The organism is Microbacterium gubbeenense DSM 15944, assembly GCF_000422745.1.
GTDB classification, from domain to species: domain Bacteria; phylum Actinomycetota; class Actinomycetes; order Actinomycetales; family Microbacteriaceae; genus Microbacterium; species Microbacterium gubbeenense.
The window spans coordinates 114177-168741 of the sequence record NZ_AUGQ01000007.1 but is presented as its reverse complement, the minus strand read 5'-3'; the positions used below and the strand labels follow the sequence as shown (position 1 = coordinate 168741).

Sequence of the window (54565 nt, the reverse complement as noted above, 5' to 3'; positions counted from 1 at the left end):
TACCGCGTCCTGCTGTTCGAGACTCAACACCATGCCCGGGCCTCCTCGCCGATCTATCCGCATGCTTCCACCACTGGGTGGTGCGTTGACCGGTTGAGACCGCCTCCTTTTGCGACACGGGAGCCGCGCGCGCCACTGCTCCCGTGACGCGACCACGGACCGATCGCGGCGCCCGGGGCGCGCCGGGGTCCTGCAGTCGCTAATCTCGAGCTATGACGCTTCGATGGGGGATCCTCGCTACCGGCGGGATCGCACGCAAGTTCACATCCGACCTCATCACTGCGGGCCTCGCGGTCGCCGCGGTCGGGTCGCGCACGCAGGAATCGGCCGACCGATTCGCGGGCGAGTTCGGGATCCCGGCCGCGCACGGATCGTACGCGGCTCTCGCGGAGGATCCGGGGGTCGACGCGATCTATATCGCGACGCCGCACCCGCAGCACGTCGAGGCCGCGCGCCTCGCGCTCGCGGGCGGCAAGCACGTCCTGATCGAGAAGCCGATCACTCTCACAGGTTTCGAGGCCGCAGAGATCCGCGACCTCGCCGAGGCACGCGGCCTCGTCGCGATGGAGGCGATGTGGACGAGGTACGTGCCGATGATGGCGCGCATCCGCGAGATCCTCGCGGCCGGGACGATCGGCGAGGTGCGCGCGGTGTCCGCCGATCACACGCAGTCGATCTCGGCGGATCCGGCGCATCGCCTCAACGCGCTCGAGCTGGGCGGCGGGGCGCTGCTCGATCTCGGCGTCTATCCCATCTCGTTCGTGTGGGACGTGCTCGGCGCACCCACGACGATCCAGGCATCGGGACGGATCGGCGAGACCGGTGCCGACACCGAGGTCGCGACCGTCATGACGCACGCCTCGGGCGCCGTGTCGACGACCATGTCGTCGTCCCGGGGTGCGGGGCCGAACACCGCGCACATCGTGGGTTCGCGCGCCCGGATCGACATCGACCGCACCTGGTACAACCAGACCACTTTCACGGTGACGTCGTCCGACGGATCCGTCATCGAGCGCTACGAGGAAGCGATCGACGGCCGCGGCATGCAGTTCCAGGCGCTCGCCCTCGAGAACGCGGTCGCAACCGGCGTCGCGCCGCTGCTCTCGATCGACGAGAGCACCGAGATCATGCGCACCCTCGACGAGATCCGCCGCCAGATCGGCGTCCGCTATCCCGGCGAGTGAACCGTGTCTCAGCTCATGCGGCTCTGATCGCTGAATACCCGCATCCGGTGGGACACGGCAAAGCGGCGGGACACGCGTAGGCTCGGGGGCGTGACTGACACATCCGATGGCCGCGTGGCCGTGTACATGGACTTCGACAACATCGTGATGAGCTGGTACGACCGCGTTCACGGGCGCAACTCGTACGGCCGCGACCGCGCGAAGATCGCGGCGGATCCGACCGAGCCCGAGATCGCCGCGCGCCTCAAGGCCGCGACCGTTGATGTGGGCGCCATCCTCGACTTCGCGGCGAGCTACGGCACCCTCGTACTCACCCGCGCGTACGCCGACTGGTCCTCCCCCGTCAACGCGATCTACCGCCGCCAGCTCGTCGGCCGCGCCGTCGACCTCGTGCAGCTCTTCCCCGCCGCCGCCTATGCGAAGAACGGCGCCGACATCCGGCTCGCGGTCGACACCGTCGAGGACATGTTCCGGCTGCCCGACCTGACGCACGTCGCGATCGTGGCGGGCGACAGCGACTTCGTCCCCCTGACCCAGCGGGTCAAGCGGCTCGGGCGGTACGTCATCGGCATCGGCGTGGCCGGATCCACCGCGAAGTCGCTCGCGGCCGCGTGCGACGCCTTCGAGCCGTACGACACGCTCCCGGGCGTTCCGGAGATCTCCTCCAGCCGGCGCGAAGAACCGGCCGAGCCGAAGCAGACCCGTTCGCGCCGCTCCCGCAAGCCGGAGCAGGCCGAGCAGGCGGAGCAGCCCGAGCAGGCAGACCTGCCCGCCGCCCCCGAGCAGGCCGCCGAGGCTCCGCACGGCGCCGACGATCAGGACGACGACTTCCTCGCCTTCGCGGACACTCCGCCCGAAGACCTGCATGCCGTCGCCTCGAACCTGCTCGAGCGTGCGCTGCGCGTCGGGCAGGATAAGGGCGACGACCAGGGATTCCTCTACGCCTCGGCCGTGAAGCAGCACATCCGCCGCATGGATCCGTCGTTCAGCGAGAAGGCCCTCGGCTACCGCTCGTTCAACGACTTCCTCGCCTCGCGCGACAACATCGCCGAGCTCCACGAGTCGGGCCACGAGCGTCTCGTGCGGCTCAAGGAATAGACAGGTCCCGCAGCCGCGCCGCGATCCTCTCGATCGACGCGCGCGGCCCGGGCCCTTCATCGGGCCGGTTGAGGTGCCCGTGCGTCGTGCCGGGCTCGGTCACGACATTCACCTCGCGGCCGGCCGCTCGGAGCCGTTCGGCGAACGCCTCGCCCGAGGTTCGCAGCTGATCGGCGTCGGAGTTGACCATGAACGTCGGCGGGAACTGCGCGAGCAGCTCGTCGCCGGCGAGGCCCGGCACGGCTGCGACGGGCGCGTCGACCACCGATCCCCCGAGATAGACCTCGTACATGCTGCGCACTCGATCGGGCTGGAACCTGTCGGCAGCCGGGTCCGCGTCGAGCTTCGCGCGCAGCTCCGGCGACGGCTCGGGCTGCTCCGCGAGCAGCGTCGGATAGGCGAGCACAGCGAGGGCTGGCGCGGCGGATCCGCTCTCGATCAGACGCAGCGTCGCCCCCGCGGCGAGGTTTCCGCCGGCGCTCGTGCCGCCGATGGCGGTGAGCTCCGGCAGGATCCCCAGATCGCCTGCGTGCGCGCGCGTCCAGCCCCACGCCGCGAGCATGTCGTCGGATGCGGCCGGGTAGCGGTTCTCGGTCTCGGTCGTCAGCCGGTAGTCGACCGACACGACCGTCGTGCCACGCACCGCGAGCTCGAGCGCGACCCAGTCGGATTCGTTCATGTCGAGCGTGCCGTGCACGAACGCGCCGCCGTGCGCCCAGACGAGGCCGGCGCCGGTCGGATCCGTCGCGGGGTACACGCGCAGGAGGCCACCCGCGGCCATGTAGGGGGCGGTCATCGGGCCTGGTCCAGCATGATCCAGTCGTACTGATCGAGATCGACCGACGACACGCGCTCGCCCGAGGAGACCTCGGTGCCGGTGACGGCGAACCGCGCAGGCTCGGAACCGTAGTTGATGATCGTGAGCACGTCGCCGCGGCACGAGACCTCCACCATGTCGTTCGGAACCTCGAGCACCGGCGCGATGCCCGCCTCTGCCGCGGCCCAGCCGGTCACGCGGCGCATGCCGTCGTCGTCGGGAATCGTCGCGAGGTACCAGGCGCGGCCCTCTCCCGCGCGATTGGCCGTCAGGGCCGGCTCCCCCGCCAGGCGTCCGGACGAGAAGCGGCCGAGGATCTCGACCGAGGGATCGAGCACCTGCAACCGCTCGGCGAAGAATTCCCCGCGCGCCGCACCGAACGGACCGTCGACGTCGGCGTGAGCCTCGCCCGGGCCGCGCGAGGCGCTCGCGGATCCGGTGGTGTCGCCGGCGGACGTGCCGCCGATGGCCGCCTCGGGAGGCACGAGCGCGCCGAACTCCTCGACCGCCACGCCGAGCACGTCGCGCAGCGCGACCTGGAAGCCGCCCTCGCGGAACGAATCGGTGTCGTCGACCACGTCGCTGAAGGCCGCGACGAGCAAGTTGCCGCCCGCGCGCACGAAGCCGCTGAGGTTCTCGGCCGACTCGTCAGACAGCAGGTACAGGTGCGGGGCGATCACGAGGTCGTAGTCCGAGAGGTCCTCTGCCGGGTGCACGAGGTCGACGAGCAGCTGCTGCCGGTGCAGCGCCGCGTGCCAGCGCGGGATGAGCACGCCGTAGTCGATCTCGCCCGGGTGGTCGGGGGCATCGAGCGCCCAACGCGCCTCCCAGTCGAACGCGATCGCGATCCTCGCCCCCGAGGCAGACGTGCCAAGGCCGGGAAGGTTCTTCAGGGTCTCACCGAGTGCGGTGATCTCGCGCCACGTGCGGGTATTCGTGCCCGCGTGCGGCAGCATGCCCGAGTGGAACCGCTCGCTTCCGCGGCGAGACTGCCGCCACTGGAAGAAGTTGATCTCGTCGGCGCCGCGCGCGACTGCCTGCATCGACAGGGCGGCCATCTGGCCGGGGGCCTTCGGGGCGTTGGTGGGCCGCCAGTTCACGTCGTTCGGCGCTTGTTCGAGCAGCACCCACGGCACGTCTTTCTTCAGCGAGCGCATGAGGTCTCGCGTGAACGCCGCGCCGCGGAAGGATTCGGGATCGTTCGGATCCGCGTAGTTGTCGTCGCAGATGACGTCGAGCTCGGGGGCCCACTTCCAGTAGTCCGCGGGCGGGAAGAATCCCATGAAGTTGGTCGTGACGGGCTGGGACGCCCCCGCCGACTTGATGATGTCGCGCTCCATGACGAACAGCTCGAGCAGGGTGTCGGACGTGAACCGCTTGAAATCGAGCAGGCCGCCGGGGTTCAGGCTGTAGGGGGCGCGGCGCATCGGCACGATCTGGTCGAACGACGTGTAGCGCTGCGACCAGAACATCGTGCCCCATGCCTCGTTCAGCGCGTCGAGGGTGCCGTACTTCTTCTTCAGCCACTCGCGGAACGCGACCGCGGCGTTGTCGGAGTAGTCGTAGTTGAGGTGGCAGCCGTACTCGTTGTTGGCGACCCACATGCCGACCGCCGGGTGCTGCGCGTACCGCTCGACGAGCGCGGTGACGAGTTCGCTCGCGAGGCGGCGGTAGACGGGCGAGCTCGGCGCGTACGCCTGCCGGGATCCGTGCCAGAGCGTGGATCCGAGATCGTCTTGCGGGAGCATCTCGGGGTAGTTCGTCGTCGCCCACGGCGGAGGCGTCGCGGTCGCGGTCGCGAGCGATGCCTGGATGCCGTTCTCGTGCAGGAGATCGAGCACGCGGTCGAGCCACGCCCAGTCGAAGACGCCCTCCTCAGGCTGGATCCGCGCCCACGCGAACACGCCCACCCGCACCCTCGTGACGCCGGCCTCGCGCATGCGACGCATGTCCTCGGGCCAGACCGATTCGTCCCACTGCTCTGGGTTGTAGTCGCCGCCGTAATGCATGGGTGTAGCTCACTCCTTCGTGGGGGGGGGATGGTTCACATTGAATCAGAGGCCGAGACCGCCGAGGTCCGGTCAGCCGGTGGTCGACGCCCTGACGACCAGCTCGGGCGCGAACACGACGGTCTCGCGTGCGAGGTGGGGATCTCGGATGCGCGCGATCAGCATCTGGGCGGCGCTGTGGCCCATCTCGAAAGCGGGCTGCCGCACCGTCGTGAGCGGCACGGCGGCCACCTGCGCGAGCGGCGTGTCGTCGTATCCGACCACCGCGATGTCCTCGGGAACGCGCACGCCCGCGCTCGTGAGCGCGCGCACGACGCCCGCGGCGAGGTGGTCGTTGGAGCACAGGACGGCGTCGGGTCGGTCATCGGGCTCCATCGCGATGAGCCTCGCGCCGAACGCGAGCCCGGAGATCGGATCCGTCGTTGGCAACCGCTCGGCGACGAGCGTCAGACCGGCCGCCTCGACGGCGTCGCGCGCACCCGCCTCGCGGGCACGCACCTGCGACACCTCGCGCCTGGATCCGGCGAACAGCACCCGGCGCCGGCCCAGCTCGATCACGTGCCGGGCCGCCATGGCCGCGGCCGCACGGTTGTCGAACGACACCGACGAGAGCTGGCCGTCCTCGTCCTCGGCGTCCACGAGCACGACGGGGATACCGTGCCCGCGCAGGCCCCGCACCGCGGCGCGCGTGTCGGCGAACGGCGAGATGAGCGCGCCCTCGACCTGCAGTTGGTCGAAGAGCCCGAGGTGGTCGCGCTCCTGCTGGGCGTCGTCGTCGATGTTGCCCGCGAACACGCGCATACCCGCCGTCGCGGCGGCGCTCTCGGCGCCGGCGATGAGGGATCCGTAGAACGGGTTCGCGACGTTGATCACGGTGAGGCCGATCAGACCGCTGTTACCGGCGCGGAGCGCGCGGGCCGCCGGCATCGGCACGTATCCGAGCTCGTCGGCCGACTCCGAGACGCGCTCGCGGAGCTCATCGCTCACCCGATCGGGCCTGTTGAGCACGTTCGAGACGGTCGCGATCGACACACCCGCGTGCTGCGCGACATCGCGGATTCCCACGCGCCTGTTCATCTGTCTCCCACGGTCATCTCTGCACTGCACACTCGGGTGCCGACAATCATCACATTATCGACACGGGGTTGTAAAACGTTTCAAACACACTTTAGTATGACAGCAAGCGCTTTCCCTGGCGCAGCCCGACATCCCGGCGGGCGTGGACGCAGAAGTTCTGAGAGGACCTAGCAACGATGCTTCGTAAGACCCGATACTTGAAGGCCGCCGCGGTGATCGCCGTCGGCGGGCTCGCGCTCGCCGGCTGCTCCGGCGGAGACGGCGGCAGCTCTGACGGCTACGACCCCGAAGAAGAGATCACCCTCAATTTCTCGCTGTGGGGCAACGACGTGCGCGCCGACCTCTACCAGCAGGTGTTCGACGCGTTCGAGGAAGAGCACCCGAACATCACCGTGAACAAGTCGTTCCTCGACTTCCCCGCGTACTGGGAGAAGCGCCAGACCGAGGCGGCCGGCGGCGGCCTGCCCGACGTCATGCAGTTCGATTACTCGTACCTGCGCCAGTACTCCGAGAACGGTCTGCTGCTCGACCTCGCCCCGCATATCGGCGAGGAGATCAGCGATGAGTCGCTCTCCCCCGAGATCCTCAAGATCGGCGAGGTCGCGGGCGGCACGTTCGGCATTCCCACCTCCACGAACGCGTGGGGCCTGTTCGGCAACACCAAGCTGCTCGCCGACTCCGGCGTCGAGGACTTCTCCGGAGGCACGTACGACGAGTACACCGCCTGGATGGAAGAGGCGACAGCCACTGCCGAGGCCAACGGCGTCGAGTCGTGGGGCTCGGCCGACTGGACCGGCCGCATCCAGGTGTTCGAGCAGTACATGCGCGCACAGGGCACCGACCTGTTCACGGAGGAGGGCGAGGCGAAATTCACCGAGGACGACCTGCGCGCGTTCTGGGAGCTGGGCACAGATGCCCGCGAGGACTTCGGATTCCCGGCACAGAAGGCCGAAGAGGTCTACCCGCTCAGCGGCTTCGACGCCGCGCTCGTGATGAGCGAGGGCACCTGGGACAACTTCGGCGCCGGCTACCTCGCGAACCTCGGTGAGGAATACACCGAGCTGAGCCTGCAGGCTCCTCCCGAGTTCGAGGAGGGTGCGAAGGATCTCTACCTCAAGCCGTCGATGCTGCACTCGGTCGCGGCGAACACCGAGCACCCCGAGGCATCGGCGATGCTCGTCGACTTCCTCATCAACTCGGAGGAGTCGGGCAAGATCTTCGGCACGAACCGCGGCCTGCCCGCCTCGACCGTGGCGCTCGAGGCCGCCGAACTCGACGAGCTCAGCGAGCAGATCAAGCAGTACGAGGCCGACATCGCCGACCGCCTGGGCGATGCCCCGCCCGTGCCGATCGTCGGCTACGGCACGCTCGAGCAGAAGTTCCTCGAGCTCGGCAAGGAGCTCGGCTTCGGCACCGCGACGGTCGACGAGGCCGTCAGCCAGTTCTTCACTGAGATGGACGCCATCCTGAGCTGAGTGCCCTTCGGCGGGCGGGCCCTACGAGGGCCCGCCCGCCCTGATTGATCGGGAGACTATGTCCACCACTGAAACCAGGCGCGTCACCACCGCCGGCCGCGGCGGCACCCGCCGCCCTCCGCACCGGAGCGCCGCACGCACCCGCACGATCCGCGAGACGCTCGCGGGCTACACGTTCCTCCTGCCCTGGATGATCGGCTTTCTCGGCCTCACGATGGGGCCGATGCTGTACTCGCTGTACCTGTCGTTCACCTCGTACAACCTCTTCTCGCCGCCGAAGTGGGTCGGGTTCGACAACTACATCCGCCTGTTCACCGATGACCCGGTGTTCATCCAGTCGGCGCAGATCACGCTGTTCTACGTCTTGGTCGGCACCCCGATCAAGCTCGCGGCGGCGCTCGCCATCGCGATGCTGCTGAACTTCCGCGACCGAGGCGCCGGTTTCTTCCGCTCGGCCTTCTACGCGCCGAGCCTCATCGGTGCGTCCGTCTCGGTCGCCATCGTGTGGCGCGCCATGTTCAACACCGACGGCCCCGTCGACCGCGGCCTGCAGATCTTCGGCATCAACCTCGGCGGGTGGATCGGAAACGTCAGCCTCGTCGTTCCCATGATGATCCTGCTCGCCGTGTGGCAGTTCGGCGCCACCATGGTGATCTTCCTCGCGGGCCTCAAGCAGGTGCCGAAGGAGCTCTACGAGGCCGCCGAGGTCGATGGCGCCGGGGCGTTCCGGCGCTTCCGAGCGGTCACGATGCCGATGCTGTCGCCCGTCGTGTTCTTCAACCTGCTGCTCGAGCTCGTCGGCGCATTCCAGGTGTTCGCCTCGGCGTACATCATCTCGAACGGCACCGGCGGCCCCGCGGGCATGACGAACTTCATCACCCTGTACCTGTACAAGCGCGGCTTCACCGACACACAGATGGGCTACGCCTCGGCGATCGGCTGGATCGTCATGATCGTCGTCGCCGTCATCGCCGTGATCCTGTTCCGCACCCAGAAATCGTGGGTCCACTACTCGGGAGACGACCGATGACCGCCACACAGATCGTGACGACGGGACATCGCGCCCCGCGCAAGAAGATGACGCGCAAGAAGTGGCAGACCGTGATCTGGTTCGTCGCGCTGCTCGCGATCACCGCGATCGTGATCTATCCCCTGCTCTGGCTGTTCGCCTCGACGTTCAAGCCGAACAGCGAGTTCGGGCAGAACCAGGGCCTGATCCCTCTCAACCCGACGTTCGAGAACTACGGCACGATCGTGGAGGGCATCGGCGGCGTGCCGATGTGGCGGTTCTTCGCGAACTCGACGATCCTCGCCGTCTCGGCCGTGATCGGCACGCTGTTCTCGTCATCGCTCGCCGCGTACGCGTTCGCGCGGATCAAGTTCAAGGGCCTCGGCATCTTCTTCGCCTCGATGATCGGCACGCTGCTGCTGCCGGTGCACGTGGTGATCATTCCGCAGTACATCTGGTTCAACAAGCTCGGGCTCATCGACACGTTCGTGCCGCTGATCCTGCCGAAGTTCCTCGCCACCGAGGCGTTCTTCGTGTTCCTGATGGTGCAGTTCATCCGCAACCTCCCGAAGGACATGGATGAGGCCGCGCGGATCGACGGCGCGGGCCACGGCCGGATCTTCTGGTACATCACCCTGCTGCTGATCAAGCCGTCGCTCATCACGGGAGCGATCTTCGCGTTCATCTGGACGTGGAACGACTTCCTCGCTCCCCTCCTGTACCTGAACAGCCCGGAGAACTATCCGCTCCCGATCGCGCTGCGTCTGTACAACGACCAGACGTCGACGAGCGACTACGGGGCCACCGTGACGGCGTCGTTCGTCGCGCTGATCCCGATCCTGCTGTTCTTCATCGTGTTCCAGCGGTTCCTCGTGAACGGCGTGGCGACGCAGGGCCTGAAGGGCTGAGCGGATGAGCGCCCACGATCGTGCCGCGCGGCGTGCCTCACGCCGCGCGGCACTCGACGGCACCGGCCCGACCCGGGATCAGCCGCCCGCCAACCCTGGCGCGATCGGCGCGTTCGCGCTGCTCGGCGAGGTGCTGCTCGCGGGCATCATCGTGACGGTGCTGTCGATTCCGATCGTGACGATCCCCGCGGCGCTCGCGGCGGGGATCCGCCACGTGCGGCGCTTCGTGCGCGCCGAGGGATCCCCCATGAGCGCACTGTGGCGCGACGCCCTGCGCGCGCTGCCCGGCGGCGTGGTCACCGGCATTGTCGTCGCTGCCCTCGCGGCTGTGCTGGCCGTCGACATCCTGCTCGCGGGATCCGGCGGTCTGCCGGGAGGCGAAGCGATCGCCGCCGCCGGTTGGGCGATCGCCGCCCTCGCGGGCGGAGCGCTGCTGCTCGCGAGCGCCGCGTGGAGCCCCGAGTCGGGCTGGCTGAACGCCGTGCGGTCGATCCCGGGCGCCGTGCAGGCCGACCCGGTCGGCGCGCTCTATACCGTTACCGCGGCCGCGTTCGTCGGCGTCGCGGCCTGGATGCTCGTTCCGCTCGCGGTTCCGGCCCTCGGCTGCGCGGTGCTCGCCGCCGTCGCGATTCCGAGCAGGCGGCGGGGCGCGGTCGTCGCCGACGGCTGAGTCGTCGCGCCCCGCTGGGCGAACTCAGAATGCGGCGACGTCGAACGCCCGAAGACGGCCGCACATGCCGAAGCCGGGCGACGGCGCGAGCACCGGCGACACAGCCGCCTCGGCGAGGTGAGAGGCATCCCCCGACGCTATGCGTGAGAGCACGTCGAGGGTGTTCTGAGCCCGAGCGAGCGGACCCCTCTCGACGATCGGCGTCCACGAGCCGACGCGATCCGCCACGATGCGCGCCGCGGCCTCGCGGAACTCCCCGAGCGGGCGATCGTCCCCCGCGATGAGCGCGTCGCGGATCGGAAGGTACCCCTCGACCGCGAGGTCGCGCCGGCGAGACGCGGCCGCCGCGAGCTGCTCATCGGATCCGCCTGACGGCAGCGCGGCCGCCTCGCGGTAGCGGCCTGAGTCAGTCAGGTACGCGGCCGGGAACGTCATGACGGCGTCGCCCGCTTCGGGAAGACCGGCGTTGGACATCAGCACGATGAACCGCGCGCGATCGACGTTGACCGCGCGGTGGATCGTTCCGGGGGTGAACCAGGCGATCCGCCCCTCGTCGAGCTCGGTCTCGCGGTAGCCGTCGCTCGTCAGCGTGTGGATCTGGCCGCGCCCGCCGATTGCCACATAGCACTCGGTCGACGCCGTGTGCAGGTGCGGGCTTCCCCCGCAGATGCCGTCGGGCGCGGGGTCGGAGTACACGTCGAGGAAGGAGAGCGACGTGCCGCCGGGGAAGGTCGTCATGCCCCGTCCCTCGCGAGCACGCCGCGCACGAGGTCGGCGAGCGCCGGCGCGTCGCTCGCCGTACCATCGGCGATCCCCACGCCGTAGCGGAACGTCGCCGATTCGCCGACGGGGATCACGACCTCCTCGCTGAAGAACGGGGCGGGGTTGAGAGCGGCGAACTCCTCCGAGCGCGCGAACCACTGCGGCGGGTGGTGCGGGTTCTGCGTGTCGTCGAGCATCAGAACGAGGGAGGTCGCGTCGATGTGATCCTGTTTGCCCTCGAACGCCATCCACTCGTGCCGTTGTCCGCGCACGTCGTTCCCGGTGCCGACGCCGTCGCTCGTGACGAGGCTGCCGTCGGTGAACGAGCGCAGCCCGCGCCAGAACAGGCCGCCGTAGCCGGCGTTCTCGCGGCCCCTCGTCGTCGGGGATCCGATCGCGATCTGCGCCCCCGACACGTTCTCGAGTGTCGTCTCGAACGTGAGCGTCCACGACGCGTCCCCCGTGACCGCGGCGGTGAGCCGGCGGGTCTCGGAGATGTACTCTTCGCCGGACTGCGTCGTCCAGTCGAGCTCGTGCTCGATGACGGCGCGGTCCTCCGACCGGCTCAGCTGTGTGAAGCGGCGGTGGCCCTGCGTGCCGTTGTTGTCGAGCTGCACGTATCCGGTGTCGCGCACATAGGTCGGCCCGCCCCAGAAGTTCTCATCGTTCACAACAGGCAGCGACCACGACAGCCCCTTGTGCCACACGTGGTCGTGCGGCCGGTAGAGGCCGACATCGAGGCCTCTACGGGTGCGGATCGGGAAGACGTACGGCCGCGGCGACTCGAGCTGCGGATTATCCGGCGCATACACGTAGCGGAACAGCTCGACATCGCCGTCGCGCACGACGATCTCGCGGTCGAGCTCGTGGGTGATGGTCAGTGCGGTCATGCGATGAATGCCTCTTCCTCGTCGTCGGTCGATGCCCACGGCACCGCGCTATGTCAATGCTATTTGGCCGCATCGGTTGCGGGATAATGAATCGTCCGTGCGCGCCGCAGCGCGCGGATGCCGTCCGTGCTGCAGAGGAGCCACATGCCCGAACGCCTCGTCTTCGTCGGAGACTCGATCACCGATTCCCACCGCGACCGGTCGGACGCCTCCTCGCTCGGCGACGGCTACGTGCGGATCATCGCGAACGACCTCGGTGATGCCGCGACCGTCGTCAATGTCGGCATCTCGGGCAACCGCGCGGTCGACCTCGCCGCGCGCTGGGATCGCGATGTGGCCCGCACCTCCCCCGACGTGCTCACGATCTACATCGGGGTCAACGACATGTGGCGCCGGTTCGACCGCGACGACGAGACGACGGCGGCCGCATTCGAATCGACCGTGCGGGGCCTGGTCGACACCGACGTCGTGCGCTCGTCGCGCGTGATCTTCGTCGAGCCCTATCTGCTGCCCGTGCGCGAGGAGCAGAACGGCTGGCTCGACGATCTGGACGGCAAGCGCGACGTCATCGCGCGGATCGCGCGCGAGATCGGCGCGGATCTCGTGCCGCTGCACGGGATCCTCACGCGCGCGGCGAACGGGGATCCGGCCGCTCTCGCCCCCGACGGCGTGCACCCATCGGATCGTGGCGCGCGCCTCATCGCCGACGCCTGGCTCGAGGTGTATCGGGCGGGGTGATCTCGCTCAGCCACGTTCCGCGTGGTTCGCGAGCTTCGCGAACATGTCCTCCATCAGCCAGCGCACATCGACGCGGTCGACGACCAGCGGGCTCGCCCCAGTCTCCGCGGGCACGCAGTGGCCCGTGGCGGTGAAGCGCACGGGGCGCTGCCGGCGGAACTCCGCGCACCACGGATCGAGCATCAGCGCGATCGCCGGTGAATCTCCGAGCGAGCGCGACTCGGTCGGGAAGCGGTGGTGCTCCGTATTGAAATCGACGACGGTCTGCGCGAGGTACGCACCGATCTCGCCGCACGGCTCGACTCGGCGTTCGAGCTCGGCGTAGCCGATGTTCACCATGCGATAGACGTTCGCGGGCACCTGCTGGATCGCGATTCCCGACGCGAACACGACATTCGCGGAGGGGATGTCGTTGCGGAGGTTGAACTCGGGCCAGGTGCCCACCCACTCGCGGTCGCCGTAGGGCGGGCCACCGATCCAGATCACCGTCGTATCGGTGTCGGCGATATCGGGGGCCAGCAGCAGCGCGGAGGCCATGTCGGTCAGCGGCCCGAGGAACGCGATGAACAGCGGCCCGGCATCGGTGCGCCGCGCCTCCTCGATGATCATGCGCGCCCCGGGGCTGTCGACGGGTTCTTCCTCGCTCGGCAGCGCGCCCGCTCGCATCCATCAGCCGTGCATCTTCGCCGATGGCGAGACCAACGTGTCGGTCACTGGTCTCGGCACGATCGACGGCGGTGGCTCCTTCTGGTGGGACAAGGTGCGCCGCGGCGAGTCTCTTGAGGCTGCGCGCCCGACCCTCATCAGTTTTCGGCATTCGACCCGCGTCACGATCCGCGACGTGGTGCTCGAGAACTCGCCGGCTTGGACCGTCCATCCCTTCCGGTGCAACGATGTCCGCGTCTCGGGAGTGCGCATAAAGAACCCTGCAGACTCGCCGAACACCGACGGCATCGACCCCGAGTCGTGCCGAAACGTGCGCATCACCGACTGCCATATCGACGTCGGCGACGATTGCATCGCCATCAAAGCCGGGACCGAGGCGTCGTCGGCGGATCCCGCTCCGTGCGAGAACGTGATCATCGCGAACTGCACAATGCTGCACGGCCACGGCGGCGTCGTGATTGGCAGCGAGATGTCGGGCGACGTGCGTGGCATCGTCATCAGCGATTGCGTCTTCGACGGAACCGACCGCGGCGTGCGGCTCAAGACCCGCCGCGGCCGCGGCGGTGTCGTCGAGGATCTCCGCATCACGAACATTGTGATGCGCCGCGTAGCCTGCCCGTTCGTGTTCAATCCGTTCTACTTCTGCGGACCTGAGGGCAAGCTCCCCCGGGTATCCGACCGTTCTGTCCTCGAGGTCGACGAGACAACGCCCACCATCCGTCGCGTGTTCATCTCGAACGTCTCCGCGTCCGAGGTGTCCTCATGCGCCGGGTTCATCTCTGGCCGCCCCGAACGGCCGCTCGATGACATCACGATCGTCGACGTGTCCATCAGCTTCGCCGCGGATCCCGTGCCATCAGTTCCCGCGATGGCCGACGGCGTCCCGGAGATGGCCGCCGCCGGATTCCACATCGACTTCGTGCGGAACTCGCGTCTTTCGGGAGTGAGCCTCACCGGACTTTCGGGCGACGCGATCACCGCCGGCGCAAATGTCACGAACCTCACCGCGGAGGTGACCACTCATGATCACTGACACGCTCGATCGCCCGGGCAGGCAGAAGCGCGCTGTGTCGCGCACCCCGGAGCGATGGATCGCCGGCGTGGGACTGGGCTTCGCCGCACTCCTGCAGGGCGGCTTCACTCTGACGATCAACAGCGCGACGCGTGCCGACTTCGACGAGAAGATCGCCCCGGCCCTCGCCGTCGCGGGCATCGCACCGGACGGTGATGCGTACGAGGGGGCGCGCACCCTCGCCGCCTGGTTCGGCTTCGCGCTCGTCGTCATGATCGGGCTGACCGCGATCGGACTGTTCATCGCGTCTCGTCGCCCCGCGCGCCGCTCCACCGGTTGGTGGTTCGCAGGCGCGGGACTCATCTGCCTCGTCGGCACGCAGCTCTTGCTGTATCCCGTGGCATTCTTCTTCTTCCTCGCGGCCGCGCTCTTCGCGGTCCGCTCGACACGGCAAGGACCTCTCGAATGACGAACGTCACCACGGCCACGGTGCCGATCAAGTTCCGCAACAAGGGGCGCGCGATAACGCCCGGGCGCCGAATCTTCTCCGTCATCAACGGGATCGTGCTCACGGTGTTCGCGCTCATCTGCGTGCTGCCGTTCGTGAACGTGCTCGCCAGTTCGCTCGCGACGCCGGGCGAGATCGCGACGACGCCCTTCATCCTGTTCCCGAAGACGTTCACGCTCGATGCGTACCGGTACATCCTCTCCACACCCACGATCTTCCGTGCGATGGGTGTATCGATGTTCGTGACAGTCGTCGGAACTTTCCTCAGCCTCGTGCTCACGTCGTTCATGGCATACGCGCTGTCGAAGAAGCATCTCCGGGGCCGCCGCGTCATCAACTTTCTCGTCGTGTTCACCATGCTCTTCTCCGGCGGCATGATCCCGACGTTCATGGTCGTCAACGCCTTCGGGCTCATCGACTCGCTGTGGTCGCTGATCCTGCCGGTCGCGATCAATGCGTTCAACTTCGTGATCATGCGCAGCTTCTTCCAGGCCGTGCCCGAAAGCCTCGAGGAATCAGCGCGCATCGACGGCTGCTCCGAATTCGGCGTGTTCCTGCGCATCGTGCTGCCGTTGTCGCTCGCCTCCATCGCGACGATCGGCTTGTTCTACGCGGTGTTCTACTGGAACACCTATCAGAGCGCGATCCTCTACATCAATGACTCGACCAAGTGGCCGATGCAGGTGCTGCTGCGGCAGATCGTCATCGTGGCGAGCGGCATGAATGCCGACGAGGGTGCGGTCGACATCGTGCCGCCCGCGCAGTCCGTGAAGATGGCGGTCATCTTCGTCGCCACGCTGCCGATGCTCATCGTCTACCCGTTCATCCAGCGCTTCTTCGTCAAGGGCGCGCTGATCGGATCCGTCAAGGGCTGACGCATGCGAAGAAGCCGCCGCGGTCATCGGCCGCGGCGGCTTCTTCGTGCAGCGACGGATCAGAGACCGAACGTGCCCTGCCAGGTCGCGTGTTCCGGGGATCCGGGGCCGAACGCGAGCGACTGGACGGTCACGCGCTCGTCGTCGGAGATGACGACGCGCACGCGACGTCGCGCGATCTCGTCTCCCGACGCGTCGATGCGGACATCGAAGACGCCCGGCGCGATCCAGCCGCCCGTGACGACCCCGCGCGCGATCCACTCGCCCGCGAACGGCCCGGTGCCCCGCACCTCGACGAACGTCTCCGTGCCGGGGCGCGCCACGAACGACAGGTCGCCGGCGCGCAGGTCGACGCTGCCTTCCGAGGCCGAAATCTCGATCCGGTCGGGCGGGTTCTCGCCCGCGATCAGCGTGGCGGTGCCGCGGATCGACCGCGCGTGCGCCGGGTCGTGCGATGGTGCGGGCCAGGCGATGGCGTCGGGCGCGTCGCCGAAGGGACCATCATCGAGGGCGTCCAGCAGCAGCGTGGCCAGGCGCTGGTCTCCGGCGTTGCACGCCTGCGCGTTCGCCGTCACGACGACCGCGAGCCGGCTGTTCGGATCCCCGTAGACGACCTGCCCCCCGAGCCCGAACATCATCCAGCCGCCGCCCGGCGGCAGCCAGAGCTGCGACGCGTACCCCGCGCGCAGCGATGATCCCCAGTTCAGCATCGCCGTGTCCGCGCGCCGCGTCGTGAGCGCGTCGACGACCTCCGGCGGAAGCACGCGCACACCGCGCCGCTCCCCCGCGCCGTTCAGCATCTCGGCGATGACGAGGAGGTCGCGCGGGCGGGCGATGAGTCCGGATCCGCCGTGCCCGACGCCCTCGGGACCGCGCAGCATGCGCATGCCGTCCCCGAGGTCGAGCGGCGCGAACACGCGCTCGCGCACGAGTTCCTCCCACGACCGGCCCGAGATCCGCTCCACGAGGGCGGAGAGAGTGTACGACGAGCTCGTGTCGTAGTGGAAGAGCGTCCCGGGGCGGTGCGACGGCGGGGCGCGGAAGAAGCTCTCGAGCCAGCCGCCCTCCGCCTCGACGTACGTCGTGCGGGCGTACGGGGTGCGCATCGACAGCAGGTGCGCGATCGTCGCCTCGTCGAGCAGCGGATCCACCGGCCGCATCTCGGGGAAGTGATCCATCAGCAGGTCGCTCGTGCGGAGGCGCCCCTCGTGCGCGAGCGACAGCACGGCGAGCGCTGTGAACGACTTCGACACCGAGTACATGCGGTGCGGCACGTGCGGTCCCGCGCCCGCCGCTCCCGCGCTGTAGACCAGCTCGCCGTCGATCGAGGCCTCGATCGAGTGGATCGAGATGTCGTGCGCGTGCGCGGCCGCGATGAAGCGCGCGAACGACCCGGTCATGTCGAGGCGATGAACGCACTGCCGAGCTCGGAGAAGGTGCGTTCGTGTCGGAGGGCCAGGTCGAGCTGCTCCTCGATGCCTGTGATGACGAGGCGACGGCCCTGGTCGTCGTCGACGGCCTCGACGGAGGAGGCCGCGACCGGGCGCGGCGCGGGCGCCTCGACGACCCGGTCGACGAGGCGCATGAACGCGCCGGTGTCGGCAATCGGCGCGAAGAGCTCCTCCTCGCCGGCGCGCGCGGCGAGGAGGTTCTCGAGCAGATCGGCGCGCTCGGTCCGGATCGTCTCCAGCACGCGACCGGTCGCATCGCGGCGCTCGACGACGTCGGTCGTGTACCAGAGGCGCAACGAGCCGTCGTATCCGACGACCTCGACGTACGGATCCGTGCGCGCGGCCGCCGCGAGCGTCACGGCGGTCGTCAGTCGCACGCCGCCGAGATCGAAGATCGCGACCGACGTGTCGTCGGCCTCGATGTCGGCGGCCCGCCACAGGTCGACCTCCAGCGAGAGCACGTCCGCCGCGCGGGTCTTTCCTGCCAGAGCGAGCGCCGTCGCGGTCGCGTGCGCGAGCGGATTCGTCAGCACGCCGTCGGCGACGACGCGCCCGTCCAGCGTGCGCGTGCCGGCCCATGCCGAGCGCGCCCAGTATGCGTCGTTCCGCACCCACGCGCCGGTCGCGGAGTAACGCAGAACCTCACCGATCTCGCCCGCGGCAACGCGCGAGCGGATCAGGCCGATCGCGGCGGATCCGAGGCTCTGGAACCCGATCTGCACGAGGCGACCCGTGCGATCGGCGAGCGAGGCGAGCCGTTCGAACTCGTCGAGCGTCGCCGTCGTGGGCTTCTCGAGCAGCACATCCATGCCGGCCTCGAGCGCCGCCGCGGCGAGCTCGAAGTGCGTGTGGATCGGCGTGCAGATGACGGCGACATCGGCGCCCGCCTGCGCGATCAGCTCGGCGCCGCCCGTGAACCGCTCCACGCCGTCCGGCAGCTCGTCCGCCGTGGGCGGGTGCGGGTCGGCGACGGCGACCAGGCGAACGGCGCCCTGCTCGTGCAGGCGGATGCCCTGCGCAAGGTGCCCGCGTCCGTGGCCGCCGGTTCCGATCAGGGCGAGACGGGGAGCGGTCATACGGCGGCCTCTTTCTGGGTCGATGCGAGCGAGACGGACACGGCTCGGTCGATGTCCGCCTCGGTCGCGGATCTGTCGAGCAGCGCCACGACGAGGTCGAGCTCGAGGGGGGCGCCCCGCTCGATCCGGCGACGCTCCGCCACCGCGATCGCCGGCCCGAAACCGGTGTAGCCCCCCGCCCGCACGAACCAGGGCAGGCCCGACGAGGTCGCCGCGACGAGCGTCGCCTGCGCGCCCCGGATCACGATCCAGGGCGACGTCGAGCCGTGCGCGATGTCGACGCCGTGCCCGTCGGCCGATCTCACCTCGGCGGTGCCGAACGGGGTGCGCCAGAAGATCCCGCCGTAGAACGCGCCGGGCCGGCCGTTCGTGTGCGAGCTGCCGACGCTGACGCCGTCGCGCTCGGCGGCGATCGTCGAGGACCACGCGAGCAGGGTGTGCCCGTCGACCTCGCGCACCCCGACCGTGCGCGTCTCTGCGAGCACGCGCTCGCCGGCGTGATCATGCCAGGCGATCGCCTGTGTCACCTGGTCGAGAGAGCGCTCCTCGCGCTCGACCGACTGACGACCGTGATTGTCGAGCATCGATGGGCCCACGTCCGCCACGAAGGTGCTGCCGCCCCAAAAGTTCGTGCCGTCCACATCGGGTGTCGTCACGCTCACGCCGAGGTGATGCGGGTGATCGCTCGGCCCCGTCTCGGTGACGGCCACGCCCTCCGGGGTCTCGACCGAGACGTACGGACGCGGCGCCCGGCCGGGCGCGACGCCCTCGCCGGAGTGCAACGTTGCGATGACCCGGCCGGATCCGCCGCGCAGCACGGCCGTCATCGTTTCGGTCCCGTGCTGGAGCGCGCCGCGAGCGCGGGGGCGAAGATCGTCGGCTCGAGGTCGGCCTCGCCGCGCATCTGGTCCAACAGCGTCGTCCAGATGCGCTCGCCGACGTCGCCCAGCCGCGCCGTCATCGTGGTGAGGCTCGGCGAGGAGTACCTCGAGAACGGGATGTCGTCGAAGCCCGCGACCGAGAGGTCCTCCGGCACGCGCACGCCCTCCTCGGAGAGCCGGCCGAGGAATCCGAGGGCCACGACGTCGTTGAAGGCGATGACGCCGGTCGCGGCGGTCTCGCGCACGGCCGGCCAGGATTCGTAGCCGTCCTCGAACGAGGATCCGCAGGCGACGTTCACGATCTCGACCTCGGGGTGCTCGGCCGCGAGGATGTCGAGCCCGTCCTGTCGCGCCATGTTCGAGCGCGCCTGCGGCGGGCCCTCCAGATACGCGATCTTCGTGTGGCCGAGCGCGATGAGGTGCCGCGCGACCTGGCCGATGCCGTCGGCGTAGTCGATCAGCACGCTGCCCGCGCGCTTGCCGGTGGTGCGGTTGAAGACGACGACCGGGGCGATGTTCGGCAGCAGCTCGAGCAGCTTCTCGCGCGACATGCGCGGTGCGAACAGCGCGATGGCGTCGGTGCGGTTGCGGATGTCGAGCACGGTCGCGGCCTCGATGTCGTTGTGCTCGCGGGTGTCGGCGACGAGCACGCGGTACCCATCGCGCTCGGCGGCGCGGTGCAGGCCGTGCAGCACCTGGTGGAACATCGGGTTGGCGAGGTCGGGAACGACCACGCCCACCGTGCGGCTCTCGCCCAGCGACAGCGAGCGGGCCGTGGCGCTCGGCGAGTACCCGAGCTCGGCGACGGCCGCACGAACGCGCTGCGCGATCTCCTCGTTCACGGTCGCGACCCCGTTCATCACGCGCGAGACGGTCGCCTTCGACACTCCGGCCGCGGCGGCGATGTCGGAGATGGTGGCGTCACGGGAGGTGCGTTTGGTAGCCATGGGTCAATCCTCTGCCAGGTCGAGACGGAAATCGTGAAAACGCGCCACGGCCTCCGCGCCGCCGAAGCCATGCCCGGCGAACAGCGCGATCTCCGCGCCGATCCACCGCCCCTTCGAGGCGGTCGCGTGCGGATCCACGCGGATCTCCCGACCGTCGATCGTGACGCTCGCCGACAGAGTCGCGTCCGCGGCGCAGCCGAGCGAGATCTCGACGTCGCCTCGGGCCGGCGCCCGCAGCACGACGCGCTCCGCGAGGTCGTCGTCCGAGCGCACCGCGACGATCGCCTCGTCGCCGTTCTCGCCCCGCGCGATGCCCGCCCACACGTAGTCGCGGCCGAGGATCGCCAGCCCGGCGCGCGATCCGGGCGGGCCGTCGAGCCCGATCCGCACGCGCGACCGCGACGCCATCCCGGGCAGCGGCTGCCCGATGACGCTCGGCAGCGCGCGCACGTCTCCCGCGTCGGCGGCGGATCGGATCCGCAGCGCGCCCGCGCCCGGAACGATCGCGTCGGCGCGCGGGTTCGCCTGCCAGGTCCACGTCGCGCCCGGAACCCCGTCCGCGAAGTCGTCCGAACGGGCGATCGTGCGACTTGTCTGCCGCGTGCCGTGCGGCGTCGGATAAGTGAGCACCGGCTCGGACGGGCCGCCGTCGACGGCCTGGCCCATGACCGGCCAGCCGTCGTCGCCCCACGCCATCGGCTGCAGGTGCGTCACGCGGCCGAACGGGCCGCGATCCTGGAAGTGGAGGAACCAGTCGCGCCCATCGGGCGAGGTCACCCAGGCACCCTGGTGCGGCCCGTTGACCGGCGTGGATCCCTGCGCGAGCACGTTCCGCGACGCGTATGGGCCGTACACATCGCGCGAGCGGAACACCGCCTGCCAGCCCGTGGCGACCCCGCCGGCGGGCGCGAAGATGTAGTACCAGCCGTCGCGCTTGTAGAGCTTCGGCCCCTCGATCGTGTCCCAGCCGTCGATGTCGGCGCCGTCGATCACGTCGCGGGCGGGCCCCGTGGTGCCGCGCAGCGCGGCATCGACGGGAGCGAGCGTCAGCACGTTCTTCCGCCCCGCGCGCGATCTCGCCCAGCCGAACACGAGGTAGGCACTGCCGTCGTCATCCCACAGCGGGCAGGGGTCGATGAGCCCGAGCCCGGCGAGCAGGAGGTGCGGCGCGGTCCAGGGCCCGGCCGGATCGGTCGCGGTGACGACGAAGATGCCCTGGTCGGGGTCGGGATAGACGATGTAGAACGTGCCGTCGTGGTGCCGGATCGACGGCGCCCACACGCCGCCGCCGTGGCGGGGCAGGCCGAACCAGTCGCCCGGTTCGTTCGCCGCGAGCGCGTTGCCCGCGCGCTCCCAGTTGATCAGGTCGGTCGAGACGTACACCGGCAGTCCCGGCGCCCTGTTGAAGCTCGACGCGATCATGACATAGCGGTCATCGACGCGCACGGCGTCGGGATCCGGAAAATCGGCGTCGATGATCGGATTGCGGTACCGGGGCTCGGCATCGAGGTGAGGCATGGCATTAAGATTACATGAGAAACCGGTTTCTGCTACTGTGGATTCCACCCGCCCTCCACTGTTCACGAGGCCCAGATGTCCCTTTTCGTCGGCGCGACCACCGATCGCGAGCAGAAGCTCGCCCGCGTTCGGCAGGTGCTCGTCAACAACGACGCGCGCGCCGTTCACCTCACCTCGAATGCCGCGCTGTCCTGGCTGCTCGACGGCGCGCGCACCGCGGTGCCCCTGGGCGGCGCGCCGGTGCTCTCCGCGACCGTCACGCGCGACGGCGAGGTCACCGTGACCGCCCTCGCGAACGAGGTCGAGCGGCTCGCCGCCGAGGAGATCGCGGACGTCGCGTGGCGCACGATCCCGTGGCATGCCTCGCTCGCCGAGCACGCCGACGATGTCGCGTCCGAATCGGCCGTCGACGCCGAGCTGCGCGCCGCGCGCGCGGAGCTGCTGCCGGTCGAGGTCGACCGCTACCGCGCACTCGGATCCGACACGGCGCGCGCGGTGTCTGAGGTGCTGCGGGCGGCGGATCCGTCGTGGACCGAGCGCGCGCTCGCGGCCCGGCTCGCCCGTGCCGCGTACGAGATCGGCGCGGAGCCGGCGGTCGTGCTCGCCGCGGGCGAGTCGCGCGGGTTCGTGCAGCACCCGATCCCGACCGATGCGCCGCTCGGGAACCGCGCGATGGCCGTGCTGACCACCGTGCGCCACGGACTCCACGCGAGCATGTCGCGCTGGGTCGAGTTCGGGCCCGGCAGCGGTTTCGCCAGCACCGAGGAGCGGTTGCGCGAGGTCGAGGCCGACGTGTTCGACGCCACGCGGCCGGGTGCCGAGCTCGCCGACGTCTTCGCCGAGATCCCGCGGGCCTACGCCCGGCACGGGTTCGGCGATGAGGCCTGGACGATGCACCACCAGGGCGGCCCGACCGGCTACGCGGGCCGCGACCCCAAGGCGTCCCCCGGAATCCCCGGCCGCGTCGCCGAATCGCAGGCGTTCGCCTGGAACCCGTGGGTGCCCGGTGCGAAGCTCGAAGACACTGTGCTCGCCTGCTCGGGCGGCATCGAGGTGCTCACGCACGACCCGGCATGGCCGTCGACCACCGTTCGGGGGCTTCCTCGCCCCCTCCCCCTCGCACGCTACTGACCCCGTCATAGGAGAGAACATGACCCGCCGCTACGCCCTCATCGGCACCGGATCCCGCGCCCAGATGTACCTCGGGGCGCTCGCCACCACGCACGCCGACGTCGGCACGCTCGTCGCGTGGTCGGATCCGAACTCCGGACGCCTCGATTGGTCGGCCGAGCAGAACCCGAGCCTCGGCGACCCGCGACGGTTCGACCCGGCCGACCTCGGCGACATCGTGCGGGAGGAGAAGATCGACTCGGTCATCGTCACGACCCCCGACTTCCTGCACGCCGAGTACGTCGCTGCCGCGCTCGACGCCGGCGCCGACGCGATCGTGGAGAAGCCGCTCACGACGAGCGAGGAGGGCATCCGGCAGATCGCGGAGGCCGCCGAGCGCACGGGCCGGAAGGTGACGATCACCTTCAACTATCGCTACTCGCCCCGCAACGCCGAGCTCAAGCGCGTGATCGCATCGGGCGAGATCGGCGACGTCACGAGCGTGCACTTCGAGTGGGTGCTCGACACGGCCCACGGCGCCGACTACTTCCGCCGCTGGCACCGCGAGAAGAAGAACTCCGGCGGGCTGCTGATCCACAAGTCGAGCCACCACTTCGACCTCGTGAACTGGTGGATCGATCAGGTCCCCGCGCGCGTGTTCGCCTCGGGCGGGCTGCGCTTCTACGGCGCTGAGAACGCCGCTCGCCGCGGCCTCGGCGAACGCCCCGCACGCGGATCCGTCGATGCCGCCGCGGGCGATCCGTTCGCGCTCGACATGCGAACCGATGAGAAGCTGCGCGGGCTCTACCTCGACCAGGAGCGCCACGACGGCTACCTGCGCGACAAGGACGTCTTCGACGAGGGCATCACGATCGAGGACAACCTCGCGCTCATCGTCGACTACGACCGGGGCGCAACCATGAGCTACTCGCTCAACGCGCACTCGCCGTGGGAGGGCTACACGGTCGCGGTCAACGGCACGAAGGGCCGCGCCGAGCTGACGGTCGTCGAGCGCGGCATCGTCGCGACCGACGAGTCCGGCGGCACCGTCGTCGATCCGAGCGCCCGGCCCGACCTCGTGATCGCCGACCGGGCCCGTCCCGAGAGCGAGAGCCTTGTCGTCCAGACTCACTTCTCGGCCGCGCGCGAGGTGCCGATCCCCGTCGCCGAGGGCGGACACGGCGGCGGCGACGCGATGCTGCTGAACGACCTCTTCCGCGGCGCGGGCGAGGATCCGCTCGGCTTCACCGCCGACTGGACCGACGGCGTGCGCAGCGTCGTCGTGGGCGTGGCCGGCAACGCCTCGCTCGTGTCGGGGCAGCCGGTCACGGTCGCAGACCTCGACCTCGGGCCGGCCTCGAGCGCCATCCGGGACGCGCGATGAGCCGCGTCGTCGTCACGGGCGGGGCGGGCAGGCTCGGCCGCAGCGTGGTCGCGGTGCTCGCGGCGGCCGGCCACGAGGTGACGTCGTTCGATCAGGGGCACGTGGACGGCCTCCCGGCGACCCAGGTGTCGGTGGACCTGATCGACCCACAGGCGACCGCCGACGCGTTCGCCGCGGTGCGCCCGGATTCCGTCGTGCACCTCGCGGCCATCGCCGTGCCGGGCGCACTGCCCGACCCCGAGATGTTCCGCGTGAACACGCAGCTCGTCTGGTCGGTCCTCGAGGCCGCCCTCGCGGCGGGCGCCGAGAAGCTGCTGCTCGCCTCGAGTCCCACCGTGATGGGATACGGGTCTCCCGGCGGGTGGGAGCCCAAGTACCTGCCGCTCGATGAGGAGCACCCGACCGCGCCCTGGAACGGGTACGGCACGTCGAAGGTCGCGATGGAGCAGATCGTGCAGATGGCGGTGCGCCAGCACGGATCGCGCATGCGGTTCGGCACGTTCCGCCCGTGCTTCGTGATCTCGCCCGAGGAATGGCTGGGCGGTCCGACCCAGCAGGGGCACACGCTCGAAGAGCGCCTCGCGGATCCGTCACTCGCGGCCGTGTCGCTGTTCAATTACATCGACGCGCGGGACGCGGGCGAGTTCGTCGACGCGTGGCTCGCCCGCGCGAACGACGTGCCCAACGGATCCACGTTCTTCGTCAGCGCGCCCGATGCGCTGTATGACGGCGAGACGGCCGATGGGATCCGCGAGCACGTGCCTGCCGCGGCTCGCGCCGCCGAACGCCTCACGGGAACGCAGGCCGCGTTCTCCTCCGCGCGGGCAGAGGCGCTCCTCGGGTGGCGGGCGAGCCGCCTCTGGCGCGACTGCCTCGTGCGCGCGGGCGAGTCATCGTGACGACGATCGCCGCGGTCGAGACCCGCCTGATCGAGATTCCGCTCACCCGGCCGTGGGGGCCGGATGTCACCGAGATCAGCGTGATCGAGGTCGTCGTCACGGCGTCGGACGGCGAGGCGGGGTACGGGTTCTCGTGGACGCCGACGATCGGCGCTCACGCGGTCCGGGCGCTCATCGCTCACGACATCTCCGATTTCGCGATCGGCCGCGAGGCGGATCCGTCGATCTGGCGCGCGGCGTGGGAGCACCTCCACGAGGCGGGCGGCGGGGGCATCACGACCATCGCGCTCGCGGGGCTCGACCTGGCGCTGTGGGACCTCGCGGCGCGGCGCGCCTCCTCGAGCGTGACGGACCTCATCGGGCGCCGGCACGAGAGCCTTCCTGCGTACGGCAGCGGCGTGAACCTGCACTACTCGCTCGAGGAGCTCGTCGCCCAGGCCGAGCGCTGGGTCGCCGCAGGCTTCCCCGCCGCGAAGATGAAGGTCGGCAGCCCCGACATCGCCCGAGACGTCGACCGGGTCGCGGCCGTGCGCGAGGTGCTCGGCCCCGACCGCGCGCTCATGATCGACGCGAACCAGCGCTGGTCGCTCGAGAAGGCGACCGCCGCGATGGCGCGCCTGGCCGAGTTCTCGCCCGCGTGGATCGAGGAGCCGCTGCGCGCCGACGACATCGCGGGCCACGCCGAGCTGCGCCGGATCATCGACGTGCCGATCGCGCTGGGCGAGAACCGCCACACGATCCACCAGTTCCGCGACGCGATCGATCTGGGCGCCGTCGACGTCATCCAGCCGAACATCATCCGCGTGGGCGGGATCACCCCGTTCCGGGAGATCGCGGATCTCGCCGCCGAACGCGGCGTCGACCTCGCCCCGCACCTGCTGCCCGAGCTGTCGGCGCAGCTGTCGTACACGCTCCCGGGGAGGACCTGGGTCGAGGACGTCGAGGACGCGGGCTTCGGATCCCTCGGCGCGCTGGTCGAGCCGACCGGCCTGACGATCACCGGCGGCGAGGCGACGGGCGGACCGTCGCTCGGCCTCGGAATCCGGTTCCGCTGACCCCGTATTCTGAGGAACGATGATGACTTACTCCGCCGCGTTCGACTGGGCCGAACGCCACGTCGCCGACGGCCGCCTGCCCCACGCGGTGCTCGGCGTCGCGACTGCCGACGGGATCCAGGCGCTCGAGGCGTTCGGGCCCGTCGAGGCGGACGCGACCTACCCCCTGTTCTCGATCACGAAGACCCTCACCGGCATCACGGCGACGCGCGCGATCGAGCGCGGCCTGCTGACGCCGAACACGCCGCTGACCGACGCCGTGCCCGGCTTCGGCCGCGATCGCGACGACGTCGTGCGATTGTGGCACCTCGGCAGCCACTCGTCGGGCATCTCCGAGCCCCCGCTCGACACCTCGGTGCCGCAGCGCACCGAGCTGACGGCGCGCGGGCGCGACTTCTCCGCCGGATCCGCGTCGAGGTACTCGACGATCGCCTACGAGGGCATCGCGGCGCTCATCGAGCACGCGACGGGCGAGACGTGGGACGCGGGCATCGAAACGTGGGCGTCCACGATCGGCGCGACCGGCCTCACGCTCGATCCGGCCGCGTACGTTCCCGTCGACGGCGTCGAGCGATCCGACCTCGACTGGGATCGCTTCGTCGCGGCGCGGCCCGCGGGCGCCGGAATGTTCGCGCGCGCCGAGGACCTCCTCCGGCTCGGATCCGACCTGCTCATGACCCACCGCGACGATGCCCCGGGCGTCCTCACGCCCGCGGGGCTGGCATTCATGCGGCGACCGGTCACGGCGGGGATGCCCCGGATGAATCCGTACCCGCTCGAACGCGGGCAGGACTGGGGCTTCACGTTCAATCTGCGCAGCCGGGCACCGGGGCTCATCGCGACCGACGGCTTCGGGCACGGCGGCTGGGCCGGCACGGAGTTCTGGGTGCACCCGGATCACGACGTCGCCTGGGTGCTCCTCACGGCACGCGCCGGGATCACCGGCGTCGACGCCGACCAGCTCGACAACGCGGTGGTTGCAGGGCTCTGAGAGCGAATGAGACGGCGTGTTACGCCGGGTTCCGGTCCGTGACGGCCGGGGCGCGCGGATGCCGTCGCCGGTGCTTGACTCGGTCTCACTCGCACTCGACTGAGAGGGATCCCTGATGAGCACGATCGTCGCAACCCCCAACCGACTCGCCGACCTGCGCGAGCGATTCCGCCCGTACTTCGAGAAGATCGCGGCCGGCGCCGTCGAACGGGACCGGACGGGGGCGCTGCCGTACGACGAGGTCGCCGACCTCGCGAAGGCGGGATTCGGCGCTATCCGCGTCCCCGAGTCGCACGGCGGATCGGGAGCGACGCTGCCCGAGCTGTTCGAGCTGATCGTCGACCTCGCGGCCGCCGACTCGAACATCGCGCAGGCTCTGCGCGCGCACTTCGCGTTCGTCGAGGACCGGCTCGTCGCCGAGCCCGGCCCGGGACGCGACGCCTGGCTCGAGCGGTTCGCCCGCGGCGAGCTCGTCGGCAATTCGTGGACCGAGATCGGCGCCGTCACCGTGGGCGAGGTGATCACGAAGGTCACCCCCGACGGCGAGGGCGGCTTCCGCATCAACGGCACCAAGTACTACTCGACCGGATCGATCTTCGCCGACTGGCTCGACACCTACGCCGAGCGCACCGACACAGGCAAGCGCGTGATCGCGGCGGTGCGCCGCCACCAGGACGGCGTCGCGCTCGCCGACGACTGGGACGGCTTCGGGCAGCGCACGACGGGCACCGGAACCTCCACGTTCACCGACGCGGTCGTCGAGGAGGAGAACCTCATCGACTTCGACACGCGCTTCAAGTACCAGACGGCGTTCTACCAGCAGGTGCTGCTTGCGGTGCTCGCCGGATCGGTGCGCGGCGCTGAGCTCGACTTCGGGCGCGAGGTCAAGAACCGCACCCGCACCTTCAGCCACGCGGCGGCGAACGTCGCGTCGGAGGATCCGCAGCTGCTGCAGGTGATCGGCGAGGTCTCCTCGGCCGCGTTCGTGGCGGCCGGCGCCGTGGGCCGCGTATCGGATGCCCTGCAGGCGGCGCACGAATCGGCGCTCGCGCTCCGGGACGGCACCATCACGGAGGAGGAGGACGAGGCCGCGAACGACCGCGCGGAGCTCGCCTCAGCCCAAGCGCAGGTCGCGCTGACGCCCCTCGCGGTCGACGCCATCAGCCACGCGTTCGACGCCCTCGCCGCATCGGGCACGAGCGTGAAGAAGAGCCTCGACCGGCACTGGCGCAACGCGCGCACGGCCGGCAATCACAACCCGCGCGTGTTCAAGGCGCGCCTCATCGGAGACCTCGTCGTCAACGGCGCAGACCTGCCGCGCGTCTGGGCGATCGGCGCCTCGAAGTAGCTTCGCGACGACCGACCGGACCCGCTTAGCCGATCGGATCCGCCATCAGCTGCTCGAACACGAGCTCGGCGGCTCCGGTCAGCAGGCGGTCGGCGCCGAGCGCCGCGGCGGCCACGGTCATGCCCTCCGCCGGCGCCTCGAGCATCTGGGCGCGCACGGCGTCGTCGAACCCGGTCGGATCCGCACCGCGGAGGGCCGCGAGGAAGCCGCCGAGCACGACGGTCGAGGGGTCGAGGGCGTTGGCGGCGTTGGCGAGGGTCGCGGCGAGGATCCGGCGCTGCCGGGCGACCTCGTCCGCCGTCGCGCTCCGGAGCGCGGCGGCGAGCGCCTCATCGTCCCGCACGCCGAGCGCGTCGAAGAGCCGGGCCCGGTTCACCTCGTCCTCGAGCACGCCGCCGGGCACGCGGCGGTCGGCCTCGTCATCGAGGCTCGGACGGTTCTGGCCCCATTCGCCCGCGTACCCGCCGGCGCCCGCGAGGCTGCGCCCGCCGAGGATCACGCCGCCGCCGATGCCGCTGGGCCCGCCGTTGAGGTAGATCACGTCGTCGTGGTTCTGCGCCGCGCCGAACAGCCACTCGGCGACCGCGCCGAGGGAGGCGTCGTTGCCGACCGCCGCCGAGAGCCCTGTGCGCTCCGAGATCAGCGAGGCGATGTCGACGTCGCGCCAGCCGAGGTGCGGGGCGTTACGAACGATGCCGTCCGAGGCGCGAACGAGGCCGGGAACGGCAACGCCGACGCCGAGCAGCCGTGCGTCGCGGAGCTCGCCCGAGCGCCACTCGTCGACGACCGCGGCCACACGGGCCGCTACTTCCTCGGGTGCGAGCACCAGATCGGTCTCCTGGCGCGTGCGGGCGCGCACCACCCCGCCGAACCCCACCGCGCCGATCTCGAGCGCGTCCACCTCGGGGTTCACCGCGACGGCGAGGATTCCTTCGGTTGCTACGACCGTCGGTGACGGGCGACCGACGCGCCGGGTGGGGTCGGGATTCTCCTCCGACACGAGCCCGTTCTCGGCGAGCGTCGTCACCAGGCCGCCGATCGTGGAGCGGTTCAGGCCCGTCTCCTGCGTCAGCGCGGCGCGCGACAGCGGCCCCCGATGGTGCACGAGCCGCAGAATCTCGCCGAGATTCGCCCGGCGCACGCCCTCGACGTTCGCTCCGCTGCCCATGTCGTCCCCTTACGTTGTGGGTGACAGCTTATCGGGCGTTACTCCACCTGCACGCCGACGATGCGCCGATCGGACGAGGTCACCTCGCGCCCCGGCAGCTCGATGCTCACCCGCTCGGTGACCTCCGTCGCGGCGTCGGAGCCCGCCCATACCTCGACCTCGCCCGCCTCGACGATGCGCCGCATGCGGCGGTCGCTGAACGCGAAGCGGGTGATCGGCACATCGAACGTCACGGTGCGACTCTCCCCCGGCGCGAGGCCGACGCGCGCGTAGCCCAGCAGCTGCGCCACGGGGCGGGTGATGGACGCCGCCACATCGTGCCCGTACAGCTGCACGGTCTCGGTCGCCGCCGTTCCCCCCGTGTTCGTGACCGTCAGCGCGGCCGAGAACGCGTCGCCCTCGACGGCGCCGCAGGAGAACTCCGAGTACGCGAACGACGTGTACGTCAGGCCGAAGCCGAACGGACGCACCGGCGTCGGGTCGGTCGACGTCACGCCGGAGGGCCCGCCGAGAATCGGACGCAGGTATCCGTACGGCTGGGCGCCCGCCGAGCGCGGCAGGCTGAGGGGCAGCCGGCCCGACGGGGCGATGGACCCCGAGAGGATTCGGGCGATCGCGGTGCCGCCCTCCTCCCCCGGGAAGAATGCCTGCAGCACGGCTGCGGGCCGAGCCTGACCGTCGATCGCCCAGTCGATCGCGTAGGGGCGGCCGGTCAGCAGCACCATCACGACGGGGGTGCCCGTGGCCACCAGCGCTTCGACGAGCTCGCGCTGCACGCCGGGCAGGTCGAGAGATTCCACGTCGTTGCCTTCGCCGACCGTGCCCCGGCCGAACAGCCCGGCCTGGTCGCCGACGACGACCACGGCGACGTCGGACGCGGCCGCGAGCGCCCGTGCGTTCGCGAACCCGGAGCGGTCGTCGCCCTCGACCTCGCACCCGTAGGCGAAGGTCACGTCGTGCACGGCGGCGAGCGCCTCGCGCACGGTCGGAATCTCGATGCCGACGGGCGTGTCCGGGTAGTCGGCCAGCACGTGGTTCTGGAAGGAATAGCACCCCTGCAGCGCCGCCGTGCGGTCGGCGTTCGGCCCGATCACGGCGACGCGCGATGACGCGGCGATGGGCAGAGCGCCGTCGTTCGACAGCAGCACCACCGACTCCTCCGCGAGGCGTCGGGCGACGTCGCGGTGCCGCGGCGTGTCCAGGTCGATCTCGGCCGGAGCCTCGTCCGCGAACGCGTCGGGCTCGAGCAGGCCGAACTCCTCCTTCTGCGCGAGCAGGCGCGTGACCGCGCGGTCGAGGAGGTCCTCGGAGATGAGGCCGGCGCGCACCCGCTCCACGAGGGGGTCGAGGAACGCATCGCCCGAGGGCAGCTCCACGTCGATGCCCGCCTCGAGCGCGAGGGCGGCGGCCTCGCCGCGGTCGCGGGCGACCCCGTGCATGATCTCGAGGAACGCCACCGAGAAGTAGTCGGAGACCACGACGCCGTCGAAGCCGAGCTGATCGCGCAGCATGCCCGTGAGCAGCTCGGGCGAGGCGGCCACCGGCACGCCGTCGATCTCGGTGTAGCTGTTCATCGCGCTCTTCGCGCCGCCGTCGCGGATCGCCATCTCGAAGGGCGGCACGAACACATCCGCGATCTCGCGCGGCCCCGCATGCACGGGCGCATGGTTGCGCCCGGCCTGCGCGGCCGAGTAGCCGAGGAAGTGCTTCAGCGTCGCGTGCACGCCCGTCGATTGCAGGCCCTTCACGAACGCCGTGCCGATCGTCGCGACGACGTACGGGTCCTCGGCGATACACTCGTCGACGCGCCCCCACCGCGGATCCCGCACCACGTCGAGCACCGGGGCGAGCCCCTGGTGCACGCCGAGCGCGCGCATCGATTCGCCGATGAGCGCCGCCATCTCGGCCACGAGATCCGGATCGAAGGAGGCGCCCCACGCGAGCGGCGTCGGGAACATCGCGGCCTTCCACGCGGCGAGCCCCGTGAGGCACTCCTCGTGGACGAGCGCGGGGATCCCGAGCCTGGTCTCGTTAACGAGACGGCGCTGCTCGGCGACGAGCCACGCGGCGCGGGCCGAGGGTTCGACCGGGCGGGTGCCGTACACGCGGGTGTAGTGCCCGATGCCGTGGTGGGTGATGTCGGCGAGGACCCGGTCGTCGCCGGTGGCGAGCTCGTCGGCCATCGGGGCGACGACGCTGCCGTTCTGATCGAGCCAGTAGCCCACGAGCTGCGCGGCCTTCTCCTCGAGCGTCATCGAGGCCACGAGGCCCAGAACGCGATCGGATGTCGTCACGACACTCATCCCTTCACGGCGCCCGTGAGGCCGCCGACGATGCGCTTCTCGAACAGACTGAAGAAGATCAGCGCGGGGATCATCGACAGCGAGGTATATGCGAGCACCCGCGCGGTGTCCACCGAGTACTGAGAGGCGAAGTTCTGCACCCCGAGCGGCAGGGTGAACAGCGCGGTGTCGTTCAGGATGAACAGCGGCAGGATGTAGCCGTTCCACGTGGTGACGAAGCACAGGATCCCGACGGTGATCACGCCCGGCAGGCTGAGCGGGATCACCATGCGCCAGAAGAACCCGAGCCTGCTCGCGCCGTCGATCGAGGCGGCCTCCTCGAGCTCCTTCGGGATGGCCCGGAGGAACGGCACGAGGATGATGATCGTCGTGGGCAGCGCGAACGCGATCTGCGGGAGGATGATCCCGGCGAGCGAGTTCACGAGGCCCAGGTTGCGCACGAGCAGGTACAGCGGCGTGATCGCGACCGTGATGGGGAACATGAGCCCCGCCGCGAACAGCGAGTACATCGCGCCCCGGCCGACGAAGTCGTAGCGGGCGATCACGTAGCTCGCCATGACGCCGAGCGCGACGGTGCCGAGCGTCGTGAATCCCGCCGAGATCGTCGAGTTGCCCATGGCGACCCAGAATTCGCTGCTCCCGAGCACGGAGGTGTAGTTCGACACCACCCACGGCGACGGAAAGCCGGACGGATCCGTCGTGATCTGCGCGTTCGTGCGGAACCCGCCGATGATGACGTACAGAACGGGGCCGATGCACACGGCGACGAGGATCGTCGCGAACAGATAGACCCAGGGACTCGCCCCCTTCACGCGGCCGCGGCGCGGCCCGCCCTTCGGCGCGATCGCACGAATGGCGACGGACGTCGAGGTCATGATGATTTCCTTCCGCTCGGCCCCGTGACTGCGCCGGCGGTGTCGCGCCGGAGCGCGAAGCGCTGGTACACGAGGGCGATGACGAGCGAGATGAGGAACAGAAGCACGGCGACGGCGTTGCCGAACCCGTAGTTCCCCGCGAGATGGCCGTTCTGGTACATGTAGGTCGCCATGGTCGATGTTCCGGCGGTGGCGGCCACGTACTGGCCCCAGATGATGTTGACGAGGTCGAACAGCTGCAGCGATCCGATGATCGACAGGAACGCCCAGATGCGGATCGTCGGGCCGAGCAGCGGCAGCGTGATGCGCCACTGCGTCTGCCAGAAGGACGCGCCGTCGATCGACGCCGCCTCGTACAGCTCCTCCGGGATCGACTGCAGTCCCGCCAGCATGAGGATCACGGCGAAGCCGATGTACTTCCAGCTGATGATGAACATGAGGGTGCCCATCGCCACCGACGGATCAGCGATCCACGATTGGACGAGCGACTCGAGGCCGAGCTTCTCCAGCATCGAGTTGAGCGCACCCGTATCGCGGAGCATGAGCGACCAGCCGGTGCCGACCACGACCTCGCTGATCACGTACGGCACGAAGATGAGCACCCGGATGAGGCTGCGTCCGCGCATGCGCTGATTCATCAGGAGCGCGAACAGGATCGCGAGCGGCCCCTGCAGGATCAGCGAAGCGACCACGATGAAGAGGTTGTGCCCCACCGCCTCGCGGAAGGTGGTGTCCTTCAGGATCAGCAGGTAGTTCTCGAAGCCGACGAAATCGTCGGGGAATCCGAACCCCTTCCACTTGAAGAATCCGTAGAAGGCCGCCATCAGCACGGGGAGGATCACGAATGTGACGAAGACCAGGATCCCTGGCCCTGCCAGCAGCGCGATCTCCCCGCGCACGCGCCAGTCGGTGCGACGTGCCATGCCGATGGTCCTCAGCCGCGCGCGGCGGCGTCAGTGACCGTGTCGATGATCGACTGCGGTGTGCCGTCACCGGCGAGCAGCTCGACGACCGCGGTGTTGAGCGCGTTGCCGACGTTCTGACCGAGCAGCGTGTCGAGGTAGAGCACGACGTACGCGGCGTCGTTGTACGCCTCCATGATCGGCAGCAGCGACGGATCCGTGACCGCCTCCTGCGCCTCGGCCGACGCCGGGATCGAGTTGAACGCCACCGCGTACTTCTCCTGCCACTCCTTCTGGATGATGAAGTTCAGGAAGTCCTCGCACGCGGGCGGCGAGTCGGCGGAGCAGGCGAAGCCGTCCATGCCGCCCATCATCGCGGTGGGGTCGCCCTCGCCCTCGGCGGTCGCGGGCAGCGGGAACCAGCCGAGGTCGGCGAGGGGCTGGGCGTCGGGGGTGAGCGAGGCGATGACGCCGACGTTCCATCCGCCCATCAGCTCCATGGCGGCCTGGTGGTTCGCGACGAGGCCGGCCGAGGATCCGGCGCCCTCTTGTGCGTCTGTCGTGAGGAAGCCCTTGTTGAACGGCTCGGTCGCGGCGAACTCCTCGAGCTGCTCCGCGGCCGACAGCCAGCACCCGTCCGAGAAGTCCATCGTGACGGCGATGTTCTCGAGGGTCTCCTGTGAGCAGGCGCGCATCGCGAACGAGTAGTACCAGTGTGCGGCGGGCCAGGCGGCCTTCGCGCCGAGCGCGATCGGGTCGGTGCCCGAGTCCTTGAGCTTCTGCACCGCGGTGTCGAGCTCCTCGAAGGTCGTGGGCGCCGCGTCGATTCCGGCGGCCTCGAACAGGTCCTCGCTGTAGAAGATGCCCTCAGGGAGCACCGATGCGGGCACAGCGTAGACGGATCCGTCGATCGTGAAGGCGCTGAAGGCCGCGTCTCCGATCGCGGTGTGCGTGTCGTCGCTGATAAGGTCGGTGAGGTCCTTCACGACGCCAGCATCGACCATCGCGGCGGTCTTGCCGCCACCGCGGGCGAGGAAGACATCAGGCATGTCGCCCGAGTTGGCAGCCGTCTGCAGCTTGCCGTCGAGATCCTCGTTCTGCAGCGACGTGATGTCCACTGCGACGCCGGTCTCCTCCTCGAACGCGGCGCCGACCTCGTCCCAGTAGGCCTTGCCGTCGCCCGTGGTCGAGTTGTGCCACATGGTGAGGGCGTCGTCGTCGCTTCCGGATCCGCCGGACCCGCCGGAGCAGCCGGCGAGTCCCAGTGTTCCGACCGCTGCGACCGCGATCGCCGCGGCCCAAGTCTTTCGCGCGTTCATGGCAGTTCTCCTCATTGAGTGCGTTGCGCTGACGGCGCCGATCACCGTCGTGCATGCCGACTTTGGCAGGAATGTGACAGGATGTCAATCGTTATCGATAACGTTTTACACGATGTCGTGGCGGGGCCCCCGCGACGACCGGGCTAGCGTAGGGAAATCATGAGCACCATCGGCGCCGCGCCGCGCGGGCGAACTACGATCACCGACGTTGCGCGCGCCGCGGGCGTCTCCGTCGCCACCGTGTCGAAGGTGATCAACGGTCGCGATGGGGTCGCCGCCGCGACGCAGGAGCGCGTGATGAGGATCGTCACCGACCTCGGGTACGCGAGCTCTCTGGTGGCGACGTCGATGCGCCGCAGCCGCACGCACGTGATCGGGGTGCTCGTGGCCGAGTTCGAGCCGTTCGCGCTGCAGCTGCTGCACGGCGTCTCCGAGGCGCTGAGCGGCTCGGAGTACGACGTTCTCGCGTACGCGGGCGCGGTCTCCCAGGGATCCCATCACGGCTGGGAGGCGCGGTCGCTGTCGCGGCTCGGCGGCACGCTGATCGACGGCGCCGTCGTCGTGACCCCGACCGTCGAGCCGCCCGAGTCGGGCATGCCGATCGTCTCGATCGACCCGCACGCGGGCCCGGCGGGGCTGGCCGTCGTGGACACCGACAACTTCGGCGGAGGGCGCGAGGCGACATCTCACCTCATCGGCCTCGGACACACCCGCATCGGCTACCTGCGCGGCCGCGACGACCTCGAGTCGGCCCGCCTGCGCGAGGAGGGATACCGCGAGGCCCTGAAAACGGCGGGGATCGAGTTCGATCCGTCGCTCGTGGTGACCGGCGAGTTCCAGCAGGCGGAGGCCGCAGCAGGCGCGACCGCGCTCCTCGACCTTGAGGATCCGCCCACCGCGATCTTCGCCTCGAACGACGTCTCGGCGATCGAGGTGATCCGCGTCGCGAACGAGCGCGGCCTGCGGGTGCCCGCGGATCTTTCGGTGATCGGGTTCGACGACATCCCCGCCGCGGCCGCCGCGAGCCCGGCCCTGACGACCGTGCGCCAGCCGCTCATCGACATGGGCCGCGCCGCGGTGGATCTGCTCGTGCGCCTCATCGAGAGCACGAGCGGACCCGAGCACGTGCGGATGCCGTCGCAGCTGATCGTTCGCGACTCGACGGCCGCGCCGCGCGCCTGATGCGCGCCGCACGGATCCGTCAGCCGTTCTTGCGCGCGATCGCCTCGGACACCCACCGGGCGCTGTCCTTGACCGTGCGCTCCCCCGTCTCGTAGTTCACGCGCACGATGCCGAAGCGCTTCGAGTATCCGTAGCCCCACTCGAAGTTGTCGAGCAGCGACCACACGAGGTAGCCGCGCAGGTCGACGCCCTGATCCATCGCGCGCTTCGCCGCAGCGAAGTGCCGCGCGAGGTAGTCGGTGCGCTGCTCGTCGTGCACGCGCAGCCCCGTCTCGGTCTCGGTGACGACGTCCGGGAAGGCGGCGCCGTTCTCCGTGATCATGAGCGGCTGGTCGGGGAACTGAGCACTGAGCGACAGCAGGAGCTCCTCGAGCCCGTCGGGAGCGATGTTCCAGCCCATGTCGGTGTAGGGGCCGTCCTGCGGCAGGAATTCGATGTCGTCGAGGCCGGGCCACGGGGATCCGCCGACGTTCTTGTGCCCGTCGTTCATCACCTTCTCGCTCGTGCCGTCCCAGGTGCGCACGGTGACGGTCGAGTAGTAGTTGACGCCGAGCACGTCGATGTCCTGCTTCGTCTGTTCGAGGTCGCCGTCCTTCACGAACGACCAATCGGTGACGCTGCTCGTCGCTTCCATCAGATCGTCGTCGTAGCGGCCGCGCAGCATCGGCCCCGTGAAGGCCCGGTTCGCGAGCGCGTCGACGAGCACGCCGGCCTCTTTCTCGCCGCGCGGAACGTGGAAGTTCAGGGTGACCGACACCTCGGGGTCGTTCGTCGCCTCGCGCCGGATCTCCGGCACCGCGAGCCCGTGGGCGAGGTTCAGGTGGTGCACCGCGGCGAGCGCATCGGCGCCGTTCGTGCGGCCGGGCGCGTGCGCACCGGATCCGTAGCCGAGGTACGCCGCGCACCAGGGCTCGTTGAGCGTCGACCAGGTGTCGACGCGGTCGCCGAGGTGCTCGACCGTGCGCGCCGCGTACTCCGCGAAGCGGTAGGCGGTGTCGCGGTTCGGCCAGCCGCCCGCATCCTCGAGCTCCTGCGGCAGGTCCCAGTGATAGAGCGTGGCGATCGGGCGGATCCCCCGCGCGCGCAGCCCGTCGACGAGGCGCGAGTAGAAGTCGATGCCCGCCGGGTTCACGACGCCGCCGGCGCCCGGCAGCACGCGCGACCAGGAGATCGAGAAGCGGTACGCCTCGAGGCCGAGGCGAGCCATCAGATCGAGGTCCTCCTCGAGCCGGTGGTAGTGATCGCACGCCACGTCGCCGGTGTCGTTGTTCCAGATGCGGCCCGGCGTGTGCGAGAACGTGTCCCAGATCGACGGGGTGCGGCCGTCCTCATGGGCGGCGCCCTCCACCTGGTACGACGCCGTCGCGGATCCGATGAGGAATCCGCGAGGGAAGTCGAGGGGGACGTTGCGGTAGTCGGTCATCGTGAGGCCTCCATTGGACTGGCGTGGGAACGCTCCCATCGTAGCGTGCCATCGAGTGGGCCGCGAGTCGCGCGTCGGCATTGCGCACCCCCGCAACCCCTGATACGTTTTCACTAACAACATTTCATCAGCGACGCTGAAAGGCAGGCAGACGATGCCCATCACCCCCACCAAGGCAGACCGGTTCTCCTTCGGACTCTGGACCATCGGCTACAACGGCACCGACCCGTTCGGCGGCCCGACCCGCCCCGACCTCGACGTCGTGCACGGCGTGGAGAAGCTCGCCGAGCTCGGCGCGTACGGCCTCACGTTCCACGACGACGACCTGTTCGCCTTCGGATCCACCGACGCCGAGCGTCAGAAGCAGATCGACCGCCTCAAGGGCGCCATGGCCGACACCGGCATCGTCGTGCCGATGGTCACCACCAACCTCTTCAGCGCGCCCGTCTTCAAGGACGGCGGCTTCACGTCGAACGATCGCCAGGTGCGCCGCTACGCGCTCCGCAAGGTGTTCCGCCAGCTCGACCTCGGCGCCGAGCTCGGCGCCAAGACGTTCGTGATGTGGGGCGGCCGCGAGGGCGCCGAGTACGACTCGGCCAAGGACATCCAGGCCGCGCTCGAGCGCTATCGCGAGTCGGTCAACCTGCTCGCCGACTACGTCACCGACAAGGGCTACGACATCCGCTTCGCGATCGAGCCGAAGCCCAACGAGCCCCGCGGCGACATCCTGCTGCCCACGCTCGGCCACGCGATCGCGTTCACCGACTCGCTCGAGCGCCCCGAGCTGTTCGGCGTGAACCCCGAGGTCGGCCACGAGCAGATGGCGGGCCTGAACTTCGCCGCCGGCATCGCCCAGGCGCTGTACCACGGCAAGCTCTTCCACATCGACCTCAACGGCCAGCGCGGCATCAAGTACGACCAGGATCTCGTGTTCGGCCACGGCGACCTGTACAACGCGTTCGCGCTCGTCGACCTCCTCGAGCACGGCTCGCCTGCGGGCGGCCCGGCGTACGAGGGCCCGCGCCACTTCGACTACAAGCCCAGCCGCACCGAGGACGAGCAGGGCATCTGGGATTCGGTCTCGGCGAACATGAGCAACTACCTGATGTTCAAGGAGCGCGCCGAGTCGTTCCGCGCCGACCCCGAGGTGCAGGAGGCGCTCGCTGCCGCGAAGGTGTCCGAGCTCAGCGAGCCGACGCTGATCCCCGGCGAGAGCTACGACGACTTCCTCGCCGACCGTTCGGCGTTCGAGGACTTCGACGCGAACGCGTACTTCGGCGGCAAGGGCTTCGGCTTCGTGCGGCTGCAGCAGCTCGCCACCGAGCACCTTCTCGGCGCGCGCCGCTAAGGGGTTCGCGCGTGTCCGTCCTCGTCGCCGGCGTCGATTCGTCGACCCAGAGCTGCAAGATCATCATCCGCGAGGCCTCCTCGGGCGCCGTCGTGCGCTCGGGGCGGGCCTCGCATCCCGACGGATCCGAGGTGGATCCCGCGCACTGGTGGAGCACGCTGAGAGAAGCGATCGCGGACGCGGGCGGGATCGACGACGTTTCGGCGTGGTCGATCGCTGGTCAGCAGCATGGGCTCGTCGCGCTCGATGCCGACGGCGAGGTCGTGCGCGACTCGCTGCTCTGGAACGACACGCGCTCCGCTGAGGCGGCCGCAGACCTCACCGAGGAGGTGGGCGCCGCGTCGTTCGCGGAGCGCACCGGGCTCGTTCCGGTCGCCTCGTTCACGATCACGAAGGTGCGCTGGGTCGCCGACAACGAGCCCGAGCTCGCTCGGCGGATCGCCGCGATCGCCCTCCCCCACGACTGGCTCACGTGGCGCCTGCGCGGCTATGGGCCGGCCGGCGAGAGCGACCTCGGCCCCGACCTGACCGAGCTCATCACCGATCGGTCGGACGCGAGCGGCACCGGCTACTTCGACGCGACGCGCGGCGAGTACGACCGAGACCTGCTCTCGCTCGCGCTCCGGCGCGACGCCTCGGACGTCGTGCTGCCGCGCGTGCTCGATCCCGCCCAATGGGTGACGGATCAGGCGGGGCGCCGCGTCGCGCCCGGCGCCGGCGACAACGCGGGCGCGGCGCTCGGCATGGGCGCCGTCACGGGCGACATCGGCGTCTCGATCGGCACGAGCGGCACCGTCTTCGCGATCTCGTCGGCGCCGGTGCGCGACCCGTCCGGGACCGTTGCCGGCTTCGCCGACGCGGCGGGCGGGTACCTCCCCATCGTCACGACGCTGAACGCCGCGCGCGTGCTCGACGCGGTGTCGCGGCTGCTCGGCGTCGACCACGCCGAGCTGTCCGACCTCGCGCTCGCGGCCGAGCCCGGATCCGCGGGCCTCGTGCTGCAGCCGTGGTTCGAGGGCGAGCGCACCCCGAACCTCCCGGATGCGACGGCCACGCTGTTCGGCATGACGCTCGCGTCGACGACCCGCGAGAACCTCGCGCGCTCGGCGATCGAGGGCGTGCTGTGCTCGCTCGGCGAGGGCCTCGATGCCATGCGCGCCCTCGGCGTCGAGGCGAAGCGGGTGCTGCTCACGGGTGGCGCCGCGCAGAGCCCGGCGGTGCAGCAGATCGCCTCGGAGGTCTTCGGCGTGCCGGTCGTCGTGCCGGATCCGGGCGAGTACGTCGCCCAGGGCGCGAGCGTTCAGGCCGCGTGGGCTCTGTCGGGCGAGCGCCCGACGTGGCTGCCGGAGACGCTCGCCGAGCTTCCGGCCTCCGAGACGCCGGCGCGCAGCGCGTACCGCGCCCGACTCTGACCCGGAACGGCACGGTGACTGGTGCCCGCCGGTCTGAGCCGCGATAGCGTTGACCCATGGCTCACGTTGTGCAGTTCACGAAGGTCGGCGGTCCCGAGGTTCTCGAGCTCGTCGAGGTCGATGATCCGGTCGCCGGCCCCGGTCAGCTCGTCGTCTCCGTCGAGGCGATCGGCGTCAACCCGGTCGAGCGCAAGCTCCGCTCGGGCGTCCGTCCCCTGCCGGGCGATGGGCCCTGGCGCACCGGATCCGACGGGGCGGGCACCGTGACCGCGGTCGGCAGTGGCGTCGACGGCTTCCGCGTCGGCGATCAGGTCGCGTTCCTCGACACCCCGGGCGCGTACGCCACGGCCGTCGTGACGGATCCGGCGCACACGTTCGTGCGCCCGGAGGGCGTCACTGCCGCACAGGGCGCCGCGCTCGGCATCCCGGCGGGCACCGCGTACCAGTCGATCCGCTCGCTCGGCATCCGCGAGGACGACACGCTCCTCATCCACGGCGGATCCGGATCGGTCGGCCAGGCCGCGATCCAGTTCGCCGTGCTGGCAGGCGCGCGCGTGATCGCGACGACGAGCGACGCCCGCGCCGAGCGCGTGAGCGACCTCGGCGCCGAGCCGATCGCGTACGGCGATGGCCTCACGGGCCGTGTGCTCGACATCGCGCCGGAGGGCGTGACCGCGATCCTTGACTGCGCCGGCGCCGACGGCGTGCTCGAGGCATCGATCGAGCTGCTCGAGGACAAGAGCCGCATCGCGACGATCGTCCTCGGCGCGCGCGGCGACGAGATGGGCATCCGCACGTTCCTCGGCGGATCCGCCGAACCGCTCACGGCGCAGCAGCTGCAGTGGCGCACCGAATCGGTGCCCGTGGCGCTCTCGCTCATCGCGACCGGATACTTCGACGTCGAGCTCGGCGAGCAGTTCCCGCTCGCAGACGCGGCCGCGGCTCAGGTCGCGAACGAGAACGGCGCCCCGGGCAAGCTCGTCCTCGTGCCCTGACACATTCCGCAACGTGCGTTAGGGGCGTCGGCGCGCGAGCACGACAATGGTCACTATGACGTCTCGCCCGCTCGCCGCCGCCACCGTTCAGCTCCACGAGGGCTACGTGCCCGGCACGCCGCAGAACGCGGTCGCGACGCCGATCTACCAGACGTCGGCGTACCGCTTCGCGTCACTGACCGAGGCGCGCGAGCTGTTCGCGCTGCGCGCGACCGGCAACATCTACAGCCGCAACGGCAACCCCACCCAGGCGGTGCTCGAACGGCGCATCGCGGCGCTCGAGGGCGGCGTCGCGGCGGCCGCGGTCGCCTCCGGCCAGGCCGCGACGGCCGTCGCGACCCTCGCGCTCGCGGGCCGCGGCGGTCACATCGTGGCGTCGAGCTCGCTCTACGGCGGCACGGTCGATCTCTTCGACGACACGTTCCGCGACCTCGGCATCGAGGTCACGTTCGTCGACCAGGACGACATCGAGGCGTGGCGCGCCGCCGTGCGCCCCTCCACGCGCGCGTTCTTCGCCGAATCGGTCGCGAACCCCGTGGCGCAGGTGCTCGATATCCCCGCCGTCGCGGAGGTCGCGCACGCGGCCGGGGTGCCGCTCGTCATCGACAACACCGTCGGCACGCCGTCGCTCATCCGCGTGAAGGATCACGGGGCCGACATCGTCGTGCACTCGGCGACCAAGTTCATCAGCGGGCACGGCACGAGCCTCGGCGGACTCGTCGTCGACCTCGGCACCTTCGACTTCGCCGCGGATCCCGCGAAGTGGCCCAGCCTGTTCGAGCCGCACTGGCGCTACGGAGACGTGGCGCTCTGGGACGCGTTCGGTCGCAGCACGGCGTTCACGACACTGATCAAGAGCAGGTTCGTCGCCGACCTCGGCCCGGCGCTCAGCCCGTTCAACGCGTTCCAGCTGCTCGAGGGCCTCGAGACGCTCGACCTGCGCATGGCGCGCCACACGGCGTCGGCGCTCGAGGTCGCGCGCTTCCTCGACTCGCATCCGACCGTGAAAGTCGTGCATCACCCGGGGCTCGAGAGCAACCCCCATCACGCGGCCGGCGCGCGCCTGTATCCGAAGGGCGTGCCGTCCGTCTTCGCGTTCGAGCTCGCGGGTGCGAACGGCGAGACGAACGAGCAGGCCTTCTCTCGCGCCGAGCGCCTCATCGAGCGTCTCGAGGTCGTCACGCTCGTCGCCAACATCGGCGATGCCCGCACGCTCGTGTGCCACCCGGCGTCCATGACGCACGGCCACATGACGCCCGCGCAGCTCGAGGCCGCCGGCATCTCGTGGGCGAGCCTGCGCCTCTCGGTCGGTCTCGAGGATCCGACGGATCTCATCGACGACCTGCGCGCTGCGCTCGACGCCCTCGTGTAGCTCGACGTGGTCCTCCCCGATCTCGACGCCATCGCCTGGCTGGCGCTGTGCGTCGGATCCATGTCGGTCGGGATCTCGAAGACCGGACTTCCCGGCTCGAACACGGTCGGCATCGCCCTGTTCGCGGCCGTGCTTCCCGCGCGCGAGTCGACCGCCGCGATGCTCCTGCTGCTGATCCTCGGCGACATGTTGGCGCTCGCGCTGTATCGGCGCCACGCCGACTGGCGCACGCTGCTGCGGCTGACGCCCTCGGTGGTCGCCGGCCTCGTGATCGGCGCCGCGTTCCTCGCGTTCGTCGGCGATACGTGGGTGAAGCGCTCGATCGGCGTGCTCCTGATCGGCGTCGTGGCCCTGACGCTCTGGCGGCGCAGGATCCAGCAGGCAGCAGAGAATCGCTCCGGGCGCGGCGCGGCCATCGCCTACGGTTCCCTCGGCGGCTTCACGACGATGGTCGCCAACGCGGGCGGCCCCGTGATGTCGATGTACTTCCTCGCGTCGCGGTTCTCCGTGAACGCGTTCCTCGGCACGGCGGCGTGGTTCTTCGCGGTCATCAACATCGTCAAGCTGCCGGTCTCGATCAGCCTCGGGCTGATCACGCAGGAGACGCTCTGGATGGATCTGCTCCTCGTCATTCCGGTGTTGCTCGGCGCCGTCATCGGGCGCGCGGTCGTCACGCGCATCTCGCGGAAGACATTCGACCGGATCGTCGTCGTCCTCACCCTCGCCGGCGCCGTATACCTGCTGTTCTGACGCATAGGCGCCGCATACGAAAGCGTTCCCCGCCTGCGTCGCGCAGGCGGGGAACGCTTGGTCAGAGCATCACGCCAGCGCCGAGACGGCGGCCTCCACGCGAATCCCGTCGTCGTCGGCGTCCACGCGAACGGATCCGCCGTCTGACAGCTCGCCGGAGACGAACAGGTCGGCGATGCGATCGTCGACCTCGCGCTGGATCACGCGGCGCAGCGGGCGGGCGCCGTACTCAGGCTGGTAGCCCTCATCGGCGATCCTCTCGAGAGCCGCGGGCGTGACCTCGAGCGACACCGCACGCGCCGCAAGGCGCCTCCGGGACGCCTCGAGCACGACGTCGACGATCTCTCGCAGCTGCTGCTTATCGAGCTTGCGGAACAGGACGATCTCGTCGATGCGGTTCAGGAACTCGGGGCGCATGTTCTCGCGCAGCCGGCCCATCACGCGGTCGTAGAGATCCTTCTCGTCGAACTCGCGCCCGGCCGACGAGAACCCGAGCGCGCCCGCGCGCGATGCCAGGAACTCGCTTCCGAGGTTCGAGGTCATGATGATGACCGCGTGCCGGAAGTCGACCGTGCGCCCCTGTCCGTCGGTGAGGCGACCATCGTCGAGCACCTGCAGCAGCAGGTTGAATACGTCGGGGTGCGCCTTCTCGATCTCGTCGAACAGGACGACCGAGTACGGGTTGCGGCGCACGCGCTCGGTGAGCTGCCCGGCCTCGTCGTAGCCGACGTAGCCCGGAGGGGCGCCGACGAGGCGGCTGACGTTGTGCCGCTCGCCGAACTCGCTCATGTCGAAGCGCACGACCGCGTGCTCGTCGTCGAAGAGGCTCTGCGCGAGCGACTTCGCGAGCTCGGTCTTGCCGACGCCGGTCGGACCGAGGAACAGGAAGGATCCGACGGGGCGGCGCGCATCTCCCATGCCCGTACGACTGCGGCGCACGGCCTTGGCGACAGCGGCGACGGCCTCGTCCTGGCCGACCACCCTAGCGTGCAGCTCCTGCTCGAGCACGGCGAGGCGCTGCTGCTCGGCCTCGGTCATGCGCGTCGCGGGGATTCCCGTGGCGCGGCTGACGACCTCGGCGATCTGCGCCTCGTCGACCACGGCCGCGCCCGAAGACGGGCGGCTCGAGGCGCTCGCGATCTCGTCGCGGATCCGCGAGGCCTCCTCGTAATCCTCCGCTGCGACGGCCTCGTTCTTCTCGCGCTCGAGCTCGGCGATGCGGGCGGTGCGCTCCTCGTCGGTCACGGTCGCGCCGAGGCTCAGGCGCAGGCGCGCCCCGGCCTGGTCGATCAGGTCGATGGCCTTATCGGGCAGCACGCGGTCCGAGATGTATCGATCGCTCAGCTCGACCGCGGCGCGCAGCGCCTCCGCCGTGTAGGTCACGTCGTGGTGCGCCTCGTACGCCTCGCGCAGGCCATCGAGGATCGCGACGGCGTCGTCGATCGACGGTTCGCCCACGCGCACCGGCTGGAATCGGCGCGCGAGGGCGCCGTCCTTCTCGATACGGCGGTACTCGTCGAGCGTCGTGGCGCCCACGAGGTGCAGGTCGCCGCGGGCGAGGCGCGGCTTCAGGATGTTGCCGGCGTCCATCGCGCCGGATTCCCCGCCGCCTCCGGCGCCGACGATCATGTGGAGCTCGTCGATGAACAGGATCACCTCGCCCTTGTTCTCGGCGACCTCCTCCATCGTCTTCGTCAGCCGCTCCTCGAAGTCGCCGCGGAACTTCGCGCCCGAGAGCATGCCCGCCATGTCGATGCTCACAACGCGCTTTCCGTGCAGCTGCGGCGGCACCTCGTCGGCGACGATCGCGCGGGCGAGGCCCTCGGCGATCGCGGTCTTCCCGACGCCGGCCTCTCCGACGAGCACGGGGTTGTTCTTCGTGCGGCGCGAGAGGATCTCGATCGTCTGTTCGATCTCCTCCGCGCGGCCGATCACCGGATCGAGCTGCCCGTCGCGGGCGAGCTGGGTGAGGTCGATGCCGTACGTCTCGAGCATCGAGGCCTTCGCGGCGCCCTGCGCCTGGGCGGATCCCTCCACCGCCTGCTCGCGCGCGCCGTTCAGGAGCGCCTCGGGCGATGCGCCGTGGCGCGAGAGGATCCGTCCCGCCGGGGTGTCCTGCGCGAGCACGAGCGCGAAGAAGAGGTGCTCGGGGTCGACGTACGTCGCGCCCGAGCTCCGGGCCACCTGCACCGCGTGGAACAGGGCGCGCTGCGCCGAGGGCGTCAGTTGCGCGGACGTCTCACCGGAGGCATCCGTCGCCTCCGGCAGCGAAGCCTCCGTGGCCTCGGCGATGTCCGACGCGTCGATGCTGATGCCCGCGAGCGCGCCCTGGACCTGTTCGTCGCTCGGCAGCACGTGCAGCAGGTGCAGCTGATCGACCTCGGTCTGCCCGCGGCCGAGCGCGTAGGCGCCCGCGGCCTGGATGACGGCGCGGGTGCGGGCGCTCAGGAAGCGTCGAATGTCGATGGTGCGCGCATCCTGGGCGCGCTGCCCCTGCAGGTAGCGCGCGAGGAACTCGTCGAAGGAACCAGCGGTATCGGGCATGTCACTCTCCTCGTGATACTTGATGCGTCCTGGCTCAACAATGCTGAGTTGAGTCGGTACTTGTCAAGTTAAACGCACGGCGAAGCGAGGTATTCCCGTCACCCGGATGAATCCGAGATCCGGGCCGGACCGCGACGGGTCAGCGCGGCGAGGTGCCGGGGCCCGCGGGCCTCGATGCGAGGATCAGCACGACGAACGTCAGAACGGCGGGCGCCGCGAGCAGCGCCGCGATCCCCCAGTGGCCGGCGCCGCCCTGCACCGACCCGAGCGCGACGGCGAAGATCAGCACCTGCGCCACGATCCCGCCGGATCTCCCCCAGGAGCGCCCGCCCCAGACCCCGCGCGCGAACGCAAAGAGCGCGAACGCGGCGACGAGCGTCATGACGACGAGCGCGATCGACGTCGCGATCGATGCGGGCTCGCTCGTGACGAGCTCGACGACCTGCCACCCCGCGAGAACCACGACGGCCACGGCCTCGATCGCGAGCAGAACGGAGCCGAGGCGAACGGCGGGCGTGCGGTCGATCGACTCGGACGACATTCGCCAACTCCTTCGACGGATTTTTCCCCGAACAGCCGAGAGTTCCTGGAACTTTGCCAAAACCCTTGATCGCGACAACCGTCTGTATGACAATTGTTAACGGTGTGTTTCCCACAGCGTGGTGGGGTGCGGGGCGATCGCCCCGTCATACATCCAGCGTAGTTCACACACCGAGCAGCGCTGTCACTCTCAACCCCACCACCTCGCAAGGAGCATTCCGCATGGATTGGCGTGATAAGGCTGCGTGCCTGACGGTCGACCCCGAGCTGTTCTTCCCCGTCGGCAACACCGGACCAGCAGTCGACCAGATCGAGAAGGCCAAGTCGGTGTGTGCGCGATGCACCGTGACCGAGGTGTGCCTGCAGTACGCGCTCGAGACCGGTCAGGATTCGGGCGTCTGGGGCGGGCTGAGCGAAGACGAGCGCCGCGCGCTGAAGCGCCGCGCCGCCCGCGCACGCCGCGCCGGCTGACCCCCTCTTTCGCAGAAACCCCGCCCGAGGGCGGGGTTTCTGCGTGCGGTGCTACTTGACCCAGCGCAGCGGAATGTCGATCGCGACCTCCGTGCCGCCGTGGAACTCGGGATCGTCGTCGCCGATCGAGCGCCACTCGATCGTGCCGCTCAGCTCGCCCTCGACGAGCGTGCGCACGATCTGCGTTCCGAGACCGCGCCCGACCTTGCCCTCGGGCAGGCCGCTGCCGCTGTCGCGCACCCGCACGCGCAGTTCTTCGTCGTCCCGGTCGGCCACGATCTCGACCTGGCCCTCGCGGCCGGCGAGGCCGTGTTCGACCGCGTTCGTGACGACCTCGGTCAGCGCGAGCGCCAACGGGTTCGCGTATTCGCTCGGCAGTGTGCCGAACGTGCCCGTCTTGCGCGTATGCGCGACGGTGTTCTGGGCGGCGGCGACCTCGGCGACGAGGCGCAGAACGCGGGAGAACACCTCGTCGAAGTCGGCCTTCTGGCTGAGCCCCTCGGACAGCGTGTCGTGCACGACCGCGATCGCCGCGACGCGCTGCATCGCCTGCAGCAGCGACTCGCGCGCCTCCTCGCTCGAGGTGCGGCGAGCCTGGATCCGCAGCAGCGACGCGACCGTCTGCAGGTTGTTCTTCACGCGGTGGTGGATCTCCCGGATCGTCGCGTCCTTCGTCAGCAGCTCCTGCTCCTGATTGCGCAGCTCGCTGACGTCGCGGCAGAGCACGACCGCGCCGATGCGCTTGCGGTCGCGGCGCAGCGGAATGATGCGCAGCGCCACCGTGACCCCGCGCGCCTCGATGTCCGCGCGCCAGGGGGTGCGCCCGGTCAGCAGCACGGGAAGCGACGCCTCGTCGGCCGACGCATCGCGCTCGGGCGGCATGATCTGGCGGGCGACGTCGGAGAGCGTCTCGCCCTCGAGCTCGTCGACGAAGCCGATGCGGTTAAACGCGCTGAGACCGTTGGGGCTCGCGAAGGTGACCACGCCGTCGACGTCGAGCCGGATCAGCCCGTCGGCGGCGCGCGGGGCCCCGCGGCGCGGGCCCATCGGTGAAGCCTCATCGGGATAGTCGCCCGTAGCGATCATGCCGAAGATCGCGTTGGCGCACTCATCGAACGTGAGCTGCTGCCGCGACGGCGCGCGCACCTCGCTGAGGTTCGTGTGGCGCGTGATCACGCCGAGCACCGCGGATCCGTCGTCGTCGCGGCGCACGATCGGCACGGCCTTCACGCGGGTCGGCGTCTCCTCGAACCACTCGGGGCTCGAGGAGTCGACGATCTCACCGGTCGAGAACGCCTGGCGCACCTGACTCTGCCACTGCGGCCTCACCCGATCGCCGACGATATCGCGATAGAACAGCGTCGCCGCGCCCGAGGGCCGCACGTGCCCGACGGCGCGGAACGACTCGTCGGAGGTGCGCCCCCAGATGACGATGTCGGCCGAGGCGAGGTCGGCGAGGAGCTGGCCGTCGCCGTGAACGCGATGGATCCACTCGATGTCTTTCTCGCTCAGTTGGTTCTGGGCATTGAGGAGATCGCTGAGAGTCGACACGCTTCACAGCGTAGCGGCGAGCGCGCCCAATGCGTGTGAGAACCCGGCCCTGCGGCGCGAAAGGATCGGGGCGGCGCGGCGCAGCGCGTCGTCGGCGGCCCGCTGATCGTCGGGCAGGAACCACGTCTCCTCCCCCGGCGCGTACTGATCGAGCGCCCGCCGCACCTGCTGGGTGGCATCGATGCCGAACGGCGCCTGCCGCATGCGATTGACGACCACGCGCCTCTCGGCGGCGGGCGCGACCTCGTCGAGGCGCGCCAGGCCGCGCACGATGCGCGCGATCCCCACCGGATCCGCCGCCGCGACCGCGAGGATCGTATCGGCCGCCGTGAGCGCGGCGAGCGCCGCCTGATTGCGCCGGGGCGCACCGATGTCGCTCACGATCTCCTCGTCGGTCTCGAGGGGCGCCCCGATGTCGACGACGACGTGATCCGACCAGTCGCGGGCGACGTCGAGCGCCGCTGCGACCCGCCCGGCCGACAGCTCGGGCCAGCGCGTGGGGCGGTTGATCCCCGTGAGGACCTCGAGCGGGTGCTCGCCGATGTCGACGGGCGCGCTCAGGCGCGTGAGCTCGGGCCCGTCCAGCACGCCGTAGTCGGTCTGCCGGCACGCGGCGGGAAAGCCCGGCGCCTCCTCGGGCAGGTCGAGCCGCTGAGCGATCGACGGCGCGTGGGTGTCGGCGTCGACGAGCGCCACGCGGGATCCGCCGGCCGCGAGCGAGGCCGCGAGCGCGAGGGCGACCGTCGTGCGCCCGGGCGCGCCGTTCGGCCCCCACACGACCGTGACGGATCCGCGCGGGCGCTCGTCGGCGCGCTCATCGGGGCCGAGCACGCGCGTCTCGATCGCCGCGAGGATCTCGGTCCCGTCGGCATCGAGCGGCAGCGCCGCCGGCAGCCCGAATGCCGCCACGGCGCGTCGCTCGGCGGCCCGATCGGCGAGCGCGATGATGCGCGCGCCGCTGCGGTCGCACATCGCGATGATCTCGGGCGCCAGGACGGCCCTGGTCGCGTGCAGCACGACCGAATCCGCCTCGCGCAGCGCCTGCCACACGGGCGATGACGCGTCGCTCACCGCAGCGATCAGCTCGTCGGGCCGCACGAGGGACGTCACCTCGACGCCGACTTCCGCGAGCGCGGAGGCGATCCGGGATCCGTGCGGTTCCCCGGCCGCGACCAGCGCGCTCATTCGTCGTCCGCCTCGGCGTCCGGCGCCGCCGTCTCGTCGGGCTCGTGGGTCGTGGGCACCTGTTCGGCTGCCTCCTCGGGCAGCTCGCGCGGCACGGACGCGGGAACGGCCGACAGTGCGGAGCCTGCCGCGACGTGCTGCAGCACCTTCGACACGACCTCGCGCGGCACCGTAAGCTCGAGGGTCGCTCCCGTGCCCGTCACGACGCCCTCGTCCTCGCGCACGTCGGCGACGATCGCGGCGGCCGCGATGACGAGGGGCTCGCCGAACTCTTGCGGGCCGACCGCCGGCGCCGCCCACAGCTCGACCTGGGCGCCCGGCTGGATATCAGCCGGCACGCCGAGCGCGCTGCGGACCACGACCGTCGTCTGGTCGGCTTTGTCGGAGGCGGTGATCGCCGAGGCGGGCACGATCTCGCCCTCGGCGACGACACGGGTCGACACGATGCCGTCGTCGAGATCGTCGGGCACGAGGTACCCGCCCGAGGCGGCACCGAGGTGCGCCTCGATCTCCACCACGTCGGACGCGGTGACCGCCTGTCCGGGCACGAGCGCGTGGGCGGCCGCCAGGACCGGAGTCGTCTCGCGCGCCGAGGTGACGACGAACCACACGCCGACGATCGAGACCACGATCAGAATCGCCCCGATGAGGAAGCGGATGTCGAGCCGCGACCGGTGCGATGTGCGGGTGATCCGCGCTGAAGATGCCATGCACGAGATAGTGACAGATTTTCGCGGATGGCCTCGAAAGTTATCCACAGGCCGCCTCGGCGACGCGCGACGAGACCATAATGGGAGCATGTCCACGGATTCCGGCGCGCAGTTCTTCACACCCGCTCAGGTGGCGGAGCTGCTGTCGATCACGCCCGACGACGTGGCGGCGCTCATCCACGAGGGCCGCCTGCGGGCGACGCGACTCGGGGTGCCCGCATCGTGGCGGATCGAGCGCGAGAGCGTGAGCGAATATCTCGACGATCAGAACGAGCTGAGCCGCCGCCACGCGCTGTGGCGTCAGTCGAACGCGGCGAGCCTCCCCGAGGTGTGGGGAACGCACACGCGGTTCTAGGCGGGCGCCCTCAGACCACGCCCGCGTCCCGGCGCGAGGCGGTGCGCACCCAGCCGATCGCCCGGAACGAGATCGTGCGCACGCCGTGCACCTCGGATCCGCGCGGCGCGGCGCCCGCGTCGTGGATCGCGAGGTCGAGGTGGTCGGATCCCGCGAGCGACGGGGTGCCCGCGGCGAGCGCGCCCCGCACCAGGCCGACCGAGATCATCGCGCGACGGCGCGTGAGCGCGCGCATCACGAACCCGAACGTCATCCGCCGCGCGAGCGGATCCGTCTCGCCGCCGGCGAGCGTCGCCTCGCGATCCTCGGGGGCGAACTCGACCGCCTCCAGCGCGTCGATGCGCACGATCAGGAGCCCGGGCCGGTCCTCATCCGATCCCGCGACCCAGTCGGCCCCGATCGCCTCGATCCGCAGCCGGTTGACGCCCGCGGGTCCGAGGTCGGCCACGATCCGGCGCCCTGTTCCCGCCGCGAGCCGGTCGCGGAGCGACAGCCCGGCGATGCGCACGCGCTCGTGCTCGCTCGCGAGCTCATCGCGCGCGAGGTCCCGCTCGGCGGCGAACTGCTGCTCCAGATCCTCGAAGAACGGATCCCAGCGCTCCTGAGACATCCCCCGAGCGTACAGCTCGCGCTCAGTGGCCATTCAGCCTCTGCACAGGCATATATTCTTCTACCGCGTGTCGCGTCGACGCCACCACGATGGGTGGAATATATAACATTCCCGCATCATCGGAACCAGAAGAACACATATGTCGCCTCATCTCGCCGTACACAAGACGCAAGAAGTGCATGACCTGTTCGCTCGCCAGCATACGGGCACGGCGCGGCTTCCCGATCCGCAGCCGCTCGTCTCGACCCTCGCGGGCGGTGTGCTGGAGGTCATCGCCGGCGTCCGCGACGTCGAGCAGCTCGCGCGCTGGCTCAACGAGGAGTCGTACAGCGCGCTCGTGATCCGCGCGAATCTCGCGGTTCGCGCGCGCAGCGCTCGAGGGCAGATCGCGAAGCAGCCGCCGTACATGGTGCGGCGGGTGATCTGCTCCTCCCCCGCCGACGGCGTCACGGAGGCGACCGTGATCATCGCCACGCCCGTGCGCACGCGGGCCGTCGCGATGCGGCTCGAGGGGTTCGACGGACGGTGGCGCGCGACCTCGCTCGCCGTGCTCTGAGCCCCGCTACTGCCGGTACGAGGCGAGGAAGTTGCCGAGGCGCTCGATCGCCTCGGACAGCACGCGCGGCTCGGGGAGGTTCACGACGCGCAGGTGATCGGGGGTCGCCCAGTTGAAGCCGGTGCCCTCGACGAGGAGGATGTGCTCGGCCTTCAGCAAGTCGTAGATCAGCTTCTTGTCGTCATGGATCTCGTGCACCTCGGGATCGAGGCGCGGGAAGGCGTACAGCGCCCCCTCGGGTTTGACGCAACTGACGCCCGGGATCGAGTTGAGGCCCTCCCACGAGATGTCGCGCTGCTGGTGCAGACGCCCGGACGGGGCGATGAGCGCGTCGATCGACTGCGATCCCGTCAGCGCGGCGAGGACGGCGTGCTGTCCCGGCGCGTTCGGGCTGAGGCGCGTCGACGCGAGCAGCTGGATCCCCTCGAGGAAGCCCGCGGCGTGGTCGTGCGGCCCCGTGATGACGAGCCACCCGGCGCGATAGCCGGCGACGCGGTAGGTCTTCGAGAGTCCGTTGAACGTGAGGCACAGCAGATCGGGGGCCACCTGCGCCATCGACGTGTGCACGGCGTCGTCGTACAGGATGCGGTCGTAGATCTCGTCGCTCAGGATCAGCAGCGAGTTCTCACGCGCGATCTGTGCAATGCCCTCGAGGACCTCGCGGGAGTATACGGCGCCGGTGGGGTTGTTGGGGTTGATGACGACGATCGCCTTGGTGCGCGGCGTGACCTTCGACCGGATGTCCTCGAGGTCGGGCTGCCACCCGTTGTCCTCGTCGGCGAGGTAGTGCACCGGAGTGCCGCCGGACAGGCTCGTCATCGCGGTCCAGAGCGGGTAGTCGGGCGCCGGGATCAGCACCTCGTCGCCCTCGTCGAGGAGGGCCTGCGTCGTCATCGTGATGAGCTCGGAGACGCCGTTGCCGAGATAAACGTCATCGACGTCGAAGCGTGGGAAACCGGGGACATTCTCGTACCGGCTCACGATCGCGCGACGCGCCTCGACGATCCCGCGGGCATCGGTGTACCCGTGCGCGGTGGGGACGGCGCGCAGCATGTCGCGGACGATCTGATACGGCGCCTCGAACCCGAAGATCGCGGGGTTGCCGGTGTTCAGCTTGAGGATCGTGTGCCCGGCGCTCTCGAGCCGTGTGGCCTCCGCCAGCGCCGCGCCGCGGATCTCGTAGAGGACGTTCTTAAGCTTTGACGACTGGTCGAGGGGGCGAGGCGCTGTCATCGACTCAGCATATGCCCGTGCACGGGGCGCACGCACATCCCCCTCGGCCGTGCATCAGCGGTTGCGCTTGGCCTGCTTGCGGCGCTCCTCGCGGTTCTGAGGCGTGCCGGACGTCGTGTTCGGCCGCGCCGATCCGCCCGCGACGTTGCCGTCGGCGTCGTGCACCTCGGCGTCACCGTCCTCGTCCGGGGCGGAGTACGCAAGCTTCTGCTGGTTCGCCTCGGGCGCGCCCGCCAGACCCTTCGCCTCGACGGATCCGCCGGCCTGCTCGTTCACCTGAACCTCCAGGTTGAACATGTAGCCGACGGTCTCCTCCTTGATCTGGTTCATCATCGTCTCGTACATGAGGTGGCCCTCGCGCTGGTACTCGATGAGCGGGTCGCGCTGCGCCATCGAGCGCAGGCCGATGCCGTCCTTCAGGTAGTCCATCTCGTAGAGGTGGTCGCGCCAGCGGCGATCGAGCACCTGCAGCACGACGCGGCGCTCGAGCTCGCGCATCGCCTCACCGCCGAGCGACTCCTCGCGCTTGTCGTACGCGATCTTCGCGTCGGAGAGGATCTCGCGGATGAGGCCCTCCTGGTCGATCCCGCCCTTGCGCGTGCGCGCGTCGGCGGCGACTTCCTCGACCGTGACGTCCATCGGGTACAGCGACTTCAGCTCGGTCCAGAGCGCGTCGAAGTCCCAGCTCTCGTCGTGGCCCTTCGCGGTGTGGTCGCGGATCACCTGGGTGATCGCGTCCTCCATGAAGTGCTGCACGCGCTCGGCGATGTTGTCGCCCTCGAGGATCACGCGGCGATCCGAGTAAATCGCGAGGCGCTGGCGGTTCAGCACGTCGTCGTACTTCAGCACGTTCTTGCGCGAGTCGGCGTTGCGCGCCTCGATCTGCGCCTGGGCGTTCTTGATCAGGCCCGTGAGCGTGCGGCCGGTGATGACCTGCGCGTCGTCGAAGTCGGTGCGCGCGAGCATCGCGTCGGCGAGCGGCGAGCGGAACCGTCGCATGAGGTCGTCCTCGAGCGAGAGGTAGAAGCGGCTCTCACCGGGGTCGCCCTGACGGCCGGAGCGACCGCGCAGCTGGTTGTCGATGCGGCGCGACTCGTGGCGCTCGGTTCCGAGCACGTACAGCCCGCCGACCTCGCGGACCTTGTCGCCCTCCTCGTCGACGCGCGCTTTCACGTCGGCGAAGACCTCGTCCCACGCGGCTTCGTACTCCTCCGAGTTCTCCTCGGGGTCGAGCCCGCGCTTCTTCATCTCCTGCACCGCGAGGAACTCGGCGTTGCCGCCCAGCATGATGTCCGTTCCGCGTCCGGCCATGTTCGTCGCGACCGTGACGGCGCCGAGGCGCCCGGCGACCGAGACGACCTCGGCCTCGCGCGCGTGGTTCTTCGCGTTCAGGACCTCGTGAC

General features: G+C 70.1%; 50 protein-coding genes (1 of these 50 running past the window's edge). 25 read left to right on the top strand and 25 right to left on the bottom strand.

Going from position 1 to position 54565, the window contains the following annotated elements; all coding sequences use genetic code 11:
• The first annotated feature begins 212 nt into the window (after positions 1 to 212).
• Both G510_RS0106725 and G510_RS0106720 read left to right on the top strand, forming a co-directional pair.
• Positions 213 to 1184, top strand: a complete 972-nt coding sequence (locus G510_RS0106725; RefSeq protein WP_029153010.1) for a Gfo/Idh/MocA family protein — start codon at positions 213 to 215, stop codon at positions 1182 to 1184.
• 90 nt (positions 1185 to 1274) lie between these two features.
• Complete coding sequence (locus G510_RS0106720) at positions 1275 to 2282, top strand: NYN domain-containing protein (RefSeq protein WP_029153009.1); 1008 nt, start codon at positions 1275 to 1277, stop codon at positions 2280 to 2282.
• On the opposite strand, the gene G510_RS0106715 is transcribed toward G510_RS0106720, so the two are convergent.
• The 3 genes from G510_RS0106715 to G510_RS0106705 all read right to left on the bottom strand — a co-directional run bounded on the left by G510_RS0106715 (position 2272) and on the right by G510_RS0106705 (position 6185).
• Positions 2272 to 3078 (bottom strand): alpha/beta hydrolase, encoded by an 807-nt coding sequence (locus tag G510_RS0106715; RefSeq protein ID WP_029153008.1) that lies wholly within the window; start codon positions 3076 to 3078, stop codon positions 2272 to 2274. The two genes, G510_RS0106720 and G510_RS0106715, sit on opposite strands and share 11 nt — an antisense overlap.
• Entirely contained in the window at positions 3075 to 5108 is a 2034-nt protein-coding gene (locus G510_RS0106710) for a beta-galactosidase (protein ID WP_029153007.1), read from the bottom strand. Before G510_RS0106710 ends, G510_RS0106715 begins: the two co-directional genes overlap by 4 nt.
• A gap of 72 nt (positions 5109 to 5180) precedes the next feature.
• Positions 5181 to 6185 carry a LacI family DNA-binding transcriptional regulator gene (locus G510_RS0106705; protein ID WP_029153006.1) on the bottom strand — a complete coding sequence of 335 codons (1005 nt, stop codon included), beginning with the start codon at positions 6183 to 6185 and terminating at the stop codon, positions 5181 to 5183.
• A gap of 176 nt (positions 6186 to 6361) precedes the next feature.
• Between G510_RS0106705 and G510_RS0106700 the strand changes: the two genes are divergently transcribed.
• From G510_RS0106700 to G510_RS0106685, 4 genes are read left to right on the top strand one after another with little or no spacing between them, the layout of a single operon-like run.
• A complete protein-coding gene (locus G510_RS0106700; protein WP_029153005.1) occupies positions 6362 to 7660 on the top strand; it encodes an ABC transporter substrate-binding protein in 1299 nt (432 codons plus the stop codon).
• 58 nt (positions 7661 to 7718) lie between these two features.
• A complete protein-coding gene (locus G510_RS0106695) occupies positions 7719 to 8690 on the top strand; it encodes a carbohydrate ABC transporter permease (protein WP_029153004.1) in 972 nt (323 codons plus the stop codon).
• Positions 8687 to 9577 carry a carbohydrate ABC transporter permease gene (locus G510_RS15745; RefSeq protein WP_051216517.1) on the top strand — a complete coding sequence of 297 codons (891 nt, stop codon included), beginning with the start codon at positions 8687 to 8689 and terminating at the stop codon, positions 9575 to 9577. The genes G510_RS0106695 and G510_RS15745 overlap by 4 nt, the downstream gene beginning before the upstream one ends.
• A gap of 4 nt (positions 9578 to 9581) precedes the next feature.
• Entirely contained in the window at positions 9582 to 10247 is a 666-nt protein-coding gene (locus tag G510_RS0106685) for a hypothetical protein (RefSeq protein WP_029153003.1), read from the top strand.
• A 24-nt stretch (positions 10248 to 10271) separates the two neighbouring features.
• Here the strand turns inward: G510_RS0106685 and G510_RS0106680 are convergent, their stop codons facing one another.
• Both G510_RS0106680 and G510_RS15740 read right to left on the bottom strand, forming a co-directional pair.
• On the bottom strand, positions 10272 to 10985 hold the full coding sequence (locus G510_RS0106680; protein ID WP_029153002.1) for a cupin domain-containing protein: 714 nt from the start codon (positions 10983 to 10985) through the stop codon (positions 10272 to 10274).
• Positions 10982 to 11899, bottom strand: a complete 918-nt coding sequence (locus G510_RS15740) for a DUF6807 domain-containing protein (protein ID WP_036322220.1) — start codon at positions 11897 to 11899, stop codon at positions 10982 to 10984. The genes G510_RS0106680 and G510_RS15740 overlap by 4 nt, the downstream gene beginning before the upstream one ends.
• A gap of 144 nt (positions 11900 to 12043) precedes the next feature.
• Here G510_RS15740 and G510_RS0106670 point away from each other — a divergent pair, with 144 nt between their 5' ends.
• Complete coding sequence (locus G510_RS0106670; RefSeq protein WP_029153001.1) at positions 12044 to 12637, top strand: SGNH/GDSL hydrolase family protein; 594 nt, start codon at positions 12044 to 12046, stop codon at positions 12635 to 12637.
• A 6-nt stretch (positions 12638 to 12643) separates the two neighbouring features.
• Here the strand turns inward: G510_RS0106670 and G510_RS0106665 are convergent, their stop codons facing one another.
• Entirely contained in the window at positions 12644 to 13246 is a 603-nt protein-coding gene (locus G510_RS0106665) for a nucleoside hydrolase (protein WP_029153000.1), read from the bottom strand.
• Between G510_RS0106665 and G510_RS15735 the strand changes: the two genes are divergently transcribed.
• The 3 genes from G510_RS15735 to G510_RS0106650 are packed head-to-tail and all read left to right on the top strand — an operon-like array spanning position 13200 to position 15698.
• Positions 13200 to 14336, top strand: a complete 1137-nt coding sequence (locus tag G510_RS15735; protein WP_169562574.1) for a glycoside hydrolase family 28 protein — start codon at positions 13200 to 13202, stop codon at positions 14334 to 14336. The two genes, G510_RS0106665 and G510_RS15735, sit on opposite strands and share 47 nt — an antisense overlap.
• A complete protein-coding gene (locus G510_RS0106655) occupies positions 14326 to 14784 on the top strand; it encodes a hypothetical protein (protein ID WP_029152999.1) in 459 nt (152 codons plus the stop codon). The genes G510_RS15735 and G510_RS0106655 overlap by 11 nt, the downstream gene beginning before the upstream one ends.
• Positions 14781 to 15698, top strand: a complete 918-nt coding sequence (locus G510_RS0106650) for a carbohydrate ABC transporter permease (RefSeq protein WP_084644242.1) — start codon at positions 14781 to 14783, stop codon at positions 15696 to 15698. Before G510_RS0106655 ends, G510_RS0106650 begins: the two co-directional genes overlap by 4 nt.
• Positions 15699 to 15757: 59 nt before the next feature.
• On the opposite strand, the gene G510_RS17485 is transcribed toward G510_RS0106650, so the two are convergent.
• The 5 genes from G510_RS17485 to G510_RS15720 are packed head-to-tail and all read right to left on the bottom strand — an operon-like array spanning position 15758 to position 21571.
• Entirely contained in the window at positions 15758 to 17098 is a 1341-nt protein-coding gene (locus tag G510_RS17485; RefSeq protein WP_051216511.1) for a serine hydrolase domain-containing protein, read from the bottom strand.
• Positions 17095 to 18225 (bottom strand): Gfo/Idh/MocA family protein, encoded by a 1131-nt coding sequence (locus G510_RS0106640; protein ID WP_051216509.1) that lies wholly within the window; start codon positions 18223 to 18225, stop codon positions 17095 to 17097. Before G510_RS0106640 ends, G510_RS17485 begins: the two co-directional genes overlap by 4 nt.
• Positions 18222 to 19052 carry a DUF6807 family protein gene (locus G510_RS15725; RefSeq protein ID WP_051216507.1) on the bottom strand — a complete coding sequence of 277 codons (831 nt, stop codon included), beginning with the start codon at positions 19050 to 19052 and terminating at the stop codon, positions 18222 to 18224. The genes G510_RS0106640 and G510_RS15725 overlap by 4 nt, the downstream gene beginning before the upstream one ends.
• On the bottom strand, positions 19049 to 20053 hold the full coding sequence (locus G510_RS0106630; RefSeq protein WP_029152996.1) for a LacI family DNA-binding transcriptional regulator: 1005 nt from the start codon (positions 20051 to 20053) through the stop codon (positions 19049 to 19051). Before G510_RS0106630 ends, G510_RS15725 begins: the two co-directional genes overlap by 4 nt.
• Positions 20054 to 20056: 3 nt before the next feature.
• A complete protein-coding gene (locus G510_RS15720; RefSeq protein WP_036322217.1) occupies positions 20057 to 21571 on the bottom strand; it encodes a glycoside hydrolase family 43 protein in 1515 nt (504 codons plus the stop codon).
• A gap of 75 nt (positions 21572 to 21646) precedes the next feature.
• Here G510_RS15720 and G510_RS0106620 point away from each other — a divergent pair, with 75 nt between their 5' ends.
• From G510_RS0106620 to G510_RS0106595, 6 genes are all read left to right on the top strand, one after another.
• Positions 21647 to 22702 (top strand): M24 family metallopeptidase, encoded by a 1056-nt coding sequence (locus G510_RS0106620; protein WP_084644241.1) that lies wholly within the window; start codon positions 21647 to 21649, stop codon positions 22700 to 22702.
• 19 nt (positions 22703 to 22721) lie between these two features.
• The gene (locus G510_RS15715) at positions 22722 to 24065 is read left to right on the top strand and encodes a Gfo/Idh/MocA family protein (RefSeq protein WP_036322215.1); all 1344 of its coding nucleotides are present in this window, start codon (positions 22722 to 22724) and stop codon (positions 24063 to 24065) included.
• The gene (locus tag G510_RS15710) at positions 24062 to 24964 is read left to right on the top strand and encodes an NAD-dependent epimerase/dehydratase family protein (protein WP_051216505.1); all 903 of its coding nucleotides are present in this window, start codon (positions 24062 to 24064) and stop codon (positions 24962 to 24964) included. The genes G510_RS15715 and G510_RS15710 overlap by 4 nt, the downstream gene beginning before the upstream one ends.
• Positions 24961 to 26019, top strand: coding sequence for a mandelate racemase/muconate lactonizing enzyme family protein (locus tag G510_RS0106605; protein WP_029152994.1), 1059 nt, complete (start codon positions 24961 to 24963; stop codon positions 26017 to 26019). The genes G510_RS15710 and G510_RS0106605 overlap by 4 nt, the downstream gene beginning before the upstream one ends.
• A 22-nt stretch (positions 26020 to 26041) precedes the next feature.
• Entirely contained in the window at positions 26042 to 27010 is a 969-nt protein-coding gene (locus G510_RS0106600; RefSeq protein ID WP_245563245.1) for a serine hydrolase domain-containing protein, read from the top strand.
• Between the two features lie 115 nt (positions 27011 to 27125).
• The gene (locus tag G510_RS0106595; RefSeq protein WP_029152992.1) at positions 27126 to 28358 is read left to right on the top strand and encodes an acyl-CoA dehydrogenase family protein; all 1233 of its coding nucleotides are present in this window, start codon (positions 27126 to 27128) and stop codon (positions 28356 to 28358) included.
• A 25-nt stretch (positions 28359 to 28383) separates the two neighbouring features.
• On the opposite strand, the gene G510_RS0106590 is transcribed toward G510_RS0106595, so the two are convergent.
• From G510_RS0106590 to G510_RS0106570, 5 genes are read right to left on the bottom strand one after another with little or no spacing between them, the layout of a single operon-like run.
• The gene (locus G510_RS0106590) at positions 28384 to 29526 is read right to left on the bottom strand and encodes an ROK family transcriptional regulator (protein ID WP_029152991.1); all 1143 of its coding nucleotides are present in this window, start codon (positions 29524 to 29526) and stop codon (positions 28384 to 28386) included.
• A 38-nt stretch (positions 29527 to 29564) separates the two neighbouring features.
• On the bottom strand, positions 29565 to 31820 hold the full coding sequence (locus G510_RS15705; RefSeq protein ID WP_483819024.1) for a beta-xylosidase/alpha-l-arabinosidase: 2256 nt from the start codon (positions 31818 to 31820) through the stop codon (positions 29565 to 29567).
• A 5-nt stretch (positions 31821 to 31825) separates the two neighbouring features.
• On the bottom strand, positions 31826 to 32704 hold the full coding sequence (locus tag G510_RS0106580) for a carbohydrate ABC transporter permease (RefSeq protein ID WP_029152990.1): 879 nt from the start codon (positions 32702 to 32704) through the stop codon (positions 31826 to 31828).
• Entirely contained in the window at positions 32701 to 33627 is a 927-nt protein-coding gene (locus G510_RS15700; RefSeq protein WP_051216504.1) for a carbohydrate ABC transporter permease, read from the bottom strand. Before G510_RS15700 ends, G510_RS0106580 begins: the two co-directional genes overlap by 4 nt.
• A gap of 11 nt (positions 33628 to 33638) precedes the next feature.
• Complete coding sequence (locus G510_RS0106570) at positions 33639 to 34925, bottom strand: ABC transporter substrate-binding protein (protein WP_029152989.1); 1287 nt, start codon at positions 34923 to 34925, stop codon at positions 33639 to 33641.
• Positions 34926 to 35084: 159 nt separating this feature from the next.
• Between G510_RS0106570 and G510_RS0106565 the strand changes: the two genes are divergently transcribed.
• Positions 35085 to 36107 carry a LacI family DNA-binding transcriptional regulator gene (locus G510_RS0106565; RefSeq protein ID WP_029152988.1) on the top strand — a complete coding sequence of 341 codons (1023 nt, stop codon included), beginning with the start codon at positions 35085 to 35087 and terminating at the stop codon, positions 36105 to 36107.
• 19 nt (positions 36108 to 36126) lie between these two features.
• Here G510_RS0106565 and G510_RS0106560 read toward each other — a convergent pair whose 3' ends face one another.
• Complete coding sequence (locus G510_RS0106560) at positions 36127 to 37530, bottom strand: GH1 family beta-glucosidase (RefSeq protein ID WP_029152987.1); 1404 nt, start codon at positions 37528 to 37530, stop codon at positions 36127 to 36129.
• Positions 37531 to 37684: 154 nt separating this feature from the next.
• On the opposite strand from G510_RS0106560, the gene xylA reads away from it, so the two are divergent.
• From xylA to G510_RS0106535, 5 genes are read left to right on the top strand one after another with little or no spacing between them, the layout of a single operon-like run.
• Positions 37685 to 38878, top strand: a complete 1194-nt coding sequence (xylA, locus tag G510_RS0106555) for a xylose isomerase (protein ID WP_029152986.1) — start codon at positions 37685 to 37687, stop codon at positions 38876 to 38878.
• An 11-nt stretch (positions 38879 to 38889) separates the two neighbouring features.
• Complete coding sequence (gene xylB, locus G510_RS15695) at positions 38890 to 40290, top strand: xylulokinase (protein ID WP_051216501.1); 1401 nt, start codon at positions 38890 to 38892, stop codon at positions 40288 to 40290.
• A 56-nt stretch (positions 40291 to 40346) separates the two neighbouring features.
• Positions 40347 to 41285: a quinone oxidoreductase family protein gene (locus tag G510_RS0106545; protein WP_029152985.1), complete on the top strand. Its 939-nt coding sequence runs from the start codon at positions 40347 to 40349 to the stop codon at positions 41283 to 41285.
• Positions 41286 to 41340: 55 nt separating this feature from the next.
• Entirely contained in the window at positions 41341 to 42657 is a 1317-nt protein-coding gene (locus tag G510_RS0106540; RefSeq protein ID WP_036322211.1) for an O-acetylhomoserine aminocarboxypropyltransferase/cysteine synthase family protein, read from the top strand.
• A 60-nt stretch (positions 42658 to 42717) separates the two neighbouring features.
• Entirely contained in the window at positions 42718 to 43407 is a 690-nt protein-coding gene (locus tag G510_RS0106535; RefSeq protein ID WP_051216525.1) for a sulfite exporter TauE/SafE family protein, read from the top strand.
• Positions 43408 to 43476: 69 nt separating this feature from the next.
• On the opposite strand, the gene G510_RS0106530 is transcribed toward G510_RS0106535, so the two are convergent.
• Both G510_RS0106530 and G510_RS0106525 read right to left on the bottom strand, forming a co-directional pair.
• The gene (locus G510_RS0106530; RefSeq protein ID WP_029152982.1) at positions 43477 to 45951 is read right to left on the bottom strand and encodes an ATP-dependent Clp protease ATP-binding subunit; all 2475 of its coding nucleotides are present in this window, start codon (positions 45949 to 45951) and stop codon (positions 43477 to 43479) included.
• A gap of 139 nt (positions 45952 to 46090) precedes the next feature.
• Positions 46091 to 46492 (bottom strand): hypothetical protein, encoded by a 402-nt coding sequence (locus G510_RS0106525; RefSeq protein ID WP_051216499.1) that lies wholly within the window; start codon positions 46490 to 46492, stop codon positions 46091 to 46093.
• A 221-nt stretch (positions 46493 to 46713) separates the two neighbouring features.
• On the opposite strand from G510_RS0106525, the gene G510_RS0106520 reads away from it, so the two are divergent.
• The gene (locus G510_RS0106520; protein WP_029152980.1) at positions 46714 to 46962 is read left to right on the top strand and encodes a WhiB family transcriptional regulator; all 249 of its coding nucleotides are present in this window, start codon (positions 46714 to 46716) and stop codon (positions 46960 to 46962) included.
• Positions 46963 to 47013: 51 nt separating this feature from the next.
• On the opposite strand, the gene G510_RS0106515 is transcribed toward G510_RS0106520, so the two are convergent.
• From G510_RS0106515 to G510_RS15685, 3 genes are read right to left on the bottom strand one after another with little or no spacing between them, the layout of a single operon-like run.
• Complete coding sequence (locus tag G510_RS0106515; RefSeq protein ID WP_029152979.1) at positions 47014 to 48513, bottom strand: sensor histidine kinase; 1500 nt, start codon at positions 48511 to 48513, stop codon at positions 47014 to 47016.
• Between the two features lie 3 nt (positions 48514 to 48516).
• A complete protein-coding gene (locus G510_RS15690) occupies positions 48517 to 49698 on the bottom strand; it encodes a CpaE/TadZ family protein (RefSeq protein ID WP_051216497.1) in 1182 nt (393 codons plus the stop codon).
• Positions 49695 to 50408: a hypothetical protein gene (locus G510_RS15685; protein ID WP_051216495.1), complete on the bottom strand. Its 714-nt coding sequence runs from the start codon at positions 50406 to 50408 to the stop codon at positions 49695 to 49697. The genes G510_RS15690 and G510_RS15685 overlap by 4 nt, the downstream gene beginning before the upstream one ends.
• Positions 50409 to 50496: 88 nt before the next feature.
• On the opposite strand from G510_RS15685, the gene G510_RS0106500 reads away from it, so the two are divergent.
• Positions 50497 to 50763, top strand: a complete 267-nt coding sequence (locus tag G510_RS0106500) for a helix-turn-helix domain-containing protein (protein WP_029152978.1) — start codon at positions 50497 to 50499, stop codon at positions 50761 to 50763.
• 10 nt (positions 50764 to 50773) lie between these two features.
• Here G510_RS0106500 and G510_RS0106495 read toward each other — a convergent pair whose 3' ends face one another.
• The gene (locus G510_RS0106495; RefSeq protein ID WP_036322265.1) at positions 50774 to 51373 is read right to left on the bottom strand and encodes a hypothetical protein; all 600 of its coding nucleotides are present in this window, start codon (positions 51371 to 51373) and stop codon (positions 50774 to 50776) included.
• Positions 51374 to 51512: 139 nt separating this feature from the next.
• Between G510_RS0106495 and G510_RS0106490 the strand changes: the two genes are divergently transcribed.
• Entirely contained in the window at positions 51513 to 51929 is a 417-nt protein-coding gene (locus G510_RS0106490) for an Rv3235 family protein (RefSeq protein WP_029152976.1), read from the top strand.
• A 6-nt stretch (positions 51930 to 51935) separates the two neighbouring features.
• Here the strand turns inward: G510_RS0106490 and G510_RS0106485 are convergent, their stop codons facing one another.
• The gene (locus G510_RS0106485; protein ID WP_029152975.1) at positions 51936 to 53162 is read right to left on the bottom strand and encodes a pyridoxal phosphate-dependent aminotransferase; all 1227 of its coding nucleotides are present in this window, start codon (positions 53160 to 53162) and stop codon (positions 51936 to 51938) included.
• 54 nt (positions 53163 to 53216) lie between these two features.
• Positions 53217 to 54565 carry the final stretch of a preprotein translocase subunit SecA gene (gene secA / locus G510_RS15680; RefSeq protein ID WP_084644240.1) on the bottom strand. The gene runs 1369 nt beyond the window's last position, so only the last 1349 of its 2718 coding nucleotides appear in the window; its start codon lies off the right edge, out of view; it ends in the stop codon at positions 53217 to 53219.

Excerpts from the sequence above, each read along its gene's own strand:
- G510_RS15725 (WP_051216507.1), bottom strand. The coding sequence starts at position 19,052 with ATGACGGCCGTGCTGCGCGGCGGATCCGGCCGGGTCATCGCAACGTTG.
- G510_RS15720 (WP_036322217.1), bottom strand. The coding sequence starts at position 21,571 with ATGCCTCACCTCGATGCCGAGCCCCGGTACCGCAATCCGATCATCGAC.
- G510_RS0106725 (WP_029153010.1), top strand. The coding sequence starts at position 213 with ATGACGCTTCGATGGGGGATCCTCGCTACCGGCGGGATCGCACGCAAG.
- xylA (WP_029152986.1), top strand. The coding sequence starts at position 37,685 with ATGCCCATCACCCCCACCAAGGCAGACCGGTTCTCCTTCGGACTCTGG.
- G510_RS0106665 (WP_029153000.1), bottom strand. The coding sequence starts at position 13,246 with ATGATCATCGAGGAGGCGCGGCGCACCGATGCCGGGCCGCTGTTCATC.
- G510_RS0106600 (WP_245563245.1), top strand. The coding sequence starts at position 26,042 with ATGACTTACTCCGCCGCGTTCGACTGGGCCGAACGCCACGTCGCCGAC.
- G510_RS0106700 (WP_029153005.1), top strand. The coding sequence starts at position 6,362 with ATGCTTCGTAAGACCCGATACTTGAAGGCCGCCGCGGTGATCGCCGTC.
- G510_RS0106545 (WP_029152985.1), top strand. The coding sequence starts at position 40,347 with ATGGCTCACGTTGTGCAGTTCACGAAGGTCGGCGGTCCCGAGGTTCTC.
- G510_RS15745 (WP_051216517.1), top strand. The coding sequence starts at position 8,687 with ATGACCGCCACACAGATCGTGACGACGGGACATCGCGCCCCGCGCAAG.
- G510_RS17485 (WP_051216511.1), bottom strand. The coding sequence starts at position 17,098 with ATGACCGGGTCGTTCGCGCGCTTCATCGCGGCCGCGCACGCGCACGAC.
- G510_RS0106680 (WP_029153002.1), bottom strand. The coding sequence starts at position 10,985 with ATGACGACCTTCCCCGGCGGCACGTCGCTCTCCTTCCTCGACGTGTAC.
- G510_RS0106650 (WP_084644242.1), top strand. The coding sequence starts at position 14,781 with ATGACGAACGTCACCACGGCCACGGTGCCGATCAAGTTCCGCAACAAG.
- G510_RS0106590 (WP_029152991.1), bottom strand. The coding sequence starts at position 29,526 with ATGGGCAGCGGAGCGAACGTCGAGGGCGTGCGCCGGGCGAATCTCGGC.
- G510_RS15710 (WP_051216505.1), top strand. The coding sequence starts at position 24,062 with ATGAGCCGCGTCGTCGTCACGGGCGGGGCGGGCAGGCTCGGCCGCAGC.
- G510_RS0106710 (WP_029153007.1), bottom strand. The coding sequence starts at position 5,108 with ATGCATTACGGCGGCGACTACAACCCAGAGCAGTGGGACGAATCGGTC.
- G510_RS0106485 (WP_029152975.1), bottom strand. The coding sequence starts at position 53,162 with ATGACAGCGCCTCGCCCCCTCGACCAGTCGTCAAAGCTTAAGAACGTC.
- G510_RS0106640 (WP_051216509.1), bottom strand. The coding sequence starts at position 18,225 with ATGACCGCTCCCCGTCTCGCCCTGATCGGAACCGGCGGCCACGGACGC.
- G510_RS0106595 (WP_029152992.1), top strand. The coding sequence starts at position 27,126 with ATGAGCACGATCGTCGCAACCCCCAACCGACTCGCCGACCTGCGCGAG.
- G510_RS0106620 (WP_084644241.1), top strand. The coding sequence starts at position 21,647 with ATGTCCCTTTTCGTCGGCGCGACCACCGATCGCGAGCAGAAGCTCGCC.
- G510_RS0106570 (WP_029152989.1), bottom strand. The coding sequence starts at position 34,925 with ATGAACGCGCGAAAGACTTGGGCCGCGGCGATCGCGGTCGCAGCGGTC.
- G510_RS0106495 (WP_036322265.1), bottom strand. The coding sequence starts at position 51,373 with ATGTCTCAGGAGCGCTGGGATCCGTTCTTCGAGGATCTGGAGCAGCAG.
- G510_RS0106695 (WP_029153004.1), top strand. The coding sequence starts at position 7,719 with ATGTCCACCACTGAAACCAGGCGCGTCACCACCGCCGGCCGCGGCGGC.
- G510_RS0106565 (WP_029152988.1), top strand. The coding sequence starts at position 35,085 with ATGAGCACCATCGGCGCCGCGCCGCGCGGGCGAACTACGATCACCGAC.
- G510_RS0106490 (WP_029152976.1), top strand. The coding sequence starts at position 51,513 with ATGTCGCCTCATCTCGCCGTACACAAGACGCAAGAAGTGCATGACCTG.
- G510_RS0106560 (WP_029152987.1), bottom strand. The coding sequence starts at position 37,530 with ATGACCGACTACCGCAACGTCCCCCTCGACTTCCCTCGCGGATTCCTC.
- G510_RS0106705 (WP_029153006.1), bottom strand. The coding sequence starts at position 6,185 with ATGAACAGGCGCGTGGGAATCCGCGATGTCGCGCAGCACGCGGGTGTG.
- G510_RS15715 (WP_036322215.1), top strand. The coding sequence starts at position 22,722 with ATGACCCGCCGCTACGCCCTCATCGGCACCGGATCCCGCGCCCAGATG.
- G510_RS15685 (WP_051216495.1), bottom strand. The coding sequence starts at position 50,408 with ATGGCATCTTCAGCGCGGATCACCCGCACATCGCACCGGTCGCGGCTC.
- G510_RS0106530 (WP_029152982.1), bottom strand. The coding sequence starts at position 45,951 with ATGCCCGATACCGCTGGTTCCTTCGACGAGTTCCTCGCGCGCTACCTG.
- G510_RS0106670 (WP_029153001.1), top strand. The coding sequence starts at position 12,044 with ATGCCCGAACGCCTCGTCTTCGTCGGAGACTCGATCACCGATTCCCAC.
- G510_RS15740 (WP_036322220.1), bottom strand. The coding sequence starts at position 11,899 with ATGACCGCACTGACCATCACCCACGAGCTCGACCGCGAGATCGTCGTG.
- G510_RS0106630 (WP_029152996.1), bottom strand. The coding sequence starts at position 20,053 with ATGGCTACCAAACGCACCTCCCGTGACGCCACCATCTCCGACATCGCC.
- G510_RS0106500 (WP_029152978.1), top strand. The coding sequence starts at position 50,497 with ATGTCCACGGATTCCGGCGCGCAGTTCTTCACACCCGCTCAGGTGGCG.
- G510_RS0106580 (WP_029152990.1), bottom strand. The coding sequence starts at position 32,704 with ATGACCTCGACGTCCGTCGCCATTCGTGCGATCGCGCCGAAGGGCGGG.
- G510_RS0106535 (WP_051216525.1), top strand. The coding sequence starts at position 42,718 with ATGTCGGTCGGGATCTCGAAGACCGGACTTCCCGGCTCGAACACGGTC.
- G510_RS0106540 (WP_036322211.1), top strand. The coding sequence starts at position 41,341 with ATGACGTCTCGCCCGCTCGCCGCCGCCACCGTTCAGCTCCACGAGGGC.
- G510_RS15690 (WP_051216497.1), bottom strand. The coding sequence starts at position 49,698 with ATGAGCGCGCTGGTCGCGGCCGGGGAACCGCACGGATCCCGGATCGCC.
- G510_RS15700 (WP_051216504.1), bottom strand. The coding sequence starts at position 33,627 with ATGGCACGTCGCACCGACTGGCGCGTGCGCGGGGAGATCGCGCTGCTG.
- G510_RS0106525 (WP_051216499.1), bottom strand. The coding sequence starts at position 46,492 with ATGTCGTCCGAGTCGATCGACCGCACGCCCGCCGTTCGCCTCGGCTCC.
- G510_RS0106655 (WP_029152999.1), top strand. The coding sequence starts at position 14,326 with ATGATCACTGACACGCTCGATCGCCCGGGCAGGCAGAAGCGCGCTGTG.
- G510_RS0106520 (WP_029152980.1), top strand. The coding sequence starts at position 46,714 with ATGGATTGGCGTGATAAGGCTGCGTGCCTGACGGTCGACCCCGAGCTG.
- G510_RS15735 (WP_169562574.1), top strand. The coding sequence starts at position 13,200 with ATGAACAGCGGCCCGGCATCGGTGCGCCGCGCCTCCTCGATGATCATG.
- G510_RS0106715 (WP_029153008.1), bottom strand. The coding sequence starts at position 3,078 with ATGACCGCCCCCTACATGGCCGCGGGTGGCCTCCTGCGCGTGTACCCC.
- G510_RS0106685 (WP_029153003.1), top strand. The coding sequence starts at position 9,582 with ATGAGCGCCCACGATCGTGCCGCGCGGCGTGCCTCACGCCGCGCGGCA.